The sequence below is a fragment of the Arthrospira sp. PCC 9901 genome (genome assembly GCF_059013425.1).
The window spans coordinates 3,939,766-3,997,436 of the sequence record NZ_CP102296.1 but is presented as its reverse complement, the minus strand read 5'-3'; the positions used below and the strand labels follow the sequence as shown (position 1 = coordinate 3,997,436).

Here is a 57,671-nt window from a genome sequence, read left to right as displayed (position 1 = left end):
GCATTTCTTTTGGAGGAGGAGAAGGAGGCAAATCTTGGTAATCATAATTGGGGTTTATTTGACTGACACCTAGAACAGTTTTTGTAGCAGCTAGAGCCTCAGCTAAAGCCGATTTAAGTGACTTAGATCTGGGTTCAATTTCGATCGCTGTTTGATAGTGAGCGATCGCCTCATCCCAACGTCCCAACTGTGACAATGCCTCTCCCAGCTTGTAGTGATACCAGGGGAAACGAGGGTGATGGGCGATCGCCTTTTGGTAAGCAGCCACAGCCTCTTGGACTTTACCATTTCTCAGCAACTCATTACCCAGACTAAAATCACTCATAAACCAATTTACCCCAGGAAATACAAACATCACAATCTGGGTATTACCCCTTTCCTAATATACCAGACATCCGCGCATTTATTCAAGTTGAGAATTGGCGATAAATTAGCAGTAGACATCTTGCTGATAGTAGTCAACCAACCTATACTGATGCTCAATCAAAACAGTTTTGACAGAAATCCCAACTCGCTTAATTTCCGCAATGATATCTTTGGCTCTCCACTGAGAAGGAATAATAATGATATCTACTGGGTGTTCCAGCAACCAATCTCGAAAGCGTATTTCTTGACCCGTACCCGGCACAAATTTACCGGCTTTAGAAATATCAGAATCAACCACAATAGGAAATCTTTCCACATCTACACCATAGCGATTCATAAAAGCTGACGATCTCCCCAATCCTCCCCAAATTGCAACCTTAGATCCTGAGCAGTACAACTGCTCCAGTTGAGCCTTGATATCTGCCAAACCTTGGTCTGTAGAAAATCGATAATTTTGACATTCCTCAGCTATCTTTAATTGATGATTTTTGACACCCAACCGAGTCAGACCATAGATAACCTCTCGGTCATAACCGTAACCAATTTTATCAATAGATAAGCTAGACTGAGATAGCATTCTGGTAAATGAGCTAGTTGTAAATTGGGAAATATGTTCATAGAAAAAATCTACCGTCCTTCCGGTTTCCACCACCCTGTCTGCACAGGGAACTTCCCAATAGGTCAAAGGACTGATGCCCAGATGAGTGGCTACCAAAGCCAGTCTTTGTAATAAACCCAAGGGATTCTTAAGATGCTCTAAAACATGACGGCTGACGATCAAATCGGGCATAAGTTCCGGCAGGTTGACTTCCGGATTAAACATCTCAGATCGAAACTCAACCAGGCCTTCTCCATCCTGAGCGCCATTAACATCAAAACCCACATAACGACCTTTGGGATTGAGAGTTCTCAGTCCTGCCAAAAAGCTGCCATCTCCATGTCCGATTTCTACAACCACTGGTTGATCAGGCAAAATCGTCAGGATCTGCTCCTGAATTTCTCTCATAAATCCCGACCATAATACTCCCTGATTAAAAGATGGGTAAGGCTGCTCAGAATAGGGAACCTTTTGATAGTCAAAAGCATAGTTATAAATATGCCCACAGTCCACACATCTAACATAGTCCAATGGTAAGTATTCTAAATCTTTAGATTCTTGATAAGTTTTAGGAATCACTGTATTAGCCAAAGGATGGTGTTGCTGAAACAAAGGAACTGATATGTGATGACCACAAGCGGGACAAGATTCTCCGTCTCTAATTTCTAACTCTAAATTTGCAAATTTCATCGGTTAATATTTTATTAATATTGACTACTTAAACTGTAAAAATGTCACACCCAACGCTCTGTATTTTTGACAAACATTTCCTTCAAAATATCGGGAACTGTGTAAGTAAAATGCCAATCTGGGTAATGTTTTTTAAACTTCGATACGTCACTAATCCACCAAATATGATCACCAATCCGATTCGACTCAGAATAAGTCCAATTCAATTTTTTTTCAACAATCGATTCACAATGCTGAATGGCTTCTAACATAGAACAGTTACTATGGCGACTCCCACCCATGTTATAAACTTCACCAATTCGAGGAGAAAGATAAAAGTGATAAAAGGCGTTAATCAAATCGTAGCTGTGAATGTTATCGCGAACCTGTTTGCCCTTATAGCCAAAAACTTGATAGGGAGTTCCCATCATTGTACATTTTATTAAATAGGATAGAAACCCATGTAACTGAGTCCCAGAATGAGTCGGTCCGGTCAAACATCCACCTCGAAAGGCGGCTGTTTTCATGCCAAAATAGCGACCGTATTCCTGCACCAATAGGTCTGCGGCAGCTTTGGAAACTCCAAATAAAGAGTGCTTAGATTGATCGATGCTCATGGTCTCATCAATCCCATTTGCATAGATATGATCCGGCTCAATTTCCCATCGCAACTCTTGTTCCACTAAAGGTAAAATATTAGGAGAATCACCATAAACTTTATTGGTCGAACAGTGAATGAAAACAGCATTTGGGCAGTGTTGACGAGTGGCTTCTAATAGAACCAAAGTTCCATTGGCGTTGATGGTGAAATCAGTTTCTGGATCTTGAGCCGCCCAATCGTGGGAAGGTTGACCGGCTGTATGAATAATCAGTGAAATATCCTCACCATAAGACTTAAATATTTGGTCGATATGATGGCGATCGCGAATATCAGCTTGACAGTGAATATATTGATCCTGATAAATAGATAGCAGGCGATTCAGATTCCATTCTGTTGAAGCCTCTTCACCGAACAAAGTTTGTCGCATATTATTATCTATACCTACCACCGTATAGCCTTTTTCTATAAAAAAGCTCACGGCTTCCGATCCGATCAACCCGGCTGAACCTGTAATTAAAACAATTGTCATTTGAACAATCCTATCGATGTTTAACCATGGCAGCAAACCAAGCTAATTATACCACATTTTCTGAAAATTTGAGATATTAATAACCATAAATTTCTACCTCATCCAAATGTAAATAGGTTCTGGCATTTAACTGAATGCGGACATACCTAGCCGCCCGGGAAGCAACAGAGACAATCAAAGGTTTTCCATAGATGCCTCCAGGTACTAATCTGCGATCGTTGACATAAACTTGTTCCCACTCATAGCCGTCGGTTGACAATAATATGTTCAGAGTTATAGCGCGTTCTGAATAATCAATATTATCGACACGGTTATAAATTCGGACCTGTTGTATCGCACGTACCTCCTGTAAATCAACTTGCCACCAAGGGTTATCCTCTAAACTTGTGCAAAAACTATAACTACCTGTTTTGTAACCATTAACTGCCCGTTGAGGATCGTCAGGTTTTGACCATTTCGAGAAAGAACTTTGTTGAGCTGGCTTATTTAAAGCCAGATTTTCTCCGGAAGTTTCTAACCAGTCTGGAGATGTTTGACACAGCTCAGGCGATGGCTCATGTTGTGGTGATAGCTGTAATTCTGGAGCAAAAATTATTTTCAGCTTATCTATTATATTTTTATGGGCTAGTGTCCTAGCCTTACTTAGTTCATCGTTGGGCAAAGAAGCAATTTTATTAACTGTGGCAATGCAGCGATTCATCCGGTCATTAAATTCATCAATAGTCATGGCATCAATATATTCAAACAAAGCTTCTGGATGATTGAATTCCGAGTAATCCAAAAAACTATGGGCGGGAAAGTCTTCATAAATTGCATTTCCTTTCCCATAATAAATTGGTAAACATCCTGCTTCTAGTGAATGCCAAATTTTTTCAGTGCAATAATAGGGATAACTCGTACTTTCAAAACACAAGTTAAAGTGATATTGTCGCAGTTGTTCAATTTTTCTTATATACTGGCTTTGGGCTTTTTGTCTTGCTATTTTTCGAGAATCCTCGACAGCGACACCACGTTTCCAACCGGGGCCGTAGATGTCAACTTTTCCCAAATCAAATCCCACATAAGCAATGTTATTTCTAATCTTGATTAAGTCCAGATCGACTCCATCCTTAATTAAGGGAACTGCCGGTTTGCAGGTCGCTATGATGACGACCTTTTTGCCTTTTGGTTTATCGAATGAACTCAGATTTACATAGTTCATAATTGGCAACTCAAAATAATTGTAATTATTTACATAAATGTTCTTTGTATAAGTGTTCATAATATTGACTTCTACATTTGTCAATATATAAATCTTGTCGAAGAAGTGAGTATCATAACGAGGTTCATGAGTCCATACTAAATATTTCTTCAGTTTTCCATACTTTTTAATATAAGGGTATAAATTTTTCAGATGGCGAGACAAAAACATATCTGCTTCTTCTGGGCTATTCGTAAACACAAATTTTTCTGATTTTAAAAAATCGTAGTTAGCCCGTGCATGAAAACTGGTGTATCTCATGTCATCGGCGCGGTAAATTTTGATATCTGTATTTTCAGAAAGCACGGGTGTATGTTGGGCTGTAGCCATTGCTTGATCCAACTCATACAAAACCGCCGGTTGATCTAATCCTAACTTCACGGCTTGACGATAAGATGCGATCGCCTGCTCCCACAGGTGCTGCTTTGCCAACATTCTCCCCAAGCTCAAATGCAACCACCCAGCATCTGGGTTAACCGATATTCCCTGACGAAAAGCCTCTTCAGCCTCATACAACCGTCCCAATTTAGAGAGAGTTTCTCCTAACTTCTGATAAACCCAATAAAAACTAGAATTTTCCTGAATCGCTTCACGATAAACCTCCACTGCTTCCCCGAGCTGATTCATCCGCTGTAACAGGTTGCCTTCTTCCAGCTTGCTGACCATCGATATCTCCTTAGATTTACACAACATTTTCAGTTGGTCAGATTTTAGATTTGATTCTACATCATAAACACAGATCAGGCGACGGAGTGGTGAACCGGGTTCAGTGATGAACTGATAATAATTAGGTTCTCGTCCAAACCAATGATTCATTTTTTCTAGGTCAACCGGGTCATGAATATGACCTTTTGTGCGTCCTGCCTGCCATTTGTAAGGTACGGAAACGACCAACACACGACCAGTTTTCAAGAGTTTCTGACAAAAAGCCCGAGCATTTCGCACGTGCTCAATCACCTGAAGACAGGTCAAGATATCAAATTTCTTTCCTGGATTATATTTGAGAAAATCTGTCTTAACATGAACCACGCCTGGAGCTTGATAAGGGTTGCGTAAATCAATAGAATATCGTTCTGGAATCCAGGCAAACCAATCGAGATAAGGACATCCATTGGAACCGACATCTATCATTGAGTTGGCATTGTTCCCGATCAGATTAATAATGTATCTAATTTCCCGGAGATAGTTACTGTTCTCTCGTCTAGACCAATAAGAATATTCTGGATTTTGATTGTCCTGATGGCTTGGAATACCCTGATTTCCTCGACTCTGGGATGCTAAATATATCTTTAAAAGCGATCGCCTCTCTGACAACTTCCCCTCAATCTCCGTCGCGGTTTCTTCGACTTGAACTGCCTCTGCATTTCGACCCAAAGCCCGCAAAACTCTCCCTAGATCTAGGTGATACCAATCTTTATTAGGGTGTCGCTCCACCGCTTGCTGATAGGCTTCTGCTGCTTCCTCTAAACGTCCTAACTTCTCTAATGCTTCGCCGAGCTTGTAGTGAGACCAATGAAAACTAGGATCATGTGCGATCGCCTTTTGGTAAACAGCCACAGCCTCCTCAAGCTGATTACTCCTTAGCAGTTGATTTCCTTGACTAAACTCACTGGCTGTCATATTAAAACCTCATCAAAAATTATAAATATTTACGAACTCGTTAGGTGGATGATATCTTTTGATTGCGGATTTCATGATTTATAATAGCAAATCACTTTTATCCATAAAGAAAAGGGACGAACCAACATAGTTACGCCATTTAGACTTGGGAATATTATATTGAATCAGTTCCTGTTCTGAGAACTCATCCTCAAGATGAATATCTAAGTTGACCGGAACTACCATACCCAGAGACATCTTTAAATCTGAAGAACTAAATCTGCGTATATGATCCTGTTGACCAAAATACTTACGATTTTCATCTGGACTTAACGAACCAAAGGAATCCAGAAAAGCCTTACCCATAACTGGCACACCAAAAATGTGTTTTCCACCGGGTTTCAGCAATCTATTTAATTTAATTAAAACTGCTGTGTAGTTACAAGGAATATGTTCTAAAACGTGCAAATGAACAACTATATCAAAGCTTTCAGTTTGCCAATTATCTAAATCTTTACATAAATCCAGCTTGCGAACATTGGTAATTCCTTTTTTTTTATACCTATCAGGATTGATGTCAGTGGGTACATAATTATTCCCAAGAATCGAAGAAAAGTATTTTGACAATCCATAATCAGGAGCTAAATGTAGCACTTTCATTCCTGGCTGTGGAAGTAAAAACTTTTTCAGGTACAACATTATAATGCGTGTTCTCTCTACAGAACCACAGTTTTTACACTTAACTTTTTTTCGGTTCATGCTATCTATAAATTTATCACAGCCACAAAGATTACAAACGGGCTTTATGGCTCGATTATCATTCTTTGTTTTCCCGAGTTTAGAGCCAGAGTATTGATTGCTTAATTGGTTTAATTCACTGTTTGACATATTTCTAAAATTCTTGATTATCAACAAAATAGCTATTAATCATCGGTTCATAATAACCACAACATTGTGCTATGTAATCGCTTCAAAAATATCGACTAATTATCACAATTAATAATATTCATTACCCTCCTATAATCAAAGTTTTTGTATACAAAATCTCGACCAATTTTAGCCCGATTGATATATTGCTCTGGGTCAGACCATAATTCCTGGACTATCAAACTAACCTGTTCGGGGTTGGCATATAAAGCCGCACCACCAAAGGTTTCTTGAAACTGAGGGTCAAGAATTACCGGAATCCCTACTGCCATAGCTTGTATAATCTCAATACCCAAAGCTTCGATATAACTTTTATTAGGATAATAAATAAACAAGTCTAAATCTTCCAAAAACTCCTGCATACCCATGCGATCGCCAGAAATAAATTGCCAATTCTTAGGCTGTTTCCCCAGTAAATCAATAGCCCCCTTAGCACTGCCTAATATTCTCACATCCCAAGCATTATCTACACCATATATTTGCTTGAAAGCCGTCAATTCTCCAGGCCATTGCATAGAAGTATTAGCCCCGTGACGACCCACGACAGGCTTCTGATTACCCTGACCCCGCCACCGCAACTTTTGTCTACACCACTGTTCGACATCTATCATTGGATACCAGGGAGTTGGGTATGGCTTGGGGTAACGTTCATCTTCTGTCATTAACCTTTGAAGAGATAAAGAAGAAGGTATCCAGTCTCCTTCTTTTCCGAACATGGTCTTGAGATTCGCCCTGACAATATATGGATCGTATTGTGGCTCAGACCCATCAATTAAACCCTCTGCAAATTGATTCACAATCACTATCAATTTGTCGGCGTTTATGGCGGGGAAATCATCGAGTCTATGCTGTAGAGCTTTCGGACAACCAAAAACGATAATTTTAGCCTCAACTTGGTCTCCTGGTGTCAGTATATCTACCCCATACTTCACACAGACATCATAAAAGCTAGATTGAAGGCTGATGTTAGGACTGGTATTGTAGCTGCGCCAATGGACGACGGCAACCTTCAACCCCGACCGACAAGCGGCGACAACAAAGTTCAGGTTACAAACAAAAACACTATCACCGTTCGCCCAATCTGCCACCACAACCCCATCGTAAAAATATGTTTCGGATTTTAAAGGATGATTGCCCTTAGGGCAAGGAAAGGAGCGTACTTCTTCAGACAACTTGGGAGAAGTTGCGAAATCAGAGCCGAGAATGCCAATATTTGTAAGAATCTCTGTAATGCCATCTGATGCCAAATTCCATGGTTTTGATATGAGTGGTTTTAGCACGAGTTAAGGAATTCTCTCTTGCCATTCCCAAAGATAACATTATATCGGATTTAATGCGGTACAGGGCTTTGGCACCATAGGCTTTTTCTAATCTTAATTGAAACTCCGTATCGCCCCCGATTCTAACAGCGTCCCAGACACCCACTTTGTCGAGGGCTTTTCTTTTGAACATCAAAGAGGAAAAATTTAGATCGAAAAGCCGATGTTTCGGTCTTCGTCCCCCCACCACCATGAGATTTTCATCAACTCGTACCCAGTGAGACATCACGGCAATACAAAAACTTTTTTGATTGTTCATCACCTCAATTTGATACTCAATTTTTTGAGGGTGAGACCAATCATCACTATCATTAACCATGATTAAATCACCTGTGGCAGATGCTAATCCACGATTTCGAGTCGGATAACAACCTTCATTAACATCTTTAGCAATGAGCTTAACACGACGATCGCGTTCAACATATCCTGCCACCACTTCACGGGTATGATCACTGCTACAATCATCAACTACAATAATTTCGATATTTCTCCAGGTTTGTGCCAGCAGACTATCCAGAGCGATGTGTATGGTTTCTGCTGCATTGTAGGCGGGTATAATTACAGAAACCTTGAGCTTCTGATTCTTAATCTTGGGTTCCGCATGAGCTGTAATATTAGACAAGGATAATGGCAAACTATGATCCTTGAGGACTAGAGGTGATAGCCCTTGCTTTTCGTAAATTTTATTGATATAGTATAGGGTCAATGTTTTAGCTTCAGATTCCTGTCCTTTTTGTAAAGAAACTATTCGTTGTATGTTAGCTTTCAGCAGTAAAAAATCTGCTTTTTCTCCTTGAACTTGGATAGCAAAATCTAAGCGTTTTTCCGCCTGATTTATACGGTTGAGCTTGATTAAACATTGAATTTCTGCGAGTAAATATCTCGAATGGATTTCAGCCCCCAATATATTGATTAACTCAATATTCTCTAATGCGAGTTCATAATCACCGTCAACATAGTACCAACGAACTAACTCCCAAGCAGCCTGAATCCGCTCACTTTTGGCTGCTGTTAAATCATGCTTAATTTCTTCTAGTGCAGGTAGAGCATATCGTGAGTACCCACCCCAAAGCCTTTCCCCAAAATCTTGAGCTGTAAAATGAGGCGGTTTCAGAAAATTTTGGGAGGATGATAACTGAGATTTTCGGTGCGAAAGTCGGCGACCGGGTGATGCTTTCTTGGGTGCTGACTGAGAAGGGCTTTTAGGAATTGAGTAATTATTGTTTTTTGCGGTGGTAGTTGAACTAATTTGATGGGTAGAGTTCATGGAAAAATCGGAAGGCAACGATCGCACTACCCCTAACTTAGGATGAATTCCACCCCCCTGTTCTTCAGCTTTTTCGGCTTCTTCAACCCGTCCCACCTGCCGCAAAACCCGGCTTAAATTCACATAAGACCACGCCGCCTCTGGCTTCAATTCTACCGCGCGCCGATAAGCAGCGATCGCCTCATCAAAACGTCCTAACTTCTCCAGCGCCTCCCCCAAATTTTGGTAAGCCAAGTAAAAGTCCCGGTTTTGACCGATCGCTTTTTGATAAGCAGCGATCGCCTCCTCCAGTTGGCCATTACGGAGAAACTCATTACCTCGGCTAAAATCGCTTGCTGACATATCAAATGGGTATAAGAGACAGGGAACAGGTTTTGACACACTAGATTGTAATGTAGATCCGCGCACCTGAAAAGTTCCCGAACCGAAAAATATTGTACACCCCCACCCCAAGTCACAAACCATATCCCTTGTGTAAGTCCCATAGCTGCTACCATTGAGCGTATAGATACCCCAGTCGCGTTTATTGAGAAAACAAGTTTGTCGATCGCTAAAAGGACTTAATTGATTGAATATTTTGATTGTTGGTGCTAGTGGTGGTATTGGCTATGGGTTTGTCGAGATCTTGTTACAAGACCCAGCAATTGACAGGGTTTATGGGACTTATCGGCGTTGGGAGTCCGCCCAAGACTTGTTAAACTTGGCCAGTCGGTATCCCCAGCGTCTGGTCTGTCTGTCCATGGATATTACCCAAGAATCTGATCTAGTCGTCGCTTTGGAAACCATTAGCCATCAAACCAGAGAATTAGACCTCGTGGTTAATTGTATCGGGATATTGCATCGTGTAGGGTTGCAACCCGAGAAGAGTTTGCGACAAATTAATAGCGATCGCCTCATCGAGTATTTCCAGGTTAATAGTATTGGCGCAGTATTGTTAGCCAAACATCTGTTACCCTTTTTCAGTAGCCCGCGCCGCCATGTTTTCGCCACAATTTCCGCCAAATTAGGCAGTATTGGCGATAATTATTTAGGTGGGTGGTATGGTTATCGCGCCTCCAAAGCCGCTTTAAATATGTTAATGCGAACCGTTGCGATCGAATATTCCCGCAAAAGTCCCCAAACCATTGTCGTCATGCTACACCCAGGGACCACAGACACACAGCTTTCCCAACCCTTTCAAAAAAATGTCGCACCCGAAAACCTATTTTCAGTTAATCGAACTGTACAACAACTCTTAGACGTGATTAACCGCCTAGAAATCAGTGATAGTGGTCAGTTTCTGTCCTGGGATGGGACAAATTTGCCCTGGTAGTAACTGAAAAACCTATAACAACTATGTTAAACTCGCTTAATTCAGTAGTGAAGTATTCATTCTATAATGAATCGATCTCACTCAACTTCAAAATAATAGTTTTAGAATTTGGTATCCCCCTGTGATTGGAATATCCCTCCCGGAATACCTGGCGACTACGGCTGCAGTTGCACCTTTGTTAGGAAATGTCTGGATAGATTTGCTGATTTTGCTGTTCATGTTGGTATTATCGGCATTTTTTGCTGGTTCAGAAACAGCTATCACAGCCTTAGATAATCTCAAGTTGCGGGCGCTAATTCGAGAACAAGGTGATCCCAATCGGATGTTTACCCTGGTTTTGGAGAAACGGGCGCGATTTATTACTACTCTTTTGGTCGGCAATAATTTAGTTAATAACTTCTCCGCAATTCTCACCAGTAATTTATTTGCTATTTGGTTAGGTAATGCCGGGTTAGGAATTGCTACCGCTGTCGTCACCTTTTTGCTGTTGGTCTTTGGAGAAATTACCCCCAAATCTTTGGCCATCATCAACGTTCTACCTATTTTTAAGGCAGTTATTCGTCCCATTTACTTGCTGTCTATTCTCCTGTCTCCGGTTATTTATCTATTTGAAACGATCGCCCAAAGTATTATCCGGTTAGTCAACCGGGGCGCTGTACAACCCGGTTTGTCCGTCCAGGAACTACGGTTAATGATTGAGATTTTAGGGGGTCGCGGTCAACTCGACTGGCAAAAACATCAACTGTTAAATAAAACCCTGGTCATGGATTATCTCATGGCGCGGGAGGTCGTGAAACCCCGTATTGATATGCGGACTATTTCCCATCAGGCGACGGTCGTTCAGGTCATAGATTTGTGTTTGGAAACTGGTTATTCTCGTATTCCCGTCCAGGGAGAATCAAAAGATGAAATTGTCGGGATTGTGCATTTGAAGCGGGCGCTACAACTGATGCGCTCAATTAGTGCTGATAGCCCGCCGCCATCCGTCACAGAAGCCATGATTCCCCCGGTTTATGTACCGGAGACCAAAAGGGTGGGTAGCTTGCTTACAGAGATGTTACAGCAGCGCTTACACATGGCGATCGTTGTTGATGAATATGGGGGGACAGTTGGCTTGGTCACTTTGGAGGACATTTTAGAGGAGTTGGTCGGGGAAATTTACGACGAAAGTGATTTTCCCAGTCGGATGGCCCGCAATAAACCTATGAATTCTTCCCCCTCCCGTTCCGGGTCCTCTGGCTTACCCTGGATTAAACATTGACCAGTTATCTGGCCATTAATTCGGGTTTCAGGAAAGCGAAAGTTATTTTTGGTATTCGCTCAAACCCTTGACAGGTAAGGGTTTTGGGATTTACAAAAAAAAGTTTTCCCAAACACTAGCTTTTTTTGAGATTTGTGATACCATTATAAATTGTTGAATAAATGGGTCGGTGCCCGAGTGGTTAATGGGGGCGGACTGTAAATCCGCTGGCTACGCCTACGCTGGTTCAAATCCAGCCCGGCCCACTTGCCCTTGTAGCTCAGTGGTAGAGCACACCCTTGGTAAGGGTGAGGTCACGAGTTCAATCCTCGTCAAGGGCTTATTATTGCTTAATATTTCCGTGGACGCAAGCCATACCTTGTCTATGCCATGGTAAAACTATGATACACTGGTCACGGGTGAATCTACAGAATTGGTATTGACAAGTATCCTGGGTTATAATTATAGTTAATGAAAATACTGTTGATTGGGAATTACCTACCAGATGCTCAACAAAGTATGCAGCGCTTTTCGGCTGTCATGGAGAGCGAGTTAAAAAAAGCAGGTCATGACGTGCGCTTACTGCGTCCCGAAGCCAAGTTGGGACAGCTTAAACCCGGCGGTAGTGGTGTAGGAAAATGGTTAGGATATATCGATAAGTTTATCATGTTTCCCCCTACATTAAAAGAACACTTAGCCTGGGCTGATGTTGCTCATATTTGCGACCATTCCAATGGATTTTATACCCGCTACTTACAAAAAATCCCCCATATTGTTACCTGTAATGATTTACTAGCCGTCCGTTCAGCTTTAGGAGAAATCCCCGAAAATCCCACCCGGTGGACAGGTCGGCAACTTCAACAAATCATTCTGAAAGGGTTAAATCAAGCTCAACGAGTAGCCTGTATTTCGGAAAAAACCAGAGAGGATTTACTGAGGATTAGCGAACTAGAACCCCAGGCGGCAACTACTATTTATATGGGGTTAAATTACCCTTATCGCCCCATGTCAGAAACTGAATATAAACCCAGGCTGGCAAAATTAAAAGTTCCCGAAAATAGTTCTTTTATTCTCCATGTAGGTGGTAATCAATGGTATAAAAATAGGTCAGGAGTTGTCAAAATCTTTGCCCATCTTCAACAAAAACTGGCCAAGGGCGATATTTATTTAGTGATGGCGGGAGCCCCCTTTACTGAAGAATTACAACAACTGATCACAAACTATGAATTAGAACCATTAGTTATTCCCTGTGTTAATATCGATAATGAAGACCTCCGCGCTTTATACTCGGCGGCGATCGCTTTACTATTTCCATCCCTTCAAGAAGGGTTTGGCTGGCCGATTATTGAAGCCCAAGCCTGTGGCTGTCCGGTGTTTACATCCCATATACCTCCTATGACGGAAGTGGGGGGAGAGGTAGCGATTTATATTGACCCTAAGAATCCCCAAGAATCAGCCACTAAAATTCTGGATTCCCTCAATATAATTAAGCCAGACCCCCAACCATTATTTGATAATGCCAAAAGATTTACTACGGAGAAAATGATTAATGAATATATAGGTTTGTATGAACAAGCGATCGCCGCTTCCGGAAAACTTGGGTAAAACTAATGTGGAAAAATTCACCAAATCACCTATAAAATTATGGCAAAAGTTTTACATATTATTCCTTCAGTGAGTCCCATTAGAGGCGGGACTAGCGTTGCTGTGATCGAGATTGTTCAGGCGCTAAGAAATTGTCAGGTAGAGGCGGAAATTCTCACCACTAATGATAGCGGTCCGGGAGTGTTAGAGATTCCCTGTGGTGAGTTTATAGATTATCAGGATGTACCAGTTTTATTTTTCCCGAGATGGTCTCCCTCCGTTCAAGCCTTGTCTGAATATGCGATTTCTCGGAAACTTATGCAGTGGCTAAATACCCATATTAAGGGTTATGATTTAGTGCATATTCACTCCCTATTCTCCTATGTTTGTACATTTGGGGCGAGGAAGGCGCGACAGAAATCAATCCCCTATGTGATTAGTCCTCACGGTCATTTTTCCCCCTGGGTGATTAATCAAAAGCGGCTGAAAAAAAATATCTATAATTTCCTGTTGGAAAATGCCAACTTAAAAAAAGCGTCTCTGATTCATTGTACCACTAGGTTAGAACAAAAATATGTGGGTGATTTTGGTATTGATGCACCCACGGTTAATATACCTTTAGGAATTCATTTCCCGACGGCTTATCCTAACGCTAAAATAGCCCTGCGTGACAAATATAATATTTCGGTTGGTATCGAAACTCCGATTATTTTGTTTCTGTCCAGGATTCACCCCAAAAAACAACTTGATTTTTTGCTGAAAGTTTTGGCTAATATCCAGGAAGAAAATAACTTTCATTTGGTGATTGGAGGGAGTGGAGAACCTGCTTATTGTCAATATATTGAGGGAATAATCAGCAGCCTGGGATTAGGGGAAAAAGTGACATTTACAGGTTTTGTTAGCGGTGAGGATAAACAACTTTTACTCTATGGCTGTGATTTCTTAGCATTACCATCTTTGGGGGAAAACTTTGGTATTGCGGTGGCTGAAGCTATGGCGGCTGGATTACCTGTAGTGATTACCCCGGAAGTTGAGATCGCGGTAGATGTAATTGAAGAAAATGCTGGTTTGGTTGTACCGGGAACCCTAGACCAGTGGGAAAGTGCTTTAAAGCAGTTAATTAATACACCGGATATCAGGCGAGAAATGGGTAATAATGGACAAAACTTATCTCGACAGCGCTATAATTGGAATGTGATTGGTCCTCAGTTTGTGGAGGCTTACAATTCGATTTGTCAGCCCTAAAATCGGGAAGGCGATCGCTTTATACTTAATCAGTAACTATTGGATGTTATCAAAACTATGAATCTTCCTAAAGTATCTGTAATTATTCCCACCTATGGACGCGAAGAATTATTGCGGAATAGTTTATCTGATGTGATGAATAATGATTACCCCGATTTAGAAATTTTGGTGGTTGACCAAACGAAAAACCATGAACCGGAAACTCAAGAGTATTTAGAAAAGTTTTCCAAATCCGGTAAAATTTCCTGGTTTAAACTGGACTGGGCTAGTTTACCGGGGGCGAGAAATTATGGGGTGCGACGCGCTACGGGAGACATTGTAATCTTTATTGATGATGATGTTACACTTGAGACGAGTTTCGTCATGTATCATGTTCGCAACTATCTTGATCATCCTGAAATTGGCGCGGTAGCGGGTCGGGTATTAACCCCAGAACATTTACAGGGAACCCACAAACAACCGACTTTTGATTATCTACCACCAGAGGCGAGTGATCCGGGTATTGCTTGGTATTATTTGGATGTGGTTAATACTATGAAACCTCAAAAAATTATTAGTGGTCGGGGGTGTAATATGTCTTTTAGGCGATCGCTTTTTACTGACCATGGAATTTGGTTTGATGAACGATTTAGGGGTAGCGCGGTTCGTGAGGAGTCGGATTTTTTCTTGGATATCCGAAAAACTGATTATCAGATTTGGTATGACCCAGAAGCTGTTTTAGTGCATATTGGGGAACCCACCGGAGGCTGTCATGATATTAGTACCCGGTCTTTAGAGTACCAAATTACCCATTATCATAATCATTTTTTGATGGCATTTAAGCATTTAACCTGGAAACAATCCCTACATTTATATATCCGTTTATTTGACTGTCATGTTCTCGGACATCCCCCTTGTAACAAAAGTGGCGGGTTTACTAAGATTATAGCGAGGGGGATTTTCTATTTCTGGGGATTTTTTAGTGCCATTTGGACTCAAATACAAGGACTGTGGAATGATGGACAGATTTACACGCGCCAAGACCCCCAAGCTATATCTGGGGTGAATTAAGAGTGATTAATTGGCTTGAAATTTAGTCCTATAAACGGGTTCACCACGGTTAAGGGTAGCGATTTCGCGCTCGGAAGCGACGGGTAGGGGGTTCTCTGTTAACCAATGTTCTGAGAGGAGATGAAAGCGCGGATTTTCCCTAAAGCGATCGCGCATTTCGATCGCCACAGTTTCCACGTCCGAGGCTAACAATACCCAACCACCGGACACCATAAACTTGCCTAAATCTTCCACCAGTTGCGGTTGTACTACTCGCCGCCGTTGATGCTTGCTTTTAAACCAAGGGTCAGGAAATAAAATACTAACTGTTTTGATAGTTTCCGGGGGCAAAGATGCTAAAATTGAGGATAGGGAATAGTTAGCATTACCGAAAATATAGTGTAAATTAGTTAGCTGTTTTTGGTCACGCCAATGGTTGGCTTCTTCCACTAAAGGCTGACGTATTTCTATCCCCAAAAAATTCTGATATTCTTGGATTTGAGCCAGTTTCCATAAAAACCTACCCCTTCCGCATCCGATATCAATATGGAGAGGTTTGTTAATATCAGTATATATCTCCGACCAATTCGGGGTTTTAACAGAGAATTGAAATTTCCGCGCTAAAGGGTTAACGTGCTGACGAACCCGAACTCTTGCCAATGTTTACACCTCCAATTAAAAGCCATTAACTATTAATTAATGATTGTAATAGTTCCCCATGAACTTGGGCGCGATCGCTCAGAGATTCAATTTGCACAGGGTCAAGGCGATCGCCATTAGCATAATGTTCAATCCAGGCTTTACTAATGATATTGGCATCGTCGGGAATTTGGGAAAGTTCCCAACCGGGAAAGTCTAATTCTGCCATTAAATGACTCACTTTAGGATCGTAACTAATAGCAAAACAGCGACATTCCTGGGAAGCGGCCATAATTAAACTATGCAGTCGCATTGATATAGCCATTTCCACCCCCTGAAATAATCCCCGCAACATTTGAGGGTCTGTTAATTTCAGAATTTGGCTATGGTAAGGAATAGCCTTATGGATTAACTCAGCGATCGCCAAATCTTGGGATAATTGAAACGGAACCAGTAAAATATAGGTATCCGTCGCCTGCTGAAAAGACACCAAAGCCCTAGTTAAAATCTCTAACCGTTTTGGGGTCAATAATGGATGCGATCGCCAGGTAACAGCCACTCTAGGCGCTGGCAAATCCCACAGCCCTGGCACAGGTTTTGGGTCGAGAGCCCACACGGGATCAGGAGCTAAGGTAAACGGAATTTGCCAATCTGTCAATAGGGCAGCCGAACCACTATCACGGACAGTAACTAGATTACACCCCGCAAAAGCCCTTTTTGCCATAGCGCGGGTAATCGGACGCTGGAGGGGACCAATACCTTGAGACCAAGCAATCGTCCTCAATCCCATCTGTTGAGCTAATCCCATCAATCCCGTATAATATAATGGGCTGATGACACTGGTGACATCTTGAATTAAACTCCCACCCCCCCAGATAAACCAATCAGCAGCCCGCAAAACTTTCAACACCTGAAAGGCATTTCGGCGATCGCAGGTTTGAACTCCGTATTGGGTCTGAGTTTGGCTAGGGTTTCCCGATAAAGCGATCGCTTCTACCGTATCGGGTAGCATCTGTAATAACGAAGCCAAAAGCGCCTCATCACCGCCATTCCCCTCCCCATAATAACCACAACAAATAGCCCTTACCATCTTGCTATTCAAACTTGAACTGTTCTTGTACCGTTAAATATACCGATATCCAATAATTCGTCAAATCTCATCAGGCAATAATTAGGGAAGACCCCCAGACTGCTGCTGGCTATGTCTGCTTGGTAGAATTCATAGCAATTGATAGCAGCATTTACATATCCCCCAACTCTCAGTATTGCACCCCAGTAGCCGTCAAAAGATTTTAACAGACTCCATTATCATAACACTCAGAGGGTCGTCTTTGTTGAACCTCCGGTAGTGGTAACTCGTAGGGGGATGTATTTTCACTCCCCCAAAAGATAGATTCTGTCTTCACCGGGAAAGATAAGACCTCAGACTGATTAAAAACGGCATTGGGGACTCCTGGGATTGCCAAAAACAGGGGAAATGCCATCATCAGCATTTGGGTTTGTGATTTAATGTTACTCATGATTTGAACCTCACCTAAGCTGAACTTGATTAAAAATAGACAAACCGTGGAGGGTTTTGTATCTTACCTGTTTCATTTTTCCAGTTAGAAATGAGATAGCAGGATTTTCCTGAAATAGGGAAAGAACACGGTTTAATTGGGACTTGGGCGCAGGGGAGTTAATTTAATCCTCGCCCAACTTTCTATAATTCCATTATGATGGAGCTAACTCCCAATCATCTGTTACCATGTGACAGTTATTGCTGAGGCTGAAGGGCTGATGGGTAGGTGATCGGGTGATGGGGCGATTTGGTCATAAGATCAACATAACTCGGAATCATTAAATGATCTAGCCGGGACTTGATCTGATCAGGCGATCGCCCCCTAGGGAAAAAATGCAGTCAATCAGAGAAATTCATGGTAGACGACTTTCATAAGCTAAGTTTAGCTCTATTTAGTGGTAAAGGAGGTGTGGGTAAAACCACCCTCGCTTGTGGGTTAGCCCTCCATTGGGCTAGTCAGTTTCCTGACGATCGCATCCTGCTACTATCAACAGATCCAGCTCACTCCCTAGGAGATGTGCTACAAATGCAGGTAGAGAACACCCCCCACCATGTCGCCGCCACGGCTGATTTTGTTCCCCTACCTAACCTGAATATCCGCGCCCTAGATGCCCATATACTCCTAAAAGACTTTAAGGAACGCTACGGAGATACCCTACAATTGTTGGTGGAACGTGGCAGTTTTGTAGAAGGCGAAGACCTCACCCCCGTTTGGGACCTCGAATGGCCGGGAGTTGATGAGTTGATGGGTTTATTGGAAATTCAGCGCCTCTTTGACGAAAACCTGATCGACCGGGTAGTGGTGGATATGGCCCCCAGTGGTCACGCCCTCAACCTTTTGGGGTTAATGGATTTTTTGGATAATTTGTTAGAATCCCTTGAACTATTCCAAGAAAAACATCGCACCATCGGCCGTTCCTTGGCTGGTAGCCACCGCCACGACGAAGGAGATGAGTTTTTAGATGAAATGCGCCTCAAACTCGATTCGGGACGCGCTAGGCTGCAAGATGCTGACCATACATCTTGTTTCTGTGTGGCTATTCCTGAACCTATGAGTTTATTTGAAACCCGGCGATTTTTGGAGTCTCTACAAACTCTCAAAATTCCTATGGGTGGGGTATGGATTAATCATATCGTGGCCGAGGCTGTTGATGGCGATCGCTATCGTGAACAGCAACCCCTCATGGCTGAGTTTATCAAAATCGCCGCCGATCAGCCTATATTTCTCGTCCCGGAATTAGACACCGAACCCCTGGGACCTGTAGCCTTAAATGGCTTATTCGCTCAAACTAAGCCTTTGGGTAACGATGACCAATTAGCTATCATCACCACAGCCGAAAACCAGCCCGTATCATTGGTGACATTCCCTGATGCTCCTAAATTACCAGATTTTCTGTCCTTGGGGCGGCGTTTAGTTATTGTCGGGGGAAAAGGTGGTGTTGGTAAAACCACTGTTGCTGCTGCTATAGGTTGGGCTATGGCAGAACGTTACAGCGATCGCCATGTTAGAATGGTATCTATTGACCCGGCCCATTCCTTGGGTGATGCCTTCGGTGATCAGTTAGGACATCAAGCCCTTAACATTACTGATAACCTTAGCGGTCAGGAAATTGATGCTGACCAGGTTCTCGATAGGTTTCGCTCAGACTATCTCTGGGAATTGGCGGAAATGATGGGGGGAGACTCTGGAGACCCTGATGCTAATCTCAAACTGGCTTACGGACCAGAGGCTTGGCGGCGCATTGTTTCCCAGTCTCTCCCAGGACTTGATGAGATGTTGTCTCTGGTGGAGGTGATGGAGTTATTGGAAAGCCACGAACAAGATTTGATTGTATTAGATACTGCTCCCACGGGTCATCTATTGCGGTTTTTGGAGGTTCCTACCGCTATGAGTGATTGGCTGGCTTGGATTTTTAAGCTGTGGATTAAATATCAGAATGTCTTGGGAAGGGTTGAGTTTATGGGACGGTTGCGAACCTTGCGTCAGCGGGTCGTGAAAGCACAAAAACGTCTGGCTGACCCCGAATATACCGAGTTTATTGGAGTTGTTCAAAATCGCGAGGCTATTCTAGCAGAAGCTGAAAGATTAGTCGCATCTGTCCGGGAACAGTCGATCGCCCAAAATTACATCGTACATAATCGCGCTGAATTGGGTAAGGAAATTTCAGGCGATCGCTTTGGGGAATTGGCGATCGTTCCTTTACCTAATTTACCTCGCTGTGTTGAGCCGATATTCCGCATTCAAAAAGCCGCTGAATTAATCTTTTAACAGCACCCTAAATGCGATCAACACCGAACCAAACCACCCTAGACGGCTATATATATGCCGCCACATTTTCCCATGCTGTTATCATAAGTCAATCTCCGAGATTTGTCAATAGGCAATCTGGCAAATTAGGGATTATTCTATAAATGGTGTATTAATCAATCCAAGGAAGGAATGAGCCATGGTTAAGGGTAATCTTCTGAGTCGATGGTGGGGAGTAACGATGATGGGGATAATGATTAGTTTAACCGGGAGTATTAGTCCGGTGTCTGTCCTAGCTGAATCCGACTCTTCCGACCCCTCAGAAACCTATACAACTATTATGGATTGGTGTCTGAATAGGGAGAATTTATCCCCAGATGCTAGATATACCGTACAACTGATTTTGAGGGAAGCCGGAACCTTTAACTGTGCGAGAGCTAGTGAAAACTTGCTAAATTTAAATAGACTAGATCTAAACACCAGTTTAATTAGGGATGTTGCGCCTTTAGGAAGTCTCACCAACCTAACGGAATTAAGATTGATGAATAACCGAATCTCAGATATCAGTCCTCTCGCGAATCTGACGAACCTGGAAAATCTGGATTTAAGTTACAATCTACTCACCGATGTTAGTGCTTTAGGGGAACTCATGAATCTGAGAGTTCTTAACCTGAGTTATAACCAAATTAATGATGTTAGTAGCCTCAATAATTTATCAAGACTAAATGAGTTAAATCTCAATCACAACAACATCTCTAATATCAGTTCCTTATCTTCCCTAGAACGCATCACTTATTTATTTGTCAGACATAACCCAATTGCAGACCAGACCTGTCCGATTTCGCCGAGATTTATCTGTCAGTTTTAGTTGTTAGGGAAAGGATAATTTCCGATTGATTGACTGAGATTACTCAAAGTTTTTATAAACTTGGCGAAATTGTAAAATCAAGCCGAGGGTGACTTGTTTCATCACCTGGTAGAGAATGGATATAATCACAAATGTAATCATGATGACTAGCAGCGGTTTTCGGCTAGTCAAATCATTCAAAGTCTCGACCATAATCACATCTGGTTGAGTCACCAAGTCCCAACTATTAAATCTTTGAAAACGTCCTAGATATACACCGATCGCACAGAGAAAATGAACGAGAAACTCAGCCGGGATTACCCATTTTTTGGCTCCTTGTTTAACTAAATAGTGACCCTGATTAATTAAGGAAATGACATAGGCTTGAAATCCCATGAGAATTGCGAAGACATGAAGGGGGATAAAAAACAGAGTAATAACCCAGACAGAATATCCGGCTCTGGTGGCTCTAATTAAGTGGATAATATCGGTGAGTAAATAGGGTGCATTAGGCAAAAAAGCGATAAAAACCACTAAAGTAATCCACCACAACCCAGACCGAGAGATATTTTTGCGCCGAAACAGAAAAAAGCTGAGAACTAGGGGAATAAACGCTAAAAACAGATTCCAAATAATCCAGCCACTATGTCGATTAAAAGCATCTAAAGCACCAGCGAGTATAGCTTCCATGATATCTTAACTTCCTCCGTTAGTGAAATTCAATCAAGCTCGCGCCATGCTAGAGAATATTATATCTAACTAATCATGATGGCCACAGGATTTTAAAAACCGTTGAGGGATGGTGGTCTGACTCCCCCAATGTAGGTGTAAATAGGAACAGTGAACATTAGGAAGAGGGTTCCAACCTTCGGGGTGAGTTTCTGGGAGGCTGTGATAGCGAGAAATGTCATAGATAGGGTTAGGGGGTTCTTCGGTTAGGTGGGAATGGTGGAATTGATGACCGCAGACGGTATCTCCTGAAGATAGTAGGGGTGTTTCTCGTAAGACTTTCCCTTGATAATATCCTAAAGTCAATCGTTTTTCCATAATAGCGGTAGTAGGAAGAATTCCGACCATAGACCAGGCTTGTTGATTAAAGTCGATAATTTGATCACATAAATACATTAACCCCCCACATTCTGCATAAGTAGGAATACCGGAGTTAATGAGCGATCGCACTTGTTGAATAGCGGGTTGATTTTGACTTAAAGACTCAGCGAATACTTCGGGAAATCCGCCGCCAAAATACAGACCATCAACGGGTTCGGGAATGGTTTGTGTTAGGGGACTCCAGGAGATTAATTCGGCTCCCAATTCTTGCAATAAATCGAGGTTATCAGCATAGTAAAAACTGAAAGCGACATCACGAGCGATCGCTATTTTTACGCGGGGAATTTTCACGGGAATCTCTCGAGGTTCTGGGGTGAGAGTTTCCGCAGCCAATAGGGGAAGTAGTTGAGACCAATCAAAACAATTAGCGGCTAATTCTGTCAGTCGGTTTAAGAGGATATCAAGATTAGAAAGTTCTTGGGTGGGAACTAATCCTAAATGGCGGTCAGGAATGGTAATATTATCCTGGCGGCGCACGACACCTAAAATCGGCAAATTCAGAGGTTTTAAGGCGGCTTTCAGTAAATCCAGATGGCGATCGCTTCCGACTCGGTTAAGAATGACACCGGCGAATTTTAGCCGAGGATTTATGGTACAATAACCATGGGCGATCGCCGCCACAGAACCGGATAATCTAGCGCAATCAATCACTAAAATAATCGGCAAATTCAAGCATTCAGCAATATAAGCAGTTGAGGCAAAATCAGAGTTAAATTCTGTGGATTCCCACCCCCTAGGAATACCATCAAACAACCCCATAACTCCCTCAATTACTCCTAATTGAGAGCCACTAATATGGCGCTGAAAACAGGATTTAACATAATCTTCTGATGTCAGAATTGGATCGAGATTTCGACAAGGTTTTTGAGTGACATACTCATGAAACATCGGGTCAATGTAATCAGGACCCACCTTAAAAGATTGCACATCAAAATTGTGATGTTTCAGATAAGCCAAAATACTGAGCGTAATTGTTGTTTTACCTACGCCGCTGCGTTCTCCCGCAATGATAACAGTCATGAGAAATCCACCTATTTCGACAAGTTTTTAAGCATTATTTACGATTAAGAATTACCCGGATTAACCGAGAAATCCTGAACTTGTTGCAGCATAATTTGTTGTTCAAAGAGATCGGGATATTCTTGAATCCAATTATCAACTAAAAAATAAAAGGATATCCAGCAACTCAGAACCACATGACCCAGGATTAATAACAGAAACGGACCACTAATTAAAGGGGGAGTTGGTCGCAGTTTAAATTTGGCATCGATAAACTGAATTAAAAACACAAAACAAGCGCAGATAATCGGCCAAGCAGTTATGGCAAATGTGGGTAACTGTTCAGCAGTTTCCTGATAAACTAATACGGTAATTAAAGTTCCGGTAATCCAAGGACTTAGGGAAACACCACGAATGATAAAAGGATGTTGATTAGTGCGCCAAGAAATGCCAGCAGTTAGCAAAATCCAACTCAGGTTGGCTATGGAGTTACTGCGTTCGATGTTATCGGTCAGCAGGCTAGAAACTAACCAAGCCAATAGACCGACTATGACTACACTTTTCCAGTGATATAACTTAGGTGGCTTAACGGTATTTACCACGGAAGTTACATTTTTCACTAAGGGATGTTTCAGGGGATTATCCATTATGATGAAACCTCGTTAGCTTGCAGTACAGTTAAGGCTATAATACACACATAACTAATGGTGTGTGCGCGGACAAGAGAGCGAATAATGATTTGAGTATCCTGACTCATGGAAAAAATCAGAGGACTTTGAGATTTTTTGGGGTCAGGCTTGTCTTCTTGGGGGGGGATTTCGCATAAAAATTTATACAAAGCAAATCCGTTAATTTTAATGGCTAAATACAACAAAAAATAAACAATCGTAATGAGGAGCAAGGTTAGGGACAATTGGGGAGTTTCTCCAACCATAAGATACACGATAAAATCTTTCTGAACAAAGCCCGGAATCACTGCCTTAATTATAAAAAAGCTCATAATTCCGACGATTTCTGCTAACAAATTAATGGCGGCGGCATATTCGACACTTTTGCGGGGGGACAAATTCAGATAACCACTCAGAAGCCATGATTCAAGGGTAATCACAATTAACAAACGACAAAATCGGGTGAGGATTGTCCGTATTCCAATGGTGACAGGTAGCATGAAGCGTGGACTCCATTAAGATGATAAACTTAATCTATCATTAAGTTGGGAAATGATTAACATTTGCTGTACTAGGGTACACCAAAGCTATTTTCGTCAGCACCCCCGGCTGAAGCACGGGGGCTTCGTGCCCCCCGATTTCAGGTAGCTGACCAGCTTAAGCCTTAACTGGCTACGTGAGCGAGCAAGAGTTAAAGTTCCTACCCTGGAATGCGTGCTAGTTCCAGGCACTAGAACCAAATCGTTAAACAGTTCTAAGGGGTTAAGACAGTGCGATTTGGAAAGTACCGACTCTGAACATTAGCGTTCGCGCAGCGTGCGCGTTAGCGCATAGCAAACGTTACGAGCAATCAGAACAGACGCAACAATGTCTAACCATATTTTCGTTTTAGATACCAACCGCAAGCCCCTGACACCGTGCAAGCCAGGGATGGCACGATCACTGCTCAAAGCCGGGAAAGCATCGGTATTTCGACGCTACCCATTCACCATTATTCTAAACAAGGAGGTTGACGCTAATCCTGAACCCCTCGAACTCAAATTAGACCCAGGCTCTAAAGTCACTGGAATTGCCTTAAAGCAAGGGAATCATATTATCTTTGCTGCCGAGTTGCAGCACCGAGGACAGCAGATTAAAGAAGCATTGCTCTCTCGTCGTCAACTCCGACGTTCTCGACGAAACCGCAAGACCCGATATCGACCAGCTCGGTTCTTGAATCGGACTCGTCCCGAAGGTTGGTTAGCTCCCAGCTGGCAGCATCGAGTAGATACTCTAATGACCTGGGTTCACCGATTTCGTAGACTTGCCCCAGTTGGCCGCATTACCCAAGAGCTAGTACGGTTCGACCTGCAATTGATGGAAAACCCTGAGATTTCAGGTGTTGAGTATCAGCAGGGAGAATTACAAGGCTATGAAATCAGAGAATACCTGTTGTTCAAGTGGGGCAGAACCTGTGCTTACTGTGGGGCTCAAAATGTACCACTTGAAGTTGAGCATATCCAGCCTCGGTCTAAGGGTGGCTCTGACCGGGTTTCTAACCTGACGATGGCTTGCCACTCATGCAATCAAGCCAAAGGCAATGGGGACATTCTGGATTTTTTATCGGGTCAGCCTGATGTGCTGAGTCGTCTTCTCAGGCAGGCCAAATCACCCCTTAAAGATGCGGCTGCCGTTAACTCGACCCGATGGGCTTTGTTCAATGCTTTGAAAGCAACAGGACTCCCAGTTACCACAGGAACGGGCGGACAAACGAAGTTCAATCGACTGAGGCTCAACCTACCTAAAGCTCACTGGCTTGATGCTGCCTGTGTTGGACCAGTCGAATCACTCGAAGTTCTGACTTCAAAACCGTTGCTGATTTTAGCAAAGGGGCATGGAACCCGTCAGATGTGCGGGACGAATAAGTACGGATTCCCTACTCGTCACCGCTCCAGGAGGCAAATTCATAAAGGCTTTCAGACTGGCGACATGGTGAAGGCACTGGTCACAGCGGGGAAGAAAATTGGCTCATATCTAGGACGGGTTCTCTGCCGTGCGTCTGGTAGTTTTGATATTACCACCGCTTCTGTACGGGTGGCAGGCATCAGCCACAAATACTGCCAACCCATTCACAGGAAGGATGGTTACGCCTATGCTTGAAAGATTGACGGGGACTAAAGTCCCCCTGTCGCGTTTCCTCCCCGGTCTAAAGACACGGGGCTTCCACGCTCCCAAGAGGTTTACGTGATTGATAAGTCTAACGATCGCCCTACTATGGGAAAGGGGAGCAAGAATTTAATCCAAGATTTGCTTGACATCTTAGGACAATAACGTACAATACCCCAAAGATTCGCAACTCAATAATGAGTATACGGTCAAACCCCAGACCATGCCAAATTTCCCTGACGACATACTCATCAAGTCGGATTCTTCATGGTAAAATCCAATCATGGTGCGAGACGTTTAGGAGTCAAATAAGGCTGCAATGCCTGAAATAACCTCCTAGTGGGACTTTCACCCCTTGGTGAAATATAAGGGACTCGTACCCTGACCATCCCATAACTGTTTATATGTCCCAACGTTTGGTATAGAAATATACAAAACAAGGCAGGGAACTCAAGGTCAAAACGCCCAACTGGAAATATTAATGATTCCTTAACAATTGCGTTGAGAGTAACGGCGATAGCCACCCCCAGTTTTGGGAATCATAACCCCAGGATTGAAGCGGGGAACGGAAGGCGTGAAGTAGAACCTACTACCAAATGCGACCACTGCCAACCATCCATGATTAGGGAAACCGAATGTCCGGCTTGAACCATCGTAATGATTTAGCAGCGAAACAGGTTGATACGCTGCGTTCAAAAGAGCAAGGGGAAAAGTAGGGTAATCATGACATCACCTACACAGACTTTTAAAAGTACCCCGGTGGAGAGGACAAATCTAAAGATGGAATGCCCGTATAAACGGAACGTTTAAACCCCTTTTAGGCTCTCAAGTGGCAGGATGTACCTGCGGAGTAGTGAAAGTGTAAGCGTATACCTTTAAGGGGAAAGGATGTGACTGAAAGCCAATGCCTAACTGTAATGGTTAGGATATGCCCACTAGTCACGGTGTGGATATAGAGACTGCGACAATTAGGAGTGTTTACGACGAAAGCGAGTTTAAACACTACGATGTTGTATTTAGCTCCAAAAGTTGAAATCACAAAAGCAGGGAGTCGTTACCCTGTTCCCGATGTCAAAAGGGGTATCCACATCAGGAGCCGTGTGATGTGAAAGTATCAAGCACGGTTTTGAATTGGAGTTGGGGAAGGCGACTTCCCTTTCGACCATAACCCTTACAAAGCTTTCCGGACAAAACTCAAACTCAATGACCGTCATCGCACCTTGATGGCCAAACACGCGGGTTATGCTCGGTTCGTGTTTAATTGGGGATTACACTTATGGATGTCAGCTTATGAAGAGGGACTCAAGCCTAATATAAACTCCATTAAAAAGGTTTTTACTAATTATGTGAAACCTCAATATCCTTGGATGTCCGAATTGTCTTCTAAAGTTTATCAATATGCCTTCATTAATCTAGGGGATGCCTTTAAGCGCTTCTTCAAGGGAATAAGTAGTTATCCTAAATTTAAGAAGAAAGGCTACCATGATAGCTTTACCCTTGACAATTCCGGAAAGCCATTCAAGTTGTCAGGAACTCGCCATAAGCTGCCTTTTGTGGGCTGGGTTTCTACATTTGAGGCTCTACCCGAAAGTTGGGTTAAGAAAGTCACTATAGCCCGCCAAGCAGAGGACTGGTATATTAGCTTTTTCGTAGAAATCACACCAGAAATCACACCTAAATATCGAGAGAGAATCGGGGTAGACCTAGGAATTAACAATTTGGCGACTTGCTCCGATGGGACCCAATTCTCTAATCCCAAGGCTTATAAAGCAGCCACCAAAAAATTAGCTCGATTACAACGTCATTTAAGACGCAAAGTCAAAGGCTCAAAAAATCGGGCTAAATGTCTCTTAAAAGTTCAAAAGCTACATCAAAGAGTCGCTAATATTCGCCGTGATACGATTCATAAAATCACTACTTTTTTGGCTAAAAACCACAGCCAAGTAGTCATTGAAGATTTGAATGTGTCAGGTATGCTGAAAAATCATGGTTTGGCGGGTTCTATCGCTGATGCTTCATTTTATGAGTTCCGTCGGCAACTAGGTTACAAGGCAGAACGTTATGGTTCAAAGTTAATGATTGCGGATAGATTTTATCCATCCAGTCAACTTTGTTCTAACTGTGGCCATCGTCAAAAAATGCCCCTAGTCCGTCGGACTTTTGAATGTCCAAACTGCGGTCTGGCGATAGATCGTGACTTGAATGCCAGTATAAACCTAGAAGTGCGAGACGTTTAGGAGTGAAATAAGGCTGCAATGCCTGAAATAACCTCCTAGAGGGAGATAGACTGACTCGACCAGTTTACCCCTTAACTGTATATATGTCCCAACGCTTAGGAAGTTGTGATTCTAAGCAAGGCAGGGAACTCAAGGTCAATCCCATTTTAAGAAATCGCAATATACCGTCCAAGTATTACCTAGGAGGAGTATTATAACTCACTTGGGGCGATTATGGGAAAGAGTAAAGGCGGTAGCCACCCCCAGTTTCAGAAATCACAAATCTGGGATTGAAGCGGGGAACGGAAGGCGTGATGTAGAACCTACTACTATAGGCGACCACTGCCAACCATCCATGATTAGGGAAACCGAATGTCTGGCACTGAACCATCGTCATTATAAAGTAGCGAAATAGGTTGACACGCTGCGCTCAAAAGAGTAAGGGGAAAAGTAGGAGTCTTTCTATACTACCTACACAGACCTTTAAATGTACCCCGGTGGATAGGACAAATCTAAAGATGGAATGCCCATATATACGGAACGTTTAAACCCCTATTGGGCTCTCTGCGAGTACATCTCGTAGAGTAGTGAAAAGTGTAAGCGCATGCCCATAAGGGGAAAGGATGTGACTGAAAGCCAATGCCTAACTGTAATGGTTGGGATATGCCCACTAGTCACGGTGTGGATATAGAGACTGCGACAAGTAAGAGTGCTTATGACGTGAGCGAGTTTAAAGACTACGTGGTGTATATAGCTCCCAAAGTTGAGGTCATAAAGCAGGGGGTAGTAACCCTGTTCCTACTGATAATAGGGTGTTCACATCAGGAGCCGTGTGCTGGGAAACTCGCATGCACGGTTTTGAATTGGAGTTGGAGGGGGCGACCTCTCTTTCGACCATACCAAATCGCCTGGTTCCGACGATTACACTTGTGGACGGGGTGCTGCCGACAGTCCCGGACGAAGCCAGAAATAAACATCAAGATCCGGCTATGTCCGGTTTTGTTTAAGTTTTATAGAGCAGTAATCATGATATTGATGCCGGGAAAAAGCTACAGAGGTACACTTCCACCCCTGACACGACACCAGGAAGAACTTAGCGATCGCCTACGACAAGATGTAGAAGCGATCGCCGGGACCGGAGAACATAACTATATATATTACGATAATCTTCTTAAAACTGAGGCTTACCTAGAAAGTAGACTGACCCAAGCTGGTTATACAGTCCAACGCCAAGAATATCTGATTGGCGATCGCCAATTTACCAATTTAGAGGTAGAAATACCAGGGGAAGCCCTGGGGGAAGAAATTATAGTGATTGGGGCTCACTATGATTCTGTGGTAGGCTCTCCTGGGGCTAATGATAACGGATCAGGAGCGGCGGCGGTCTTAGCACTAGCCGATTATTTCGCGGCAACCCATCCCCAAAAAACTCTAAGATTTGTGGAATTTGTGAATGAAGAACCACCCTTTAGCTGGACTCCAGACATGGGAAGTTGGGTTTATGCAAAGCGATCGCGAGAAAGAAATGAGAAAATAGTGGCGATGCTGAGTTTAGAAACAATGGGCTACTACTCGGACACTCCTGGAAGTCAAACCTACCCCCTGGGGCTATTAAATAATATTTACCCGATCACTGGAAACTTTATCGCATTTGTTGGTAACTTCGCGTCTGGGGGATTAGTCCGGCAAGTAGTTAAGGCATTCCGTACCCATACGCTGTTTCCCTCAGAAGGCTCGATTTTGCCTAATACGGTTCCGGGTGCGGGTTGGTCGGATCATTGGTCTTTCTGGCAGGAGGGTTATCCGGGAATTATGGTCACGGATACGGCTATGTTTCGCTATCCCTACTATCACACCCAGGAAGATACCCCAGCAATGGTTAACTATAACCACCTCGCTAGGGTAGTTTCTGGCTTGGAGGCAGTGATTATGAATCTGGCTAATATTGATTGATTCACCCCCCAGCTAAGAGGTGGGAGTTAGGAGGATAAACTGTCGAGATAGGAGCGATCGCACTCCGGAAATGTCCAGTTTCACAGCAGCCAGAATATCACCGACAGTGCGGGGATTTTCTACGGTACCATCAGCAGTTGAATTAGTTTCACAGGCTTGGAGAAACTCAAACTCATCATCTGATAATGTCACCAGGTGATAGTTGCAATCAAATACTGTTTGACTCGGCCAACCATTCAAACAGTAGGTTAACTGAGGAATGGCAGCTAATAAAGCGCTATCATCAGACCAATCTGCCTTGGGTAAAGGGGGACGAGCCAGGAAAAACTCATAATGGCTAACCTTGGGGTCTAATAACTCAATGAGGCGATATAGTTGGCGATCGCTTAAATTTTCGACCCTTTCCATAAGTTCGGGGGATTTACCAACCAGGCGATTAATATCCCAATATTCAGGATTAGAAAAACCGACAAATTCCAATTGAGAGCTATCAATCAACTCAAAGAGAGTGTCAATATTGTAGTCAATTTCTTGGGGATGGACATACATATCAGCAAAACACTCATCTCGCTGATTTTCCAGAGCCCAACGTTCGGACTCATACAGGACCAAACGGTTATCTTCGGGTAAGGCTTCAAAAACTTTGCGCCCCACATTTACGCCGTCCTGATAATCGCCGCGTTTGTCCCCTTGTAATAAGGCGATCGCCTGCTGCATAAGTCGCACTTCCCAGCGACCCAACTCAGCATAAACAAATATATGTAATAATCCCCCCGGCGCTAACTTAGAAGCCAAGGCTTGGATACCCCGAATTGGGTCTGGGAGGTGATGGAGTACCCCCACACAGTTAATAAAATCAAACTCCCCCTCCAATTGTCCCACATCATAGAGACTCATCTGTTGAAATTGAGGCTCTGGAGTTCCCGGAGTAGATATCCCGGAGCGGCGACAGCGTTCTTGAGCGGTAGCGATCGCTCCTGAACTCAAATCAATACCCAAAACCTCAGCCTCTGGGTTAAGCTGAATCAGATATTCGGTACTCGATCCGGTGCCACAACCCGCATCCAAAATCCGAATTTTAGTTTTCTGGGGTTTTTGTCCCGTACAAAATCCGTAAGCTGCTGACCAACACCAGCGCCAGTTATAACCCGGTGGCGGTTCATTTAACAAAGGGTCAGGGGGAAAAGGGTAAATATCGTAAAGCCGTTTGACAGCAGCGCTAATTTCTTCCATGATCAAAACCAACAGACAACAACCCAAGCAAGCAAGCGAACGTGCTTTTTCAGAATACCTTACAATTGCCCCCAGTAGACCATAAATCTGTGGGGTGTTGGTCATGTAACAAAACTTATCGTTTTTTCTCAGATAAGTTCTGGTAAGTCTATACAATAGGTCTGGATACGCGATTTAATAAAATGCGAGGATTGCAGCCAAAAACATTTTAGCTGTAATTATCTGTAAAAAGATTAACCAGGTTAACAACTCAAGGAGCAATAGCCCCGGCTAGTCCAACTGGGCGATGGAGTCTAACTGATCCTTGGGGTTGAGTAGAATAACCTGTTATAGGGTGTATGTAATACGCCCGTAGTGTAATGACTGTGAATAGGGAGCGATAGAGATCGAATGAGTGTTAAGGCAAGTGGTGGCAGCTCAGTTGCGCGTCCGCAACTTTACAAAACCGTCCCAGTTTCAACAATTTCTCAAGCCGAACAACAAGATCGCTACTTGGGGAAAACTGAACTTAGTGATTTAGCAACTTACTTTAGTTCTGGGGCCAAACGTCTGGAGATCGCCCAAGTTCTCACCCAAAACGCAGAATTAATCGTGTCTAGGGCAGCTAACCGGATTTTTACCGGAGGTTCCCCTTTGGCATTTTTGGAAAGACCCGAAGAACCAGAAATGGCTATGGCTGCGGCGGGTAGTGGGGATATGGAAGTCGCCGAAGGTATGAAGCTGGGAACAATTTCCTATGTGGAAAACCGGGGTGGGGGCTTCTTTGATGGTATAAAGTCCCTGTTCAAAGATTCAGGAACTGGCCCGGCAGTATTCCTGCCGCCGGGGTTCCGACCGATTAACGTCTCCCGCTACGGTCCGGGAAATATGACTAAATCCCTGCGGGATTTGAGCTGGTTCTTGCGTTATACCACTTACGCGATCGTGGCGGGTGATCCTAATATCATCGCCGTTAACGTGCGTGGTTTGCGGGAAATTATCGAAAATGCCTGTTCTAGTGCGGCGACTTTGGTGGCTTTGCAGGAAATGCGGCGATCGGCTCTGGGATATCTGCAAAATGACAAAGAAGGTCAGGAAATTGCCCTGCAATACTTCAATGTTCTGATTAGCGAATTTGAAGGCGCAACCCCTTCTAACAAAGTCCGTCAAGGTCAGAGTGTTGATCAGCAAGGCTTGGAACTGCCTCAGATTTACTTTAATGCGACGATCGCTCGTCAGAAGTTTGTGATGAAGCAGGGTATGTCTTCGTCAGAAAAACTAGATGTGGTGAAAGCTGCTTATAGACAGGTGTTTGAGCGTGATATTACCCGCGCTTATAGCCAAGGGATTTCTGACCTGGAATCTAAGTTTAAAAATGGCGAAATCAGCACTAAAGAGTTTATCCGTCGTTTGGGTAAGTCTCCTCTGTATCGCCAGCAGTTCTACTCGCGCTTTGTCAACAGCCGGGTGGTGGAACTGGCGGCGCGTCACTTCTTGGGACGGGGTTTGAGTTCTCCCGAGGAGTTTAGCAAATATTTTGCGATCGTCACTAAAGGCGGTTTGGCGGCCCTGGTCGATGCTATGGTTGATTCAGCCGAGTATGCTGATTACTTTGGTGAAGAAACCGTCCCCTATCTGCGGGGTCTGGGTACAGAAGCGCAAGAGTGCCGCAACTGGGGCCCTCAAATTGACCTGTTTAACTACAGTGCGCCTTTCCGTACAGTTCCACAGTTTGTCACTTTGTTTGGTGACTATAAACAGCCTCTGCGGGATCAGCACGTCTATGGTATTGGTAACGATCCTTTAGAAATTCAGTTTGGGGCGATTTTCCCGAAAGAAACCCGCTCTCCTAAAAATCGTCCGGCTCCCTTTGGTAAGGATACTCGCCGGATTCTAATTCGCAATGGAGCCGGAATTGATAACCAATTGAGCAACCCTGGCGCTCGTGGGAATGCTCCCGGTTCTCTCGGTCCCAAGGTGTTTAAGCTCGATCAGCTTCCCGGTGGTTATATTTCCAGTAAATTTAGCAACAAGGGTGGGAGCAATGGCGCTAGTGTCAAGTTCTCTGAGAGTTCAACTCAGAAGGTGATCCGAGCGGCTTATTTGCAGGTGTTTGGTCGGGAACTGTATTCTGGTCAGCGCCAAACCGTGGCTGAGATTAAGCTGGAAAATGGCGATATCACAGTTCGGGAGTTTATCCGCATTCTGGCGAAGTCTGATGTGTTCCGCAATATGTATTGGACTTCCCTTTATGTTTGTAAGGCGATCGAATACATTCACCGCCGTCTGTTGGGACGACCCACCTATGGACGACAGGAAATGAATTCCTACTTTGACCTTTGCTCTAAAAAAGGTTTCTATGCTCTGGTGGATGCCATTATTGATTCCGTCGAGTATAACGAAGCCTTTGGGGAAGATACTATTCCCTATGAGCGTTATCTGACTCCGGGTGGTCTGTCTCTGCGTTCTATGCGCGTGGGAACCCTGGCTGAGAAGATGACTATGGTTAAAGACGAACCTACTCCTAGGTTTGTGGAGTTGGGAACTCCTGACCAGACCAAGGGTGAACTGGAAATCGATAACCGCATTAACCAGGGAGTTAACAAGCGTCGCGAACAGTCTAAGGTGTTTAAACTCACCAATGTGACTGATAAGGTGGCGCTCCAAACTACAATTGGTGCTATCTATCGGCAGATTTTCGAGCGGGATATTGACCCCTATGTTACTAAGAAAGAGTTTACCGCTCTGGAAAGTAAACTTGGTAATGGCGAAATTACGGTTAAGGAGTTCGTCGAAGCCTTGGGAGCTTCTCCTTTGTATATCCGCGAGTTCTACACTCCTTATCCCAATACTAAGGTGATTGAGTTGGGAACTAAGCACTTCTTGGGTCGCGCTCCCCTTAATCAGGCGGAGATTCGCAAGTATAACCAAATCTTGGCTTCTCAGGGTCTGAAGGCGTTTATTGGCGCAATGGTGAACAGCATGGAGTATGCTCAGGTGTTTGGCGAGGATACTGTTCCTTATCGCCGTTTCCCCACGCTTCCTGCTGCTAATTTCCCCAATACAGAGCTGCTTTACAACCAGTTGACCAAACAAAATGATGAACTGGTCGTTCCTAGTTTTGAGCCGGTTGTCGCTACCGATCGCAGCTAGAGCTAATTTGAGCCTCTGTTAATTTTACCTAGGTTCCCCGTTCATACGAGAGCGGGGATTTTTTTTGTATCCCTAAAGATTTTTCGCCTGGCGAGACTCCCACCACATGGGAATCACAAACCAAGCCACCACCAATAACAGAGCAATGATCGCAAATTCACCCACCCAAGAAACTAATTGGGGTAAAGGGACAACCTGACCGACAAAATAGGCAAGGCTAACCATTACAGAAGCCCAGAGTATCGCCCCAGCACCATTACATAGAAAAAATTTCCAGTATTTCATCCCAGCAATTCCGGCTAGGGGGCCGGCAAAAATTCGCAGGAGGGCCACAAATCTACCTAAAAAAACGGCCTTAGCTGCATTTTGGCTGAATTGGTCTTTGACTTCAATTAGTTGTTCTTCCTTGATGCGGAATAACTTACCCAATAAACACAAAAACGGCCAACCACCCCAGCGCCCTACCCAGTAACCGCAGTTATCCCCTAGGATGGCACCTGCGATCGCACAACCGAGAACCCACCAATAGTTAAGTTCTCCACTCCCGGCTAGGAATCCCCCCACCAGTGTGATAGTTTCTCCCGGTAGAGGAACCCCGGCATTTTCTAGGGCGATACCGCCGAAAACCGCCCAATAGCCATATTCATGGGCGATCGCCTTAATTGTTTCCAGTGATACAACTTCAAAGGACATTCAATGCTGTCTTCATATTTTTTTCGCAATTCTTTACAATCGTATAATATTTTTAGCTATATTGCATTCAATGGCCGCCATAGCTGTGGTGGTTAATCTCGGGGGAACTCTCCCCTGGGTGTGGCAGGGGCGATCGCCAACACACATTTTTGTTACCTACGACAACATATTTACCGCCCCGGTCAGATACCATGTAGTTGTCACCAGGGGAATCTTTCCTATAACTACCTCGTCTAAAGGCAAGTGTGGTAGGTTGACCAAAAATTTTTAAAAAATTCATTACACATAGGAGAAATAGTCATGAGTGCTAACAAACCCTGGATCATTCGGCCTCAGAATAAATTAGATTCCCAAGGTTCAGAAGAACTCAAAAAACAGTTTTTGTCAATCACTTCTGAACCACCCAGACTTTGGATCATAGATATGAGCCATGTAGAATTTATCGATAGTTCTGGTTTGGGGGCTTTAGTGGTGGCTCAAAAAACAGCTAAAAAATTGGGTTGTCGTTTAGTGGTTTGCCACCTAGGGGATGTAGCTAAAATGGTCTTGGAAATTACCCAACTAGATAGGGTGCTTGAAATTGTGGATAACATCGACCAAATTTCCGCCAATCCTCAAACTTTGCTTTCTGCATAAATCCCACTGCCTTTCTGGTAAAATCAATGTCGTCGCTTGAGGAGTTAACTATGGGGTGGATGCGGTACATAGCGATGGCATTAGTCAATACATTGGGCGTTGTGGTGGGGATTATCTTAGTACCCGCCCCTCATGCAGTGGCTCAACTAGCAGCGGAGACAGAGGAGCCTGTAGAATATAAGATCTGGGAATCGGAAACTCGCTTATCAGAATATGGCAGAACTTCCTCAGCTATCGATCGCCTAGAAACAGTGCGGGAAAATCCCCAATCTGTGGCTCAATTATATGAATTACGCGATCGCCTACAAGCCCAACTTGACCAAGTATCTGGCCCCCCTGACCCCCTGGTAGTTCAGGAAGCCTGGCAATATGAACTACAACTCCAACAATATCATAGTTGGCGTAAAGCCCTACGGCAAACCGAAAGCCGCATTCGCAACGAAGAAAAAGCCAGCCAACACTGGAAACAAGCCGCCGAATTAGCACTCGAAGCCGTAGAAATCGGTCAATATCCTAACCCCACCGTTAAAGATTGGGAAATGGCACAACAGTTGTGGATAGCGGCGATAGACTCCTTGCGACAAATTCCCGCAGATAGTTTGATTCAACCCCAGGCTATTGAGAAAATTGTTGAATACCAGGGCTATTTAGCCATTGTCACCTATCAACGAGCCTTGGCTAGTCAACCAGAAGCTGAACCGAGGGCTACTACCGGAGAAATTGCTCAGTTTTCCGTGGCTGAACCCAAGTTTCCGGGTTTTGCTCTCCATGCTGATGTTAATCGAGATGGGGTAATTGATGAGCGCGACAAAATGCGCCCCACTCAATGGTCATTATCTGCCGGACGCTTTGATTCTGTTTAATAATGATGATGACGATCGCAGTGGTATTCCTGACTGGAGCGATCGCATTGTTAATGGCGAATATGATGAGGCAGATTTAGCCCAAATTCATTTTAAGATTTCCGAAGAATATCAAGACGCAGATATATATATTAGCGTTGATGAAGCCGCCCGCCGCCGGATTAATATGTTCCAAAAAACTCTGGGCGGCTGGAAATATATTGATTTGTCCGGTGCTTCTCCCCTGGAATTTAGCCCTACTATTATCCTGGGTGTTGAGGCTAAACAATTCGCTGATGGTCAATGGAGTGGCTTAGTCAATGTCAAAGCGATCGCCCGTAAAAATGATACAGAAATCGCCTCTGACCAAATCCAAATGGGTGTCGCACCTTGGATTATGTCTCCTAATACCGCCCCCGTTTCCCAGATACATATAAGCGATCGCGGTGTGAATCAAGACGTAGTAGAAGCCGTACAAGATGCGATCGCCCCCACCGGAACCCCCACCCGTATTACCCCAGGAGAAACAGTCTGGATGCGAGATAGCGCTGCTATTGGCTATGTACAATTCCCCAGTCCTGATGGTTTGCGTCAATACAATGTCGCTTTAAGTCCTCCCGGCGGTAGTGATTATGCCAGTTCTTTATTAGGGCGAAATTTTGGTTGGGCTGAAATCGGAGAACCCCGCGAACTTGACCCCAAAAATCAATGGTTAGATTTCTATGGCAACCTTAATGTTACCCCACCTCTTCCCGGCTATCCTATGGGGCGTATATACTACGGAAAAGCCGACGGCGAAACTATAAATCCCGATATTTTAGCCTTTTTAGAAGCCCAACAAGTTCAGTGGCCCCCCGTAGAAATTGACACATCTTGGTTAATTACTCGCCAAGTAGATGAACTAATTACATTTGTTCCCACAGCATCAGGTAAACCCTTAATGCTAGTCGTTAGTCCCCAAGAGGGCGTTAATTTATTGCGACAATTAGCCCAAACAGGTTATGAAGGGGCAGCAATTAATCGCAGTTTAAGCACCCAAACCACAGTGAGAGCCGCCCTGAATAATGAACTATTAATTCAGCATAATTTGAGGTTACATCGTGACAAAATCACCCCTTTAATTAATCAGTTAAAAGAGGAATTTAAACTTGATGATGAGCAAATTGTGGAAGTCCCAGCCATGTTTGGTTATACCGGATATGCTTGGTGGCCGAACCCGGTTAATTCTGTGTTGGTCAATGGCAAATTATTGGTGTCTGACCCGCGAGGGGCTTTGATTGATGGCCGAGATTACACCCAGGAAGACTTGCAGCGACGATTAGCGATCGCTGGTCTTGAGATCACATTTTTAGATGATAGTTATTACCAAAACCTCCGAGGTAGTCTCAACGCCGGTTTAAATACTACCAGAATCGGCGAAGAACAGGCCTTCTGGGAATCCTTCACACAACAGTTAGGACAATTTAGCCAACGCTAACAAATAGCTATGGCGATCGCCGAAATTTAGATAATGCTAATACAAACAAATGTCGATTTTGGCAAATCTCTTAAACCGTTTGGTAATGGCTACAGCGATTCCCACCCCATCAGATTGGTGGATTTTAGCCGCCACCTTTCTGGTTTATGGTGCGATCGCCCTTCCCCTTGGCTTCTCCATGAATTTTCTCAAATGGAACCCCATACATTTTCACCCCCTGCGACTCCTAGGCGCTATGATTTGGCTATTTATCACCCCCGCACTGCTTGAGGAAACCCTCTTTCGCGTGCTGTTAATACCTCCCCCCACAGAAGCTCTATCGCCCCTGATATGGCTATTTTGGGCGGCTTTCAGCCTCATTTTATTTGTGATTTCCCACCCCATTGCCGCTTTGACTTATAATCCAGCCGGAAATCCTACCTTTTGCCAAACCCCATTTTTAAGTTTAGCTACAATTTTGGGATTGGCTTGCACGATCGCCTATACTTTAACCGGGTCTTTGTTAATTCCAGTTTTGTTTCACTGGTTGGTAGTAGTGGTTTGGTTGTTTCTGTTAGATGGCGAACATAAATTATCTGCCAATTTACAGGCGAAATCAGATAATCTAACACCATCATCATAGTTGGCAAGCGCATTAATGGGAGTTCGATAGTGAAACTTGGAGATTGGATCGCCTTTTTCTTTTTAGTCATTTCCCTAATAATTTTATGGGAATTCCGACAGATTCTATTATTGTTATTTACTTCCGTCATCTTGGCGATCGCCCTTAACGGTTTAGTGCGTTGGCTACAACGATTTAGGCTGAGTCGCGGTAAAGCCGTCTTCCTAGCTATCAGCTTAGTCTCCTTTTTGGGCATTATGTTTTTTAGTCTAATTATGCCGCCCTTTTTAGACCAGTTTCAACAACTGCTCAACTTGGTTCCTAGAGGCTATGAAAGATTCACCCGTTGGATTGATTTAATTCTCCAACAACCTCCGATTTGGCTCCCAGAAATTAACTTGAGACTCCCCGGCTTTACCGAAATTGCTAGACAAGTGGGGCCCCTGGCTCAGAATATCCTCGGTAATTTCTTCGCCGTCTTTAACTTCTCCGTTAACACACTTCTACAGGGTCTATTAATCTTTGTTTTTACCCTAATGTTAGTCGCCAATCCCGCCTCATATAGACGGGTAGTGGTGCGCTTATTTCCCTCTTTTTATCGCCGCCGAGCCGATGAAATTTTGGGTCTGTGTGAAATTTCCCTGTTGCAGTGGATGCGCGGAATTGTCATTAATTCTGTGTTTATCGCTACTCTGAGTTATATCAGTTTAACCATATTAAATGTCGAATTTGTTCTCGCTCACGCCTTATTAGCCGGCGTGTTTAACCTAGTTCCGAATATCGGCCCTACCTTGAGTGTCGTATTTCCCGTTTCCGTCGCTCTTTTGGACTCCCCCGGTAAAGCCTTTTTAGTCTTGGTCGCATATATTATTATTCAGCAGTTGGAGAGTTATTGGTTCAGTCCCATGATTATGCAGAGACAAATTTCTCTACTCCCAGCCGCTACCTTGATGGCACAATTGTTTTTTGCCAGGTTTCTGGGATTTGGGGGTTTGGTTCTCGCCCTCCCTTTGGCTGTCGTCACCAAAACTTGGTTGGAACAAGCCGTATTAAAGGATATTTTTGATAACTGGACTTTGAGTCAACCTCTACTCGAAAGTTCTGATATTTCCGAATCTGAGCAGGTGTTAATAGCAGCAGATAACCCCCCAGAATTACCCGATAGTTCCCCTAATGATTCTACTCAGGAGCATGATAGCGACGATGGCGAAATTTGAGAAGTTAAAACCCGGCGATCGCTTGCGTGTCATTGCTCCCAGTGGCAGAATTAGGGAACTGAAATCTGTAGAAACAGGTTTAGATATTTGGCGCGAGCAAGCATATCAAATTAGCCTCACTTCTGGTTACGATCGCAGTTGGGGTTATTTAGCCGGAACTGATAGCCATCGCCGCCGTCAACTCTTAGATGCCATTGGCGATGACTACAGCCGAGGTATTCTCTGTGCTAGGGGGGGCTATGGCGCGACTAGACTCCTGGAAGGGTTGTCTATTGCTGATATTCCCCCCTCCACTAACCCTAAGTTTTTAATCGGGTTTTCTGATATTACCGCCCTATTGTGGGCTTTGTCTGGACAGGAAAATATTTTAGCCATTCATGGTCCGGTTTTAACTACTTTAGCCCAAGAACCCGATTGGGCGATCGCTCGTTTATTTGACTATCTAGCAGGTAAACCCCTTCAACCCCTCCACGGAGACGGGTGGGGCGGCGGTAAAGTACGCGGTCGCCTATTTCCTGGGAATTTAACTGTCGCTACTTATCTATTAGGAACCCCCCATCAACCTGATTTAACTAATGCTATCCTCGCCTTTGAAGATGTCAATGAGGAACCCTACCGCCTAGATAGAATGTTGACCTACTGGCGCACTATCGGCGCGTTTCAGCCTGTCCTTGGTATCGCCTTGGGGCGCTTTAGTCAGTCCGGGTCTGACCTTAACTCCCCTGGGGATTTTTCCGTTCAACAAGTATTGCGCGATCGCCTTTTTGACCTGAATATCCCCATTGTTGCTAATCTTTCCTTTGGTCATGACGGCCCCAATCCTATTTTACCTGTCGGCTTAGAAGTAGAATTAGATGGCGATCGCGGTGTTTTGAGTTGGCCAACAAACCCCCCCTCATACTGATAGCTTGCCCCGCCGTTTATTACCACATATTTAGTGATTAGTCAATCATCCTGTCAAAGATTTACAATTGACTATATTATGTAAAGATAAGCGATCGACTTTGTAAAAATATGGACAAATTGCCTGCGATCGTCTTCTGTTTTCCTTCAATTCCACCTATATATTACTTATGTAGTTAATATTTTTGATTACTACAAACATCCTTCTAACTAAAACCTATTCCCGCCCATGAAAACCAATTATTTATTTGGGACAGCTTTATTAGCCACCAGTGTAGCCATAGTTTCTTCCGCATTTTTACCCGCCGCCGCTTTTAATATTACCCAAACCGGAGGTCAAGCCGGAAACCCCCAACAAGACCTGTGGCAGGTGGGGGTTACCACCAATGATATCGGAGCAACCTTTCAGATTGACTGGTTCCTGGATCGAAACTTTGATGGTTCCGGCGGCCTTAGTCAAGACTTGAGTGCATTTTCTACCTTTAAGGTTGATAGCTTTACCAGTGACTATCTGGACTTGACCATCAATATTAGCAACACCACAGCACTCACCCAAACATTTACCGAGGCTGGTATTGTTAGTTTTGGATTCGGTATTGACCCCAACGCCACCAGTGTTCAACTGCTACAAAGTGGCAATAACTTCACTGGCGCTCAAGTTAGGAGCGGTCAACAAACTTTCCCTGGTGGCTTTAAACAAATTGACATCTGTATTTTCACCCAGGGTTGTAATGGTGGTTCCCAGAATAGTGCTTTAGCCGCTGGTGCATCTGATAGTCTACGATTAAGGATTGGAGGCGACTTTACCAACGGAACTACTACCATTGGTGCGAACCTCCTTGATTTTCCGGTTAAATTCCAAACTACTGACGGTAGCTTTGAATTAGCTGGCGCAGGCGGCGGTGTAGGTAATGTCGAACAAGTCCCCGAACCTTTGACTATTTTGGGTACAGGTATGGCTTTGGGTTTTGGCAGTATGTTCAAGCGTGAACACGACAAGAAGAAAAAGAAATCTAGCCTCAAAGCCTAAGCGCGTCTCTGTTGTCCCCATTAGTCATGCCAGTATTTTTAGCCACAGAGACTGGGGCGCATCAGTAATTTTACGGGTCATGCTTTACAAAACCCCCTTTGATGTAAAGCTGAACCGTATTTTTATGTAATGTCTTCGTAAAATCAGCTTTTAGCGGTAGACAGTAGCTGTGGGGACTTGCCAGAATGTAGTTATAGCAAGTTATTAACATAGGACACACACCAGAGATGACTTTACCAAACCAAATTAAATTCGCGATCCTGGCTGCATCTATTGCCGGTGTATCTGTTTTGACTAGCTCACCCGCTGAAGCTGTTACCTTTAATATTGGCGATCGCTTTACCGCCAATGCCCAATTTACATTAGTCGGAGATTCTTCCACATCTCTATTTTTTGACTTCCTCGACGTAGACGGCAACACTGGTGGGCCGGGGAACTTCGGCATTGATAACTTTACTGCTGTGGGTTCTTTTGTTGACTACACCACAGGTTCCCAAGTTCGCTCAGAATATACCATTCAAAACGTTGACTTTGGTAGCGCCACTCAAGTAGCCAACTTCTTGACCTTTAATGATGGTCTTGGCGGTTTGTCTGAGTGGTCTATGGATTTGACATCCATCAATGTCGTCAGCGATACTGCCTTTAGTAATATGCGGTTTGTGGATATTTATGCCACCGCCCTATTTAGAGGTGATAATGTGGCACAAGGTGGCGGCGGCTACCAAGGCTTGATCCGAATTGACCGCGAATTCAATACCGCACAATTTGATTTTGAGGTTACTTCTGTCCCAGAACCCATGACCTTACTTGGCGCTGGAGTCGCTTTCGGAATGATGGCTGGCTTACTGAAACGTCAACCCTCCAAAAAGGAAAGCTAAGGTTATCAACAGCTTGTTAAGGTTTTGTAGCACATAACATATAGTGAACCTGCCTATCTGAAACATCAACCCTGGGGGCGGGTTTGCTTTTGGTTTGGGGTCATCCCTGATTTCACGGATGGTGCTTCACAAAACCCCCCCATATATAAAGGTTGACCCTAATTTTTTGTAATGTGTTGATAAAATGCACGAATTATGCTAGACATCAGCCATGAGAGTTGCCATACTGAAAACATAATTCTTTTAGGAAAATAGGGTTGACAGAAGATGAAACTACAACATCAGGTCCAATGTGCCACAGTTTCTCTATCCATTGCTAGTTTATCATTCCTAGCTGCCGCACCCGCTGAAGCCTTGACTTTTTCCCCTGGCGATCGCTTTACCGCCAACTCCATTTTTACCGTAATTGGTGATAATAGCACCTCCCTAAATTTCGACTTCCTAGATCATGCTGGTAATGCCGGAGGTACTACTGGTAATTTTGGTATCGATAACCATACAGCTACAGGGGTTTTTGTTGACTATACCACTAATTCAGCAATTGACTCTCGTTATATCATTAGAGATACAGACTTCGGGAACACCAATCAAGTGATTGATTTCTTGCGCTTTGATGACGGTCTGGGCGGTTTGTCTGAATGGTCTATGGATTTAAGATCAATTAGCATTGTTAGTGACTCTATGTTCGGTAGTATGAGGTTTGTTAATATCGCCGCTGAAGCACTATTTAAAAGCGATAATCAACTTAGAGGGACAGGTGGTTTTCAAGGCTTAATTAGAATTGACCAAACCAACAACACTGCACAATTTGATTTTGAGACTACTGCGGTTCCAGAACCTTTCACTATTTTGGGAACTGGTTTAGCCTTCGGTATCGCTGGCTTACTCAAACGTGAATACGACAAAAAGAAAAGCTAAGTAATTAATAATTAATAATTAATAATTAATAATTATTTGCCGAGTGGGCGGGTTTTTTCATCTTCTGGTCCGAGATTTAATTGACCGTGGGTGAGGTGAGGGCGGGTTTTTTCATCTTCTGGTCGGAGATTTAATTGACCGTGGGTGAGGTGAGGGCGGGTTTTTTCATCTTCTGGTCCGAGATTTAATTGACCGTGGAACCCGCCCCTACATTGTGCCTATCCCTGTTGGGGAGACTAAGAGGGAGTTTCATTATCCATTAATTAACTGTTGACCTCTTATGTAATTAATAATTAATTACCGAGTGCCTATCCCTGTTGGGGAGATAAGAGTTTCATTATCCATTAATTAACTGTTGACCTCTTTCGTAAATTGCTCGGGCGTAGTCAGTCCACATTCCCTGTCCCCAATAGCGAAAACAACTCGTTTGTAATAGTAGGTTATATAATAAGGCTTGCTGATAGTCTGGTTGGCGGGTTGTGGTCGGGTCTTGGTTAACTAGGGGGTCATATTTGCGGTGAAAATCAGCACTAAGTTGGTTCATGGGTTCCAATACGTTTTCATATCCTTTTACCCAGCTTAGATGATTAGTCCACGATGCACCATCTATATGAAATTGGGGGTCTGTTTCCTGTAAATGAGCGATCGCATTTTGCACAGCTTCCGGCGTAACAGAGTCTACCTTTTCCCAAATTCGATGCTGTTGTATCGCCTGACAAGTCGGGTAGTCTTCTGGCTTCACTCCCGCCGCTTCTAACAATTCTAAATATTCCGTACCATTTAAACCTACAACCCCAGGAGTTCCCCGACCATTATTTTTAATCTGAGACCAGAGAGGGATAAAATCCCTAGGGTATTCATTCATCATCACGCCGCCATTTTCCCCGTCAGCAATTTGAGTCACACAACTGGGAACCATGTATTCCCCTAATTTTTGTAATCCCCGACCCTTGGCTTCATGATAGGGTTGCATTTGCGCGACTAATTTAGTATCAGAACCCTGGGTTTTAATTAAGGCAATTATACTAACTGTTTCTCCCTGAGAATTGCGGGCGATTAAACGATTGGGAATATATTTATCATCATGATGCAGTGGGGAACCGTCTAGGCGTTCTACCGAATGTTCCTGCACCATTAACCATTGATAACCACATTCTTTGAGGGATTTAATATATTCATAGAGTGTATCAGGATGGTTGGGTAGGTGCATTTCTGGGGGTGAAAAACCTTTGACTCTGGCTAAAGCATCCTTGCCAAAAATAGCGGCAAAATGATGTTGCCAAGCCTGAATATGTAATTTGATATCACGAATTGGAGTGGAGGGAATGACTGCATGACTCCACATAGTACCCAACCATTCCACATTCACCCAGTATTGGGGGTTACAGGTAATATTTTTGAGGGTGTCTAGGATATCATTTCGCCCGATTTGTTGCAGTCCCCATAGCAAGTTACCGGAATAGTCTAACATAATCCGAGGATGACAGCCATTGGCTACTAATTCCGGGATAAATTCCCCCATACGTTTATAACACCAGGCGAAGGGTTCGGCGTTATGATTATCGCCTTGGTGGGGGTGTTCAAACATATATTGCAGGTTGCTAATTAATGCGCCATTTTCGCCCGCTGGAATGGTGGGTTGGTGCATATGGAGGGCGCAAGCAAATCCGGCGGTAATTTGGTCTAGGTTGAGGTGGCTAAGGGGTTGAAAAAGGCGATCGCTATGATTCACTACGGCGGTGATATCTGCTTCCCAACCGCAAATATTAGGTAATCCATATCGGATGGCTTCTAAAGTGGGGAAATGATTAGGCTGGGAGGGCGACTGGGCGGTAGTGGTCATATTGGGTCTATCCTAATTTCGCCAATTTACTGTTAAAATTATAACTCAGTTTAGGATTATTTTGCAAGTCATCATGAGCGAATCTTTGATTTATTCATTAGGGGAACTTTATGAAGGGGTGTTAATTAAGCGCTATAAACGACTTATAGCAGATATTAAGTTAAATTCTGGGGAGGTGATTGTCGCCCATTGTCCCAATACTGGCCCGATGACGGGGGTTTGTATTCCCGAAAATCCGGTGATGGTGTCGAAGAGTGATAACCCTAAGCGCAAATTAGCCTACACTTGGGAATTAATCCAAGTGGGAGATCATCAACCTACTTGGGTGGGAATTAATACGAGTCTTCCTAATCGAATTGTGGCGATCGCTTTGCAAAAACGCTTATTTTCTCAGTTGGGGGGATATACAAAGGTGAGGCGAGAAGTTAAATATGGCGTGGGGGGGAAAAGTCGGGTTGATTTTCTGTTAGAAGGAGACGACCAACTGATTTATCTGGAGGTGAAAAATACTACCTGGTGTCAGGGGGATGTGGCTTTATTTCCTGATACGGTAACTGAGAGAGGACAAAAACATTTAAGGGAGTTAATTGATATTGTGAAGGGTGGCGATCGGGCGGTAATGTTGTATTTTATTAATCGTGGAGATTGTCCGAAATTCGCGCCCGGAGATGCAGCAGACCCGGTTTATGGGAGTTTATTTAAGGAGGCGATCGCGGCGGGAGTCGAAATTCTGCCCTGTCGTTTTGATGTGACTCCCCAAGGGGTTAAATATTTGGGATTAGCGGAGTTATTGACCGCTAATTAAAGGGGATAATTATCAGGGGTTTTGATGTATAATCACCCCTGATAAGGCTATTTAACGGGCGGTTAAGTTAACATCCCGGAGACGCTGGCTGAGAAATTTACAGATTTCCCAAAGGATTTGGGGGCGCTGGGTTACTAGACTGACAAAACGGGTTTTTTCTAAGGTGAGTAAAACACAATGTTCAGCAGCGATCGCATTAGCGGATCGCAAAAAGTCTTCAAACAAAGAAATCTCGCCAAAATGTTGACCTTCCTCTAATAGGGCTAACTGTTTTTCCTCCCCTTCAACTTCTCGGACAATGCGGACTTTTCCCTTGACGATAATATAAAAACGTTCCCCCATAGTCCCCTCAGAAAAGATAATTTCTCCGGGTAAATATTCGGCGGACTCCAAAGCATTATCAATCAGCAAAATTTCATCTAAGGACAAGGTTTGAAATAGGGAAACATTTTTGAGTAACAGTAAGCGGTCAATCATAAAATTCTCCGAAATTGATAACTGCTGAGGTATTGATACTAAAGATTGGGCAATTTGACGTATGATCGGGTCAGGGTCAGATTTAGCGATCGCCCCAGGAATACCCGCAAAAGCCATCAAAGCCCCCATCTTTAACCAATGATTTGGGGTGTCTAAAACCTCCAATAAAACCGAGTATTTTTTAATCTCAGAAGTGCCATTATAAGCCTTAACATTTTCTCCGGTTACCAGAGTTTCTAACAGTGGCATTAAAGGACGAATAAACCGCCCTTGACCCAAAGAACCCAAAGTTTCGACGGCATGGGAACGCGCCCTTTTATCGGAACTTGATAACAAAACTTTAGCCGCATTTACAGTGGATTCTTGCCCCAAACTAGAGAGGATATAAAAGACTCTTTCAATCATAGAATTTTGGTAGTCTATGATAGCGACTTGCAACATTTCAAAGAGGGGGTCATCAGCATCAAAATGTAGTTGCCATATCCGGGTACGACTAATCAATTTTAAGTCCGGCTGGATAAAATTATAAAGAATATTCTCAGCGGTTTTTGTCCGCACCCAACCAATAGCTAAAATCGCCGATCGCACGACTTCAGGACGGGAGGAAAACAGGTAATCCTGCGATACTGCTAATCCTTGATCACCATAAAAACTGAGAGTTTTAGCCGCCTGTTGTCTGACGGCGATATCCTCATCTTCCAAGGCGCGAGAAACTTGGATCAACCATTGTTGATCATGAATTTTTTGGAGAACCTGTAAAGCTGCTATTCTGACGGTAGGGCGATCGTGATTAAGTTCAGAGGCGGCAATTTGTCCGCATTTAATAGGTTCATAATCGCACAATTCCACCAAAGCCAATAAACCCTTACGCTTAATATCTGGGGGTGCATTTTTCAGGACTTCTGTTAACAGAGGAATTAGTTGAGGGTTACGACTTTCCCCCGCCGCCCTTAATAATGCTCTCCGGGTGGTAATATCGGGTTGAGTCGGACAAACTTGGTGATAAAGTTCTTGAATTGAGCCATCAATTTCGGTCTGAGAAATAGCGACACAAGCTAAGGCGCGCACTTCGGGACTTTCATCATGTAATAAGGTTTGTAGGCGACTCGCAGACAGAGGGGAAGCTGTGGCGATATACAATTCTAAAGCCATGCTGCGGACTTTAGGCTTAGGGGAAGATAGGAGGCTTTTAAATTCCAGGTTATTACCCATATTTTTAGTAGTAAATAACCGAATGACAGCCCGACGCACTTGGTCATCAGCATTGACCCAAATATTTTCAATATCAGATGAAAAATCCCTAGGGTTTTCGAGATAAGGGAGTAACTCCAATCCTAATACTTGATTTTGCGGGTTCTTATCCTGAAGAAGCTGGCGCACTTCTGGGCGATATTTACTGGAGAGATACAAGCCATCTCCCACCCTACTTAGGTTAACTGACCCTGACCGTAACATTCCCAAAAGTGATTGGACATAACTTTTTCCGGTGAAGTAACCAATAACTACTAAGAAACCACTGAGAATTACTCCTACCCACACGACTTGATAGGGGTTAATCCATCCCAAAAATACCATTAAAATTATGCCAGCTATAGATTGCCCTAATGGGGAAAATAAACCCTCTCCCCACACGCGCAACCTACCGCCAAACCTAGCCGGAACAGCATTATAATTAAGGTTGGTTAGAGGTAGGAATATACTATAAAATAAGGCTCTATAGGTAAGCTGCATTCCCATGGCTGCGGTGAGATTATAGCTAAATATAAGTCCCAGAAAACTGCCTAATAACATGACCGGATAGACTAAGTTAGTCCGAGGAACTCCTAATTTTTGAATCAGGGGAGTTGTCCCTACAGAAATAATCAGAAATTGAATGGCGGTTAGGGCGGCGGTAATATATCCGAGAAAGGTGGCGAGTTCCTGTTTATCGGGGAATTCTTGTCTATAAATAGTGGAATATTGAAATTCCCCAATCCCTCGGACTAGGGCGGTTCCAAATACGTTAGCAATTAGAAAGATAATAATGGGATAGTGGCGGGATAGTTTGGTTAAGGTCTGCCAGGTTTCTGATAAATTAGACTTCTGGGTTTTGGGTTTTTGATACTCGGTAGGTAGGGGGGTTTGATGGGCTTCTAAATAATAGATTTGACCGATGGATATCCCATAACAAATAGGGAGCAATAATAGCTGATTCTCTAAGGTAACTAAATCAGATATGAGGGCTACCAAAATACTGCCAAATAAATATCCGGCGGTAGTCCCTAGGTAGATAATGGCTGTGTATTGTTTAAGTTCTAAGTTGGTGAAATAGTCTGATAAAAGTGTCCAAAATTCGATGCGGAATTGCAGAATATAGATTAACCAAATTAAAATATAGAGGGTGAAATAAATGGGGATTAAATCGAGGTTTATAAATAGCCGAATACCGATGATTAAGACAGCAGCAACCGCCAAGACAATGCGAAACAGTCGCGGACGGTTGAAGCGGTCTATAATGGCGGTAAAACCACCGGAGACTACCATTAAAATTAATGGCATGATGATGAAAAATAAAGGCAGACTTTCCGCGCCTGCTTTGGCTAAAAATAGCGATCGCCCTAAGGTCATACCAATGGCTTGGGCGACCATTATGGTAAATCCTAACAGGACAAAATGGATTAGCAATTTGGTCTGAGACCCGGACTTTCTCAGCTTTTGTCTAATTAATCTAATTAGCCTCATATATGACCCGAAGTAGATGCCGATCGCATTTTAGCCTACGCCATTAGTTAATCTGGTTAAATTTAACACAAAATTCAGTCGGCTACCCAACCCTCTCCCAGACAGAGAGGGAGTCAGAGGGAGTTTGATTATCAATTATCAGTTGGTTTCGCCTTGTCTGGTTTCAGGAGAAAACTCGCTACTATGATTCCGATAACGGCTAATATTCCCATGGGATAAAAGGCATAAGTATAGCTACCAAACCAGTCCCGAATACTACCCGCAACCAAAGTTCCTAATAAAGCACCTACACCGTAGGCTGTGAAGACAATACCGTAATTTTGGGCGTAGTCATCAGGGTTAAATAATCGCAGGGTGGTAGTCGGCGCAAGGGCTAACCAACCTCCTAAGCAAAACCAAAATAGACAGAAAGCAATTAAATAGGTCGCTATCTGTCCTGACTCAGCATTAATCATTAAAATGCAGGCGATTAAAATCAGGGTATAAGAAGCGATCGCTACATACCGAGGAGGAAAGCGATCGCTTAACCAGCCAAACAGGGGACGACTCACCCCATTAAACAAGGCAAAAAGTGAAACACTACCAGCAGCCCATCTTGGGTCGATTTCAATAATTTCTTCTCCCACGGGGCTAGAAATACCAATAGCACTCAACCCGACAAAAGCGCCAATAATATAACATATCCATAGCCCATAAAAAGAAGGACTTTTTAGCATCTTAGGCGGGTAGACTACGGGGGTAGGAATGACTGATGTTGTGGAGATTTTTTGAGTAGGTTGCCAATCTTGGGGGGGCAATTTCATAATATTAGAAATCGCCAAAATAATCACCATAAAAGCGATACCCAAAACCCGCAAGGTTGGTCGCACGGTATAACTATCAATCAAGGCTTTAGCGAGGGGGGCGGTGATTAAGGGAGACAAGCCAAAACCAATAATTGTTAACCCGACGGCTAATCCTTTTTTATCAGGAAACCAGCGGGCGGAAACGACCATGGGAACGCCGTAAGTAATACCTACACCAGTCCCCGCAATGACCCCATAGGCGATCGTCATGGTGATAATATTGTCAGCAAAACTAGACAGAATATAGCCCAAACCCACAATAAACCCACCAACTGCTGTAGTGGCGCGAGTCCCAAATTTAGGTATATAAAAACCTGTAATTGGCATCATCAGCGCATAAAAAACCAGCGCCACGGTATAGGGTAACAGGCTTTGGGTGGCGGTGAGATTTAACTCATTTTCTAGGGGAGTCCTAAAAATACTCCAAGAGTAAACAGTCCCCAAACACAGTAAAACGGTTATACCCAAAGGAATGAGTAGCCATCTTCCTTGGTCTGGTGGTAGCCCTAAAACCCGCAATTCTGAATGATTTTGATGGTCAGCTTTCATAAATTTAGGCCAAAATCAGTGCTAAATTTCTACTAAACTTTTGCGATCGCAATCATAAACCCTAATAAACCCTATCTTGATCAGCATCCACTGACAAAACGATACGGGACATAAAACTATTGCCGCTTTTCAGAGATATAGTAATAATACGACCATCAATGAGTCGAGTTTGACTGGGGGGCTGTCCGGTCCCTGGATTGACAGGATAAGCGGGAAAACAAGCCCCACTTAAACTTAAACGAATTTGGTGGGATTGAGGAATGCAAATACAGGTAGGCTGTAAATCAATTCGGATCGGGGTGGTTGGCTGATTAACTCTGATATAACCTTGAGTAAAATTCCAGACACTCCCATCCGATCGCACTTCTGACAAAATAGCACACAAGTCAAAACTAGGACTATCAGCCTCTCCGTAAACCTCAACAAATACATTTCCGGCTAAATGTAAATCCTCATCCAAAGTATCAGAAGTGTAAGTCAGGACATCAGCGCGACAGTCCAAAGCGCGACGGTCAAAAGATCCAGGAGTTAAAGTAGCATGACCCCCAAGGGCTGGGACGGGACGGAAAGGATCATGAACCAACACATCCACGGTATCGGGTAAAATGTGTTCGTCTTCGTCTGCGTCTCCCTCTCCCTCTTCGTCCTCCACGGCCATTATATCCTCTGGTAAAAGCAAACCAGAATCTGATCGAATTGCTGCCAGACCTGTACTGGTGAGAAAATAAGATTGACTAGATCCTTGCGGCCATTGGTCAAACTCTCGCCAGCAATTATCCCCCATAGAAAACAGAGTTACAGGTTTTTCTTCCAAAAGTCCGGTATCAATACCTTTAAGAAAATGGTCAAACCAGCGGATCTGTAACTCATCAATGGGACTAACAGCCTCTGGACCATAATCAATACCACCTACCTGTCGGCCCCAGGGCAAATGTCCCCAAGGTCCAATAATCAAATACTGGGGAGATGAACTACGATTAGCCATATCCTGATAGAAATGAATTGTCCCCCGCAGATAGGTGTCAAACCATCCGCCAATGTGCAGCATGGGTAAATCGAGATTATCTGTGGAGGGGGAAAGATGTCGCCAATAGTCCCCCGGCTGATCCTGCTGTAGCCAATCATGATAGAAAGAATCAGCAGCCAGGTTTGTAAAGGTTTCAGCAGAGGCAGGAATTTCGCCGTATAAGGGCAGATGCCGGGAAAGATTATATAAACCCCTATAGCTGAGTTCATCTCCCCGCAAGCGCGCGGTTTCGGTCGCTAATTGAATTCCCCAAGCTAGGTTAACCTGCCAGCAAAAAGCCCCCCCTTCGTAAGCCCAATCCTGATACAGGTCACAGGCGACCATGGCGGGACAGAGGGTTTTTAGCGCCTGTGGGTAGCCACTGGCAGCATAAATTTGAGTCATCCCCTGATAGGAAAACCCATACATCCCCACATAGCCATTGCTATGGGGTAAATTAGCAGCCCAGTTGACGGTATCAAGGCCATCTTCTAATTCATGGGCGAATAGTTGAAACACTCCCTCAGAGGTTCCCCTTCCGCGCACATCTTGAATCACTACGATATAACCCTGTTGGGCATACCATTGGGGATGGGCGTAAACTACGGTAGATGCGATCGCCCTTCCATAGGGTTGTCGCATTAATAATACCGGAAATTTCCCCGGCCCAGAAGGGCGATAAATATCAGCATCCAAGCGGACTCCATCTCTGGTGAGCATGGATGCTGTTTCTTGAACTATCATAGATCACAAGAACTCCATGGCAGAACCTGTGGGGTGAGGATGCCCAACACAATATGATTCACCACTTCACCAGGTGAGCAATCCTAAATCCCCACATTATCAAAATTTAATGAGTCCTTGTTGAATTTTCCACTACCTCGAATCAGAACCCGTCGCGATCGCATTCCGTCGAGTTAAAATAGTGGAAAAGGTTGCCAACTGTAGGCATTATAGAGGAGCCCACAGCGGTGGACTAATGTTGATTCCTAGCTAGGTTTTGATCGCCATCTATCTGGTAGGCGATCGACATAGGGCATCCTTGCAGAACCGAGGGCGGTAAACACTGATGCCAACCGCATTTTACTCTCGCCGCGTCGTTTTGATTAAGCCACCCAAGAAACACCCAAGCGCCCATAGACAACCTGAGTAATGCTTCACTGGTGATCAAGACAGATGAGCCTGATATTTACTTATTCTTCGTCATCTTCATCAGCCATACCCTTGGGTTCAACTTGAATCAGGTGAATATGTTTAGATCCCAGGCGAATCTCAAATTGATCACCAGGTTTCAAACCCATTTCCTGGGTATAGTTAGCACCAATCACCAAGGAGCCATTTTTATGAACGCAAGCGCGGTAACTAGCTTCTCGGCCTCGTCCATCTTTAGAACGACCCGGATCTAAGGCAATTCCTTTAGCCGCCAGCAGTGCATCATAAAACTCGGTCATGTTCGCACGAGTTTGGTTATCTTTTGTGCGGGTGTAATAGCCACACTGCTTGGCTGTCTCACGACGAGAGTAGTTGGGTCCGAGTGATTTGACTTTCTGTAGTAAAGTCTTTCCGGTCATCGGTTCTTCTGGAAGTTTTTCTGCTGTAGTTTTTGGCATTGATCTACTCCATTTCTAATTTAGTCAATCCTAACATATTTGTTGGATATTTTATAGATCATATAACTTAAATGTCGCCGATGGGTAATTTTTTTTTATGGCAACTCCTGACATAGACTTGCTCAAACAGTTGAAATCTGAACAAGTGGACTGAAAATCCCCTAAAAATGGACAAAGCAAATTCCCAAATCTTTCCTTTTCCCTGGGGAAGCCATCCATAACAGAATCTAGGTAGATTTGACTGCTAAGATCCCGCCAAAAAATAAATATTGTCCCACAAATCAAGGCAGAATATATTACTTTTAAATAATACAGTTACCGTGGGTCTGATAAGAGTACGGAGAAGCCATCTGTGGTCTCTAGGAACTACACCTTACGAGATTTGACATAAACTAGACCAAAACCCATCTAAAAAACGCCATATCCGTAGATAGTGAGCATCCCCGACTCCAACAATTAAGCGATCGCCAATGGGGGGATGTATAACCAAACCTAATAGCGGAAAACAGCCATTTCAGGCAACAGGCTATCAGAGTATCATAGACAGCCTGACAGGATCAACCCTGTGACTGTTTTCCGGTCGGGAAATGCTATAGCTTAAAAAGCGATCGCACCTGCCAGCAAATCACTCTGATCTAATCTGATTGAGTAATTGATAAAACGGTTCCCAATCATCAGCGGCCGCAATGGGTTCCCAAACCGCCTCAATAGCTGGTCTGAGCAAAACGGTAGTGGGGTTATATTGTTTGAGGGTCTGTTTCATCTGTTCCATTTCGGCCCCAGACAAAGACTGCAAATGGTGACAGTACAGATGTCGCCAGGGGACTAGGTGTTTCAGATCTCCTATATTCTTGAGAATCTCAGTTTCATCATCTCGCCAGAGGGGAGTAAAGCCTTCCCTGAGTTGGGAGAAGAAGTCATGATATCCCACTGTATTGTCTTTGAGCAAATCAATAGTCAACTTAATCAATTCTTCCGGTTCAGAGACCTGTCCTTCTGCAAAGCCCAATTTTTTTAAGATCAATTCCTGGTAAGCCTGACGATAGTAGTCAAAGAAATTGTCTAAAGCCTGTTTGAGGCTATCTGAGTCCGCCACCATTGATAGAGGTCTTTGCAGCAATTCCAGATTACCCCGACAAATCAAAGGCTGATTACCATAGCAGTAAAGCCTACCATAGTCAAAATAGGCAGCGGTGAAAGTCCGGTCATAAGTCGGCATAAATGCGTAAGGACCATAATCAAAACTTTCCCCTGTAATCGACATATTATCGGTATTTAAGACACCATGACAAAACCCAGCAGCCATCCACTGAGCGGCTAAAGTGGCTACCCGTTGCACCAATTCCCGATAAAAGGCGACGAAGCGATCGCCAGAGTCTAATAAATGGGGGTAATAAATCTCAACCACATGATCTAAGAGTTTTTTGATCAGATCTGCGCGACCAAAATAGTGCAATCGCTCAAAAGTTCCGAACCGAATATGCGATCGACTCATTCGCACCATTACCGAAGACCGGGTAGGGGAAGGTTCATCCCCCCGCCATAACTTTTCTCCGGTTTCAATTAAACTTAAACATCGAGAAGTCCTCACCCCTTGTCTGTGGAGTGCTTCTGCTGCTAATACTTCCCGGACTCCCCCCTTTAAAGTCAGTCGGCCATCGGCATGGCGAGAGTAAGGAGTTGTACCAGATCCTTTAGTACCAAAATCATACAATTCCCCATCTAGGCCGCGCATCTGTCCATACAGAAACCCACGACCATCTCCTAAACCGGGATTATATTCTCCAAACTGATAGCCGTGGTAACGCATCGCCAAAAACTGCGTCACACTTTCAAATTTACCAAAAGCCTCTATAAAATCCTGATCCTGAGTTGGTTGTGGGTCAATTCCCAATTTGAGCAGCAATTCATCATTACGGAAACGCAAAATATGCAGCGGGAAGGAGGCGGCCGCTACGACATCATAATAATCATCCCCCAAGCTCTCAAAAGCGGGTTCATATTCGAGAAACAGAAAAGGATTGGACATGAAGGCTAAAATTCCAATTCTCGATTATTTTATAGGTAAAAATTGGAATTGACAACCCCTTAATCCGATCGCATAATCGCGATCGCCAATTTTCCAGCCTGATGGCTATTTGGGGATTAATCAGTGATTCTAGGGGGTAAGACCGGGTAAGGAATGCCTAACTCCCCAAAAGTCTTTTTAGCGCGGCGAATTAGGTCAGTTTTAAAAATAAACTCATCCCTAACATCCATGGGATAGCATCTCAGCTTCACCAAAGTTCCCCAAGGCTTCTCATTTACCACAACCACAATGGGGAGGTTAAGTTGTGTATATTTGCTGGTCTGAGCCACTCTATATAGTATAGGGATAATGCGATCGATATCGGCATCATGGGCAAAATAAAAATCAACGGCGGTCTGTGCTTCTACTTCACCCTTATTAGCATTGATGATCGGCTCTGTCCACATTTTATTATGGGGAATGGTGACAATATCATCATCAGGGGTTTCCAGTTGGATCGCACGCAGTCCATAGCTGATGATTTCCCCATACTGACCATCAATAGTGACGCGATCGCCTACTTGATAAGGTCTTTCAAATAAAGCAATCATCCCAGAGATCACAGAACTGGCATAATCTTTAAAGGCAAAACCTACCGCCACAGCAGCAGTCCCAGTTATCGCCAACAGATTAGTGGAGGATAAGTCCAGAAACAAATTAATCAAGATCACCCCCGCCAACCCAAAAATAAAGGCTCGCCAGAAGGGTACAGACTGTTTAAACGCCAAACGAAACCGCAGCGGGACCTGTTCGGAAAGCCAGTCAAGAGACTTTTCGGTAAGTATAATACCGCCATAGGTCAGCAGAACAATCACGACCCCCCAGATAATTTTCCCAAAGGTGATATCGGCCAAAATTTGATTAGGGTTAGTGGCTGCTTCGCCGTTGGTTTCGGCCAATAACTGATATAGCCAAATGTCGATTAACATTTCTACTCCCCACCCACCAGAAATTTATTGTTATCGAGATATCGCTTGAGACGAGGGTAGTAAATACCATTGATCGCAAACCGTGGCGCAGCGCCACTGTTTCCCGGACGGCGGATAATTAAGCCATCACGGATGAGTTTCTGAACCTGAGTTTGAGTTGCACTCTCTCCCTCCCCTAAAGTCAGACACAAGTTAGGCAAAGAGATGCAACTATGTAATATTAAGGAAAACAGTAAAAAGCGATCGCTTTTAGTCAAACTGGCCAAGTCTGGTATGCTAGGGCGATCGACCAACCAAGGTTGATCAGGATTTTCTCGCGTCTGGTTTTCCCCTTCTTCCTCCTCTTCTTCTTCTGGCGGCGGGGAAATACCCAAAGAATTTAGCCAAGCGTCAGCAGCGATCGCACGATTACCCTCAGACACATCTTCTAGCTGCTTAAAATATCGTTTTTCCTCACTACAACACCAGTTTTCATCGGGTTCTTCTTCCTGACCCTCGGATTTGTCATGCCATTGTATATCTACAGTTTCCCATACGGGAGTTAACCATTCCTTGAGTTCGATCGCACTCAGAGGCGGAATTGATGTTTTCACACCGACCAAATTTCCCAGTTGACAAACTCGATCTAAATATAGCCAAGCCCAATGGTTACAACCAATCAGCCAAAACCTTGAGCGATCGCTAAAAATCGCATCTCCTAGCCTTTCAATTCCCTGCAAACCATCCACACAACGCAAAAAACACCAACTCAAATCAGGAATTACCACCAGCGATCGCTCATCCTGACTTGGTTGCAAAATACTCTCTTCTAGTTGTGATATAATAATAGTATGATTCTCCGGTCGCTCTGACCAAGGCAGCCATTGGCGAGTCAAACCCTCAATCGGTTCTGAGGAACTCAAAGTATCCCAAAACACCGTCGATATAGCTTCTACTGGACTCGCCAAAACCACCATAGCATTATCACATTCTGCCCCCTCAGACCAGGAATTAATCGCTTTCGACAATTGTGCACGCAATAACTCCTGGTGAGGTGATGGTGTCTTTAACTCAGCCACAGCTTGTTTGAGGCGTAGTAAATTGGTAGGTGGAATTGGGTCAAGTTCTATTCCCTTCAATTTGCCCCCCAACTCATCAGCCTGGGCTTTAATTTTTTGATGTGCGTTGGGAAACAAAGCCCCAAACTGTTTAAAAATTTGAGCGATCGCCATTAGGAGTAGTTTAGTAAATCGGGAACAGACTAATAGACAAGGAAAAGACAATTGACAATCATCAATCATCAATTGTCCCTCCCGAATTTTCGATCAACTCCTAACGCATTTGCATAACGATCACCGATCGCGCTTC

The 57,671-nt window shown here is 43.8% G+C and carries 48 protein-coding genes and 2 tRNA genes (2 of these 50 only partly in view); 25 read left to right on the top strand and 25 right to left on the bottom strand.

From position 1 onward, the window contains the following. The 7 genes from NLZ44_RS17740 to NLZ44_RS17710 all read right to left on the bottom strand — a co-directional run. Positions 1–325: the beginning of a DUF268 domain-containing protein gene (locus tag NLZ44_RS17740; RefSeq protein WP_493750626.1), read on the bottom strand. The gene continues 695 nt to the left of window position 1, outside the view; the window shows 325 of its 1,020 coding nt (coding positions 1–325); its start codon is at positions 323–325; its stop codon lies off the left edge, out of view. Between the two features lie 105 nt (positions 326–430). After that, entirely contained in the window at positions 431–1,654 is a 1,224-nt protein-coding gene (locus tag NLZ44_RS17735; protein ID WP_187758572.1) for a class I SAM-dependent methyltransferase, read from the bottom strand. 44 nt (positions 1,655–1,698) lie between these two features. Beyond that, on the bottom strand, positions 1,699–2,763 hold the full coding sequence (locus NLZ44_RS17730; RefSeq protein ID WP_187758571.1) for an NAD-dependent epimerase/dehydratase family protein: 1,065 nt from the start codon (positions 2,761–2,763) through the stop codon (positions 1,699–1,701). A 76-nt stretch (positions 2,764–2,839) separates the two neighbouring features. Then, positions 2,840–5,623: a tetratricopeptide repeat protein gene (locus NLZ44_RS17725; protein ID WP_493750625.1), complete on the bottom strand. Its 2,784-nt coding sequence runs from the start codon at positions 5,621–5,623 to the stop codon at positions 2,840–2,842. A gap of 78 nt (positions 5,624–5,701) precedes the next feature. Next, positions 5,702–6,490 carry a class I SAM-dependent methyltransferase gene (locus NLZ44_RS17720; RefSeq protein WP_315646807.1) on the bottom strand — a complete coding sequence of 263 codons (789 nt, stop codon included), beginning with the start codon at positions 6,488–6,490 and terminating at the stop codon, positions 5,702–5,704. Between the two features lie 95 nt (positions 6,491–6,585). Continuing rightward, positions 6,586–7,617: a glycosyltransferase family protein gene (locus tag NLZ44_RS17715; protein ID WP_493750624.1), complete on the bottom strand. Its 1,032-nt coding sequence runs from the start codon at positions 7,615–7,617 to the stop codon at positions 6,586–6,588. Positions 7,618–7,720: 103 nt separating this feature from the next. Then, positions 7,721–9,457 (bottom strand): glycosyltransferase, encoded by a 1,737-nt coding sequence (locus NLZ44_RS17710; RefSeq protein ID WP_493750623.1) that lies wholly within the window; start codon positions 9,455–9,457, stop codon positions 7,721–7,723. A 226-nt stretch (positions 9,458–9,683) separates the two neighbouring features. Between NLZ44_RS17710 and NLZ44_RS17705 the strand changes: the two genes are divergently transcribed. From NLZ44_RS17705 to hpsN, 7 genes are all read left to right on the top strand, one after another. Then, positions 9,684–10,427: an SDR family NAD(P)-dependent oxidoreductase gene (locus tag NLZ44_RS17705; RefSeq protein ID WP_315690438.1), complete on the top strand. Its 744-nt coding sequence runs from the start codon at positions 9,684–9,686 to the stop codon at positions 10,425–10,427. Between the two features lie 121 nt (positions 10,428–10,548). Further along, positions 10,549–11,688 carry a hemolysin family protein gene (locus tag NLZ44_RS17700; protein ID WP_008056506.1) on the top strand — a complete coding sequence of 380 codons (1,140 nt, stop codon included), beginning with the start codon at positions 10,549–10,551 and terminating at the stop codon, positions 11,686–11,688. Positions 11,689–11,851: 163 nt separating this feature from the next. Continuing rightward, positions 11,852–11,933 (top strand) — tRNA-Tyr (locus NLZ44_RS17695). Between the two features lie 3 nt (positions 11,934–11,936). Continuing rightward, a tRNA-Thr gene (locus tag NLZ44_RS17690) sits at positions 11,937–12,008 on the top strand. A 130-nt stretch (positions 12,009–12,138) separates the two neighbouring features. Beyond that, positions 12,139–13,272 (top strand): glycosyltransferase family 4 protein, encoded by a 1,134-nt coding sequence (locus tag NLZ44_RS17685; RefSeq protein ID WP_006670492.1) that lies wholly within the window; start codon positions 12,139–12,141, stop codon positions 13,270–13,272. Positions 13,273–13,311: 39 nt separating this feature from the next. Next, positions 13,312–14,496, top strand: coding sequence for a glycosyltransferase (locus tag NLZ44_RS17680; protein WP_008056509.1), 1,185 nt, complete (start codon positions 13,312–13,314; stop codon positions 14,494–14,496). Between the two features lie 57 nt (positions 14,497–14,553). Further along, positions 14,554–15,546, top strand: a complete 993-nt coding sequence (gene hpsN / locus NLZ44_RS17675; RefSeq protein ID WP_315648756.1) for a hormogonium polysaccharide biosynthesis glycosyltransferase HpsN — start codon at positions 14,554–14,556, stop codon at positions 15,544–15,546. A gap of 6 nt (positions 15,547–15,552) precedes the next feature. Here the strand turns inward: hpsN and trmB are convergent, their stop codons facing one another. From trmB to NLZ44_RS17660, 3 genes are all read right to left on the bottom strand, one after another. Continuing rightward, entirely contained in the window at positions 15,553–16,185 is a 633-nt protein-coding gene (gene trmB / locus NLZ44_RS17670) for a tRNA (guanosine(46)-N7)-methyltransferase TrmB (protein WP_493750622.1), read from the bottom strand. 25 nt (positions 16,186–16,210) lie between these two features. Next, a complete protein-coding gene (gene csaB, locus NLZ44_RS17665; protein WP_493750621.1) occupies positions 16,211–17,254 on the bottom strand; it encodes a polysaccharide pyruvyl transferase CsaB in 1,044 nt (347 codons plus the stop codon). A gap of 202 nt (positions 17,255–17,456) precedes the next feature. Next, the gene (locus tag NLZ44_RS17660) at positions 17,457–17,684 is read right to left on the bottom strand and encodes a hypothetical protein (RefSeq protein WP_006619796.1); all 228 of its coding nucleotides are present in this window, start codon (positions 17,682–17,684) and stop codon (positions 17,457–17,459) included. 396 nt (positions 17,685–18,080) lie between these two features. Between NLZ44_RS17660 and NLZ44_RS17655 the strand changes: the two genes are divergently transcribed. Next, positions 18,081–19,994: an ArsA family ATPase gene (locus NLZ44_RS17655; RefSeq protein ID WP_493750620.1), complete on the top strand. Its 1,914-nt coding sequence runs from the start codon at positions 18,081–18,083 to the stop codon at positions 19,992–19,994. A gap of 178 nt (positions 19,995–20,172) precedes the next feature. Then, positions 20,173–20,841, top strand: a complete 669-nt coding sequence (locus tag NLZ44_RS17650; protein WP_006622356.1) for a leucine-rich repeat domain-containing protein — start codon at positions 20,173–20,175, stop codon at positions 20,839–20,841. 39 nt (positions 20,842–20,880) lie between these two features. Here NLZ44_RS17650 and NLZ44_RS17645 read toward each other — a convergent pair whose 3' ends face one another. From NLZ44_RS17645 to fraC, 4 genes are all read right to left on the bottom strand, one after another. Then, positions 20,881–21,510: a DUF1361 domain-containing protein gene (locus tag NLZ44_RS17645; protein WP_006622357.1), complete on the bottom strand. Its 630-nt coding sequence runs from the start codon at positions 21,508–21,510 to the stop codon at positions 20,881–20,883. Positions 21,511–21,579: 69 nt separating this feature from the next. Further along, complete coding sequence (locus NLZ44_RS17640) at positions 21,580–22,950, bottom strand: cobyrinic acid a,c-diamide synthase CobB (protein ID WP_493750619.1); 1,371 nt, start codon at positions 22,948–22,950, stop codon at positions 21,580–21,582. A gap of 44 nt (positions 22,951–22,994) precedes the next feature. Further along, positions 22,995–23,576 (bottom strand): DUF5357 family protein, encoded by a 582-nt coding sequence (locus NLZ44_RS17635; RefSeq protein WP_493750618.1) that lies wholly within the window; start codon positions 23,574–23,576, stop codon positions 22,995–22,997. After that, positions 23,576–24,097 (bottom strand): filament integrity protein FraC, encoded by a 522-nt coding sequence (gene fraC / locus NLZ44_RS17630; protein WP_493750617.1) that lies wholly within the window; start codon positions 24,095–24,097, stop codon positions 23,576–23,578. The genes NLZ44_RS17635 and fraC overlap by 1 nt, the downstream gene beginning before the upstream one ends. A 367-nt stretch (positions 24,098–24,464) precedes the next feature. On the opposite strand from fraC, the gene iscB reads away from it, so the two are divergent. The 4 genes from iscB (at position 24,465) to NLZ44_RS17610 (ending at position 29,911) form a co-directional block, all read left to right on the top strand. Further along, positions 24,465–25,736 carry an RNA-guided endonuclease IscB gene (gene iscB / locus NLZ44_RS17625; protein WP_493750616.1) on the top strand — a complete coding sequence of 424 codons (1,272 nt, stop codon included), beginning with the start codon at positions 24,465–24,467 and terminating at the stop codon, positions 25,734–25,736. Positions 25,737–26,965: 1,229 nt separating this feature from the next. Next, complete coding sequence (locus NLZ44_RS17620; protein WP_493750615.1) at positions 26,966–27,979, top strand: RNA-guided endonuclease InsQ/TnpB family protein; 1,014 nt, start codon at positions 26,966–26,968, stop codon at positions 27,977–27,979. A gap of 827 nt (positions 27,980–28,806) precedes the next feature. Next, the gene (locus tag NLZ44_RS17615) at positions 28,807–28,965 is read left to right on the top strand and encodes a hypothetical protein (protein WP_164468736.1); all 159 of its coding nucleotides are present in this window, start codon (positions 28,807–28,809) and stop codon (positions 28,963–28,965) included. A gap of 19 nt (positions 28,966–28,984) precedes the next feature. Further along, entirely contained in the window at positions 28,985–29,911 is a 927-nt protein-coding gene (locus NLZ44_RS17610) for a M28 family peptidase (RefSeq protein ID WP_006670498.1), read from the top strand. Between the two features lie 12 nt (positions 29,912–29,923). On the opposite strand, the gene NLZ44_RS17605 is transcribed toward NLZ44_RS17610, so the two are convergent. Then, positions 29,924–31,144: a class I SAM-dependent methyltransferase gene (locus NLZ44_RS17605; protein ID WP_493750614.1), complete on the bottom strand. Its 1,221-nt coding sequence runs from the start codon at positions 31,142–31,144 to the stop codon at positions 29,924–29,926. A gap of 390 nt (positions 31,145–31,534) precedes the next feature. On the opposite strand from NLZ44_RS17605, the gene NLZ44_RS17600 reads away from it, so the two are divergent. Continuing rightward, positions 31,535–34,276, top strand: a complete 2,742-nt coding sequence (locus NLZ44_RS17600) for a phycobilisome rod-core linker polypeptide (protein ID WP_493750613.1) — start codon at positions 31,535–31,537, stop codon at positions 34,274–34,276. A 72-nt stretch (positions 34,277–34,348) separates the two neighbouring features. On the opposite strand, the gene NLZ44_RS17595 is transcribed toward NLZ44_RS17600, so the two are convergent. After that, the gene (locus NLZ44_RS17595) at positions 34,349–34,969 is read right to left on the bottom strand and encodes a DedA family protein (protein ID WP_006622369.1); all 621 of its coding nucleotides are present in this window, start codon (positions 34,967–34,969) and stop codon (positions 34,349–34,351) included. 70 nt (positions 34,970–35,039) lie between these two features. Between NLZ44_RS17595 and NLZ44_RS17590 the strand changes: the two genes are divergently transcribed. The 10 genes from NLZ44_RS17590 to NLZ44_RS17545 all read left to right on the top strand — a co-directional run bounded on the left by NLZ44_RS17590 (position 35,040) and on the right by NLZ44_RS17545 (position 43,471). Beyond that, a complete protein-coding gene (locus NLZ44_RS17590; RefSeq protein WP_493750612.1) occupies positions 35,040–35,240 on the top strand; it encodes a hypothetical protein in 201 nt (66 codons plus the stop codon). Between the two features lie 29 nt (positions 35,241–35,269). After that, positions 35,270–35,605 (top strand): STAS domain-containing protein, encoded by a 336-nt coding sequence (locus NLZ44_RS17585; RefSeq protein ID WP_493750611.1) that lies wholly within the window; start codon positions 35,270–35,272, stop codon positions 35,603–35,605. 50 nt (positions 35,606–35,655) lie between these two features. After that, positions 35,656–36,468, top strand: a complete 813-nt coding sequence (locus NLZ44_RS17580; protein WP_493750610.1) for a hypothetical protein — start codon at positions 35,656–35,658, stop codon at positions 36,466–36,468. Further along, on the top strand, positions 36,404–37,924 hold the full coding sequence (locus tag NLZ44_RS17575) for a protein-arginine deiminase family protein (RefSeq protein WP_493750609.1): 1,521 nt from the start codon (positions 36,404–36,406) through the stop codon (positions 37,922–37,924). Before NLZ44_RS17580 ends, NLZ44_RS17575 begins: the two co-directional genes overlap by 65 nt. 49 nt (positions 37,925–37,973) lie before the next feature. Next, positions 37,974–38,546 carry a CPBP family glutamic-type intramembrane protease gene (locus NLZ44_RS17570; RefSeq protein WP_193520589.1) on the top strand — a complete coding sequence of 191 codons (573 nt, stop codon included), beginning with the start codon at positions 37,974–37,976 and terminating at the stop codon, positions 38,544–38,546. A gap of 29 nt (positions 38,547–38,575) precedes the next feature. Continuing rightward, the gene (locus tag NLZ44_RS17565; RefSeq protein WP_493750608.1) at positions 38,576–39,742 is read left to right on the top strand and encodes an AI-2E family transporter; all 1,167 of its coding nucleotides are present in this window, start codon (positions 38,576–38,578) and stop codon (positions 39,740–39,742) included. Continuing rightward, complete coding sequence (locus tag NLZ44_RS17560) at positions 39,729–40,646, top strand: S66 peptidase family protein (protein ID WP_493750607.1); 918 nt, start codon at positions 39,729–39,731, stop codon at positions 40,644–40,646. Before NLZ44_RS17565 ends, NLZ44_RS17560 begins: the two co-directional genes overlap by 14 nt. Positions 40,647–40,874: 228 nt before the next feature. Further along, positions 40,875–41,675: a cistern family PEP-CTERM protein gene (locus tag NLZ44_RS17555; protein ID WP_493750606.1), complete on the top strand. Its 801-nt coding sequence runs from the start codon at positions 40,875–40,877 to the stop codon at positions 41,673–41,675. A gap of 227 nt (positions 41,676–41,902) precedes the next feature. Then, positions 41,903–42,553 (top strand): PEP-CTERM sorting domain-containing protein, encoded by a 651-nt coding sequence (locus NLZ44_RS17550; protein WP_493750605.1) that lies wholly within the window; start codon positions 41,903–41,905, stop codon positions 42,551–42,553. Positions 42,554–42,820: 267 nt separating this feature from the next. Continuing rightward, the gene (locus NLZ44_RS17545; protein WP_493750604.1) at positions 42,821–43,471 is read left to right on the top strand and encodes a PEP-CTERM sorting domain-containing protein; all 651 of its coding nucleotides are present in this window, start codon (positions 42,821–42,823) and stop codon (positions 43,469–43,471) included. Positions 43,472–43,808: 337 nt separating this feature from the next. On the opposite strand, the gene NLZ44_RS17540 is transcribed toward NLZ44_RS17545, so the two are convergent. Next, a complete protein-coding gene (locus NLZ44_RS17540) occupies positions 43,809–45,314 on the bottom strand; it encodes a glycosyl hydrolase family 57 (protein WP_493750603.1) in 1,506 nt (501 codons plus the stop codon). Between the two features lie 73 nt (positions 45,315–45,387). Here NLZ44_RS17540 and sfsA point away from each other — a divergent pair, with 73 nt between their 5' ends. Next, the gene (gene sfsA / locus NLZ44_RS17535; protein ID WP_493750602.1) at positions 45,388–46,119 is read left to right on the top strand and encodes a DNA/RNA nuclease SfsA; all 732 of its coding nucleotides are present in this window, start codon (positions 45,388–45,390) and stop codon (positions 46,117–46,119) included. Between the two features lie 51 nt (positions 46,120–46,170). On the opposite strand, the gene NLZ44_RS17530 is transcribed toward sfsA, so the two are convergent. The 8 genes from NLZ44_RS17530 to glgX all read right to left on the bottom strand — a co-directional run. Further along, positions 46,171–49,317, bottom strand: coding sequence for a HEAT repeat domain-containing protein (locus tag NLZ44_RS17530; protein ID WP_493750601.1), 3,147 nt, complete (start codon positions 49,315–49,317; stop codon positions 46,171–46,173). Between the two features lie 131 nt (positions 49,318–49,448). Continuing rightward, positions 49,449–50,711 (bottom strand): L-lactate MFS transporter, encoded by a 1,263-nt coding sequence (locus tag NLZ44_RS17525; protein ID WP_493750600.1) that lies wholly within the window; start codon positions 50,709–50,711, stop codon positions 49,449–49,451. A 61-nt stretch (positions 50,712–50,772) separates the two neighbouring features. After that, positions 50,773–52,461 (bottom strand): CocE/NonD family hydrolase, encoded by a 1,689-nt coding sequence (locus tag NLZ44_RS17520; protein WP_493750599.1) that lies wholly within the window; start codon positions 52,459–52,461, stop codon positions 50,773–50,775. 449 nt (positions 52,462–52,910) lie between these two features. Further along, positions 52,911–53,327 carry an AbrB family transcriptional regulator gene (locus tag NLZ44_RS17515; RefSeq protein WP_493750598.1) on the bottom strand — a complete coding sequence of 139 codons (417 nt, stop codon included), beginning with the start codon at positions 53,325–53,327 and terminating at the stop codon, positions 52,911–52,913. 625 nt (positions 53,328–53,952) lie between these two features. Next, the gene (locus NLZ44_RS17510) at positions 53,953–55,356 is read right to left on the bottom strand and encodes a protein adenylyltransferase SelO (RefSeq protein WP_111891619.1); all 1,404 of its coding nucleotides are present in this window, start codon (positions 55,354–55,356) and stop codon (positions 53,953–53,955) included. A 116-nt stretch (positions 55,357–55,472) separates the two neighbouring features. Then, a complete protein-coding gene (locus NLZ44_RS17505) occupies positions 55,473–56,324 on the bottom strand; it encodes a mechanosensitive ion channel family protein (protein WP_493750597.1) in 852 nt (283 codons plus the stop codon). A 2-nt stretch (positions 56,325–56,326) separates the two neighbouring features. Continuing rightward, positions 56,327–57,604 carry a MarR family transcriptional regulator gene (locus NLZ44_RS17500; RefSeq protein ID WP_493750596.1) on the bottom strand — a complete coding sequence of 426 codons (1,278 nt, stop codon included), beginning with the start codon at positions 57,602–57,604 and terminating at the stop codon, positions 56,327–56,329. A 31-nt stretch (positions 57,605–57,635) separates the two neighbouring features. Continuing rightward, positions 57,636–57,671, bottom strand: the 3' end of a protein-coding gene (gene glgX, locus NLZ44_RS17495) for a glycogen debranching protein GlgX (RefSeq protein ID WP_315639163.1). 2,088 nt of this gene lie beyond the right edge of the window; 36 of the gene's 2,124 nt are visible here — the last part of the coding sequence; the start codon falls outside the window, past its right edge — the gene reads right to left on this strand; the stop codon is at positions 57,636–57,638.

Excerpts from the sequence above, each read along its gene's own strand:
- NLZ44_RS17575 (WP_493750609.1), top strand. The coding sequence starts at position 36,404 with ATGAGCGCGACAAAATGCGCCCCACTCAATGGTCATTATCTGCCGGAC.
- sfsA (WP_493750602.1), top strand. The coding sequence starts at position 45,388 with ATGAGCGAATCTTTGATTTATTCATTAGGGGAACTTTATGAAGGGGTG.
- NLZ44_RS17720 (WP_315646807.1), bottom strand. The coding sequence starts at position 6,490 with ATGTCAAACAGTGAATTAAACCAATTAAGCAATCAATACTCTGGCTCT.
- NLZ44_RS17545 (WP_493750604.1), top strand. The coding sequence starts at position 42,821 with ATGAAACTACAACATCAGGTCCAATGTGCCACAGTTTCTCTATCCATT.
- NLZ44_RS17610 (WP_006670498.1), top strand. The coding sequence starts at position 28,985 with ATGATATTGATGCCGGGAAAAAGCTACAGAGGTACACTTCCACCCCTG.
- NLZ44_RS17710 (WP_493750623.1), bottom strand. The coding sequence starts at position 9,457 with ATGTCAGCAAGCGATTTTAGCCGAGGTAATGAGTTTCTCCGTAATGGC.
- NLZ44_RS17685 (WP_006670492.1), top strand. The coding sequence starts at position 12,139 with ATGAAAATACTGTTGATTGGGAATTACCTACCAGATGCTCAACAAAGT.
- NLZ44_RS17650 (WP_006622356.1), top strand. The coding sequence starts at position 20,173 with ATGGTTAAGGGTAATCTTCTGAGTCGATGGTGGGGAGTAACGATGATG.
- hpsN (WP_315648756.1), top strand. The coding sequence starts at position 14,554 with ATGAATCTTCCTAAAGTATCTGTAATTATTCCCACCTATGGACGCGAA.
- NLZ44_RS17525 (WP_493750600.1), bottom strand. The coding sequence starts at position 50,711 with ATGAAAGCTGACCATCAAAATCATTCAGAATTGCGGGTTTTAGGGCTA.
- NLZ44_RS17520 (WP_493750599.1), bottom strand. The coding sequence starts at position 52,461 with ATGATAGTTCAAGAAACAGCATCCATGCTCACCAGAGATGGAGTCCGC.
- NLZ44_RS17655 (WP_493750620.1), top strand. The coding sequence starts at position 18,081 with ATGGTAGACGACTTTCATAAGCTAAGTTTAGCTCTATTTAGTGGTAAA.
- NLZ44_RS17510 (WP_111891619.1), bottom strand. The coding sequence starts at position 55,356 with ATGTCCAATCCTTTTCTGTTTCTCGAATATGAACCCGCTTTTGAGAGC.
- NLZ44_RS17635 (WP_493750618.1), bottom strand. The coding sequence starts at position 23,576 with ATGGATAATCCCCTGAAACATCCCTTAGTGAAAAATGTAACTTCCGTG.
- NLZ44_RS17640 (WP_493750619.1), bottom strand. The coding sequence starts at position 22,950 with ATGACTGTTATCATTGCGGGAGAACGCAGCGGCGTAGGTAAAACAACA.
- NLZ44_RS17645 (WP_006622357.1), bottom strand. The coding sequence starts at position 21,510 with ATGGAAGCTATACTCGCTGGTGCTTTAGATGCTTTTAATCGACATAGT.
- fraC (WP_493750617.1), bottom strand. The coding sequence starts at position 24,097 with ATGCTACCTGTCACCATTGGAATACGGACAATCCTCACCCGATTTTGT.
- csaB (WP_493750621.1), bottom strand. The coding sequence starts at position 17,254 with ATGGTAAGGGCTATTTGTTGTGGTTATTATGGGGAGGGGAATGGCGGT.
- NLZ44_RS17550 (WP_493750605.1), top strand. The coding sequence starts at position 41,903 with ATGACTTTACCAAACCAAATTAAATTCGCGATCCTGGCTGCATCTATT.
- NLZ44_RS17515 (WP_493750598.1), bottom strand. The coding sequence starts at position 53,327 with ATGCCAAAAACTACAGCAGAAAAACTTCCAGAAGAACCGATGACCGGA.
- NLZ44_RS17555 (WP_493750606.1), top strand. The coding sequence starts at position 40,875 with ATGAAAACCAATTATTTATTTGGGACAGCTTTATTAGCCACCAGTGTA.
- NLZ44_RS17680 (WP_008056509.1), top strand. The coding sequence starts at position 13,312 with ATGGCAAAAGTTTTACATATTATTCCTTCAGTGAGTCCCATTAGAGGC.
- NLZ44_RS17540 (WP_493750603.1), bottom strand. The coding sequence starts at position 45,314 with ATGACCACTACCGCCCAGTCGCCCTCCCAGCCTAATCATTTCCCCACT.
- iscB (WP_493750616.1), top strand. The coding sequence starts at position 24,465 with ATGTCTAACCATATTTTCGTTTTAGATACCAACCGCAAGCCCCTGACA.
- NLZ44_RS17605 (WP_493750614.1), bottom strand. The coding sequence starts at position 31,144 with ATGGAAGAAATTAGCGCTGCTGTCAAACGGCTTTACGATATTTACCCT.
- NLZ44_RS17570 (WP_193520589.1), top strand. The coding sequence starts at position 37,974 with ATGTCGATTTTGGCAAATCTCTTAAACCGTTTGGTAATGGCTACAGCG.
- NLZ44_RS17730 (WP_187758571.1), bottom strand. The coding sequence starts at position 2,763 with ATGACAATTGTTTTAATTACAGGTTCAGCCGGGTTGATCGGATCGGAA.
- NLZ44_RS17505 (WP_493750597.1), bottom strand. The coding sequence starts at position 56,324 with ATGTTAATCGACATTTGGCTATATCAGTTATTGGCCGAAACCAACGGC.
- NLZ44_RS17580 (WP_493750610.1), top strand. The coding sequence starts at position 35,656 with ATGGGGTGGATGCGGTACATAGCGATGGCATTAGTCAATACATTGGGC.
- NLZ44_RS17600 (WP_493750613.1), top strand. The coding sequence starts at position 31,535 with ATGAGTGTTAAGGCAAGTGGTGGCAGCTCAGTTGCGCGTCCGCAACTT.
- NLZ44_RS17725 (WP_493750625.1), bottom strand. The coding sequence starts at position 5,623 with ATGACAGCCAGTGAGTTTAGTCAAGGAAATCAACTGCTAAGGAGTAAT.
- NLZ44_RS17620 (WP_493750615.1), top strand. The coding sequence starts at position 26,966 with ATGGCCAAACACGCGGGTTATGCTCGGTTCGTGTTTAATTGGGGATTA.
- NLZ44_RS17585 (WP_493750611.1), top strand. The coding sequence starts at position 35,270 with ATGAGTGCTAACAAACCCTGGATCATTCGGCCTCAGAATAAATTAGAT.
- NLZ44_RS17590 (WP_493750612.1), top strand. The coding sequence starts at position 35,040 with ATGGCCGCCATAGCTGTGGTGGTTAATCTCGGGGGAACTCTCCCCTGG.
- NLZ44_RS17660 (WP_006619796.1), bottom strand. The coding sequence starts at position 17,684 with ATGAGTAACATTAAATCACAAACCCAAATGCTGATGATGGCATTTCCC.
- NLZ44_RS17530 (WP_493750601.1), bottom strand. The coding sequence starts at position 49,317 with ATGAGGCTAATTAGATTAATTAGACAAAAGCTGAGAAAGTCCGGGTCT.
- NLZ44_RS17615 (WP_164468736.1), top strand. The coding sequence starts at position 28,807 with ATGCACGGTTTTGAATTGGAGTTGGAGGGGGCGACCTCTCTTTCGACC.
- NLZ44_RS17735 (WP_187758572.1), bottom strand. The coding sequence starts at position 1,654 with ATGAAATTTGCAAATTTAGAGTTAGAAATTAGAGACGGAGAATCTTGT.
- NLZ44_RS17560 (WP_493750607.1), top strand. The coding sequence starts at position 39,729 with ATGGCGAAATTTGAGAAGTTAAAACCCGGCGATCGCTTGCGTGTCATT.
- NLZ44_RS17595 (WP_006622369.1), bottom strand. The coding sequence starts at position 34,969 with ATGTCCTTTGAAGTTGTATCACTGGAAACAATTAAGGCGATCGCCCAT.
- NLZ44_RS17500 (WP_493750596.1), bottom strand. The coding sequence starts at position 57,604 with ATGATTGATGATTGTCAATTGTCTTTTCCTTGTCTATTAGTCTGTTCC.